The organism is Streptomyces sp. NPDC097640, assembly GCF_040302705.1.
In the GTDB taxonomy this organism is placed as follows: Bacteria; Actinomycetota; Actinomycetes; order Streptomycetales; family Streptomycetaceae; genus Streptomyces.
Map to the genome: position 1 here is coordinate 1 of NZ_JBEOSB010000021.1, position 57,671 is coordinate 57,671.

General features: G+C 71.0%; 40 protein-coding genes. 20 read left to right on the plus strand and 20 right to left on the minus strand.

Annotated features, from left to right (window positions below; translation table 11 throughout):
* On the minus strand, positions 1–212 hold a 212-nt coding region (locus ABTY62_RS29460; protein ID WP_352132446.1), incomplete at its 3' end, for a hypothetical protein.
* 328 nt (positions 213–540) lie between these two features.
* On the opposite strand from ABTY62_RS29460, the gene ABTY62_RS29465 reads away from it, so the two are divergent.
* The 3 genes from ABTY62_RS29465 (at position 541) to ABTY62_RS29475 (ending at position 2,317) form a co-directional block, all read left to right on the plus strand.
* Complete coding sequence (locus ABTY62_RS29465) at positions 541–918, plus strand: hypothetical protein (RefSeq protein WP_352132447.1); 378 nt, start codon at positions 541–543, stop codon at positions 916–918.
* Positions 919–1,173: 255 nt separating this feature from the next.
* A complete protein-coding gene (locus ABTY62_RS29470; RefSeq protein ID WP_352132448.1) occupies positions 1,174–1,704 on the plus strand; it encodes a TerD family protein in 531 nt (176 codons plus the stop codon).
* A gap of 136 nt (positions 1,705–1,840) precedes the next feature.
* Positions 1,841–2,317: a nucleoside deaminase gene (locus ABTY62_RS29475; RefSeq protein WP_352132449.1), complete on the plus strand. Its 477-nt coding sequence runs from the start codon at positions 1,841–1,843 to the stop codon at positions 2,315–2,317.
* A 10-nt stretch (positions 2,318–2,327) separates the two neighbouring features.
* Here the strand turns inward: ABTY62_RS29475 and ABTY62_RS29480 are convergent, their stop codons facing one another.
* Positions 2,328–2,954, minus strand: coding sequence for a TetR/AcrR family transcriptional regulator (locus tag ABTY62_RS29480; RefSeq protein WP_352132450.1), 627 nt, complete (start codon positions 2,952–2,954; stop codon positions 2,328–2,330).
* 47 nt (positions 2,955–3,001) lie between these two features.
* Between ABTY62_RS29480 and ABTY62_RS29485 the strand changes: the two genes are divergently transcribed.
* The 3 genes from ABTY62_RS29485 (at position 3,002) to ABTY62_RS29495 (ending at position 5,185) form a co-directional block, all read left to right on the plus strand.
* Positions 3,002–3,709 carry a 2-oxoglutarate/malate transporter gene (locus ABTY62_RS29485; RefSeq protein WP_352132451.1) on the plus strand — a complete coding sequence of 236 codons (708 nt, stop codon included), beginning with the start codon at positions 3,002–3,004 and terminating at the stop codon, positions 3,707–3,709.
* A gap of 56 nt (positions 3,710–3,765) precedes the next feature.
* Positions 3,766–4,017, plus strand: coding sequence for a DUF6296 family protein (locus ABTY62_RS29490; RefSeq protein WP_352132452.1), 252 nt, complete (start codon positions 3,766–3,768; stop codon positions 4,015–4,017).
* A gap of 169 nt (positions 4,018–4,186) precedes the next feature.
* On the plus strand, positions 4,187–5,185 hold the full coding sequence (locus ABTY62_RS29495) for a sigma-70 family RNA polymerase sigma factor (RefSeq protein ID WP_352132453.1): 999 nt from the start codon (positions 4,187–4,189) through the stop codon (positions 5,183–5,185).
* On the opposite strand, the gene ABTY62_RS29500 is transcribed toward ABTY62_RS29495, so the two are convergent.
* Entirely contained in the window at positions 5,084–5,551 is a 468-nt protein-coding gene (locus tag ABTY62_RS29500; protein ID WP_352132454.1) for an STAS domain-containing protein, read from the minus strand. The two genes, ABTY62_RS29495 and ABTY62_RS29500, sit on opposite strands and share 102 nt — an antisense overlap.
* A gap of 82 nt (positions 5,552–5,633) precedes the next feature.
* On the opposite strand from ABTY62_RS29500, the gene ABTY62_RS29505 reads away from it, so the two are divergent.
* Positions 5,634–6,128, plus strand: coding sequence for a GNAT family N-acetyltransferase (locus tag ABTY62_RS29505; RefSeq protein WP_352132455.1), 495 nt, complete (start codon positions 5,634–5,636; stop codon positions 6,126–6,128).
* An 18-nt stretch (positions 6,129–6,146) separates the two neighbouring features.
* Positions 6,147–7,526, plus strand: a complete 1,380-nt coding sequence (locus ABTY62_RS29510) for an ATP-binding protein (RefSeq protein WP_352132456.1) — start codon at positions 6,147–6,149, stop codon at positions 7,524–7,526.
* Here the strand turns inward: ABTY62_RS29510 and ABTY62_RS29515 are convergent.
* The 4 genes from ABTY62_RS29515 to ABTY62_RS29530 form a co-directional block, all read right to left on the minus strand.
* The gene (locus tag ABTY62_RS29515) at positions 7,459–9,480 is read right to left on the minus strand and encodes an AMP-binding protein (RefSeq protein WP_352132457.1); all 2,022 of its coding nucleotides are present in this window, start codon (positions 9,478–9,480) and stop codon (positions 7,459–7,461) included. The two genes, ABTY62_RS29510 and ABTY62_RS29515, sit on opposite strands and share 68 nt — an antisense overlap.
* Before the next feature lie 118 nt (positions 9,481–9,598).
* Entirely contained in the window at positions 9,599–10,300 is a 702-nt protein-coding gene (locus ABTY62_RS29520) for a glycoside hydrolase family 75 protein (RefSeq protein WP_352132458.1), read from the minus strand.
* A 384-nt stretch (positions 10,301–10,684) separates the two neighbouring features.
* A complete protein-coding gene (locus tag ABTY62_RS29525) occupies positions 10,685–11,527 on the minus strand; it encodes a class II fructose-bisphosphate aldolase (protein ID WP_352132459.1) in 843 nt (280 codons plus the stop codon).
* A 72-nt stretch (positions 11,528–11,599) separates the two neighbouring features.
* Positions 11,600–12,490, minus strand: a complete 891-nt coding sequence (locus ABTY62_RS29530) for an SIS domain-containing protein (protein WP_352132460.1) — start codon at positions 12,488–12,490, stop codon at positions 11,600–11,602.
* A 165-nt stretch (positions 12,491–12,655) separates the two neighbouring features.
* Between ABTY62_RS29530 and ABTY62_RS29535 the strand changes: the two genes are divergently transcribed.
* The gene (locus ABTY62_RS29535) at positions 12,656–13,441 is read left to right on the plus strand and encodes a DeoR/GlpR family DNA-binding transcription regulator (RefSeq protein WP_352132461.1); all 786 of its coding nucleotides are present in this window, start codon (positions 12,656–12,658) and stop codon (positions 13,439–13,441) included.
* Positions 13,442–13,478: 37 nt separating this feature from the next.
* On the opposite strand, the gene ABTY62_RS29540 is transcribed toward ABTY62_RS29535, so the two are convergent.
* From ABTY62_RS29540 to ABTY62_RS29580, 9 genes are all read right to left on the minus strand, one after another.
* Positions 13,479–24,002, minus strand: a complete 10,524-nt coding sequence (locus tag ABTY62_RS29540; RefSeq protein ID WP_352132462.1) for a non-ribosomal peptide synthetase/type I polyketide synthase — start codon at positions 24,000–24,002, stop codon at positions 13,479–13,481.
* Positions 24,003–24,073: 71 nt separating this feature from the next.
* Positions 24,074–25,306, minus strand: a complete 1,233-nt coding sequence (locus ABTY62_RS29545; protein WP_352132463.1) for an MFS transporter — start codon at positions 25,304–25,306, stop codon at positions 24,074–24,076.
* Positions 25,307–25,412: 106 nt separating this feature from the next.
* Entirely contained in the window at positions 25,413–25,886 is a 474-nt protein-coding gene (locus ABTY62_RS29550) for a helix-turn-helix domain-containing protein (RefSeq protein ID WP_352132464.1), read from the minus strand.
* A 248-nt stretch (positions 25,887–26,134) separates the two neighbouring features.
* Positions 26,135–26,857 (minus strand): NADPH-dependent FMN reductase, encoded by a 723-nt coding sequence (locus ABTY62_RS29555; protein WP_352132465.1) that lies wholly within the window; start codon positions 26,855–26,857, stop codon positions 26,135–26,137.
* Positions 26,858–26,897: 40 nt separating this feature from the next.
* Positions 26,898–36,002, minus strand: a complete 9,105-nt coding sequence (locus ABTY62_RS29560) for a non-ribosomal peptide synthetase (RefSeq protein ID WP_352132466.1) — start codon at positions 36,000–36,002, stop codon at positions 26,898–26,900.
* On the minus strand, positions 35,999–37,357 hold the full coding sequence (locus ABTY62_RS29565) for a glutamate synthase-related protein (RefSeq protein ID WP_352132467.1): 1,359 nt from the start codon (positions 37,355–37,357) through the stop codon (positions 35,999–36,001). The genes ABTY62_RS29560 and ABTY62_RS29565 overlap by 4 nt, the downstream gene beginning before the upstream one ends.
* Positions 37,354–38,373 (minus strand): asparagine synthetase A, encoded by a 1,020-nt coding sequence (locus tag ABTY62_RS29570; RefSeq protein ID WP_352132468.1) that lies wholly within the window; start codon positions 38,371–38,373, stop codon positions 37,354–37,356. Before ABTY62_RS29570 ends, ABTY62_RS29565 begins: the two co-directional genes overlap by 4 nt.
* A 2-nt stretch (positions 38,374–38,375) precedes the next feature.
* On the minus strand, positions 38,376–39,767 hold the full coding sequence (locus tag ABTY62_RS29575; RefSeq protein ID WP_352132592.1) for a methylaspartate mutase: 1,392 nt from the start codon (positions 39,765–39,767) through the stop codon (positions 38,376–38,378).
* Positions 39,768–39,784: 17 nt separating this feature from the next.
* On the minus strand, positions 39,785–40,279 hold the full coding sequence (locus ABTY62_RS29580) for a cobalamin B12-binding domain-containing protein (RefSeq protein ID WP_352132469.1): 495 nt from the start codon (positions 40,277–40,279) through the stop codon (positions 39,785–39,787).
* Between the two features lie 151 nt (positions 40,280–40,430).
* On the opposite strand from ABTY62_RS29580, the gene ABTY62_RS29585 reads away from it, so the two are divergent.
* The 8 genes from ABTY62_RS29585 (at position 40,431) to ABTY62_RS29620 (ending at position 49,008) form a co-directional block, all read left to right on the plus strand.
* The gene (locus ABTY62_RS29585; protein WP_352132470.1) at positions 40,431–41,720 is read left to right on the plus strand and encodes a condensation domain-containing protein; all 1,290 of its coding nucleotides are present in this window, start codon (positions 40,431–40,433) and stop codon (positions 41,718–41,720) included.
* A 138-nt stretch (positions 41,721–41,858) separates the two neighbouring features.
* Positions 41,859–43,304 carry a nitroreductase family protein gene (locus ABTY62_RS29590; protein WP_352132471.1) on the plus strand — a complete coding sequence of 482 codons (1,446 nt, stop codon included), beginning with the start codon at positions 41,859–41,861 and terminating at the stop codon, positions 43,302–43,304.
* Between the two features lie 34 nt (positions 43,305–43,338).
* Positions 43,339–44,829: a class I adenylate-forming enzyme family protein gene (locus ABTY62_RS29595; RefSeq protein ID WP_352132472.1), complete on the plus strand. Its 1,491-nt coding sequence runs from the start codon at positions 43,339–43,341 to the stop codon at positions 44,827–44,829.
* Between the two features lie 15 nt (positions 44,830–44,844).
* On the plus strand, positions 44,845–45,111 hold the full coding sequence (locus tag ABTY62_RS29600; protein ID WP_352132473.1) for an acyl carrier protein: 267 nt from the start codon (positions 44,845–44,847) through the stop codon (positions 45,109–45,111).
* Positions 45,101–45,880 (plus strand): dihydrodipicolinate reductase C-terminal domain-containing protein, encoded by a 780-nt coding sequence (locus ABTY62_RS29605; RefSeq protein ID WP_352132474.1) that lies wholly within the window; start codon positions 45,101–45,103, stop codon positions 45,878–45,880. Before ABTY62_RS29600 ends, ABTY62_RS29605 begins: the two co-directional genes overlap by 11 nt.
* Positions 45,881–45,887: 7 nt before the next feature.
* A complete protein-coding gene (locus ABTY62_RS29610; RefSeq protein ID WP_352132475.1) occupies positions 45,888–46,655 on the plus strand; it encodes a class II aldolase/adducin family protein in 768 nt (255 codons plus the stop codon).
* Positions 46,652–47,788 (plus strand): acyl-CoA dehydrogenase family protein, encoded by a 1,137-nt coding sequence (locus ABTY62_RS29615; protein ID WP_352132476.1) that lies wholly within the window; start codon positions 46,652–46,654, stop codon positions 47,786–47,788. Before ABTY62_RS29610 ends, ABTY62_RS29615 begins: the two co-directional genes overlap by 4 nt.
* Positions 47,789–47,826: 38 nt before the next feature.
* A complete protein-coding gene (locus ABTY62_RS29620; protein ID WP_352132477.1) occupies positions 47,827–49,008 on the plus strand; it encodes an LLM class flavin-dependent oxidoreductase in 1,182 nt (393 codons plus the stop codon).
* Between the two features lie 76 nt (positions 49,009–49,084).
* Here the strand turns inward: ABTY62_RS29620 and gap are convergent, their stop codons facing one another.
* On the minus strand, positions 49,085–50,092 hold the full coding sequence (gap, locus tag ABTY62_RS29625) for a type I glyceraldehyde-3-phosphate dehydrogenase (protein ID WP_352132478.1): 1,008 nt from the start codon (positions 50,090–50,092) through the stop codon (positions 49,085–49,087).
* Between the two features lie 151 nt (positions 50,093–50,243).
* Positions 50,244–51,272, minus strand: coding sequence for a TauD/TfdA family dioxygenase (locus tag ABTY62_RS29630; RefSeq protein WP_352132479.1), 1,029 nt, complete (start codon positions 51,270–51,272; stop codon positions 50,244–50,246).
* A gap of 128 nt (positions 51,273–51,400) precedes the next feature.
* Here ABTY62_RS29630 and ABTY62_RS29635 point away from each other — a divergent pair, with 128 nt between their 5' ends.
* Together ABTY62_RS29635 and ABTY62_RS29640 are read left to right on the plus strand one after the other, a co-directional pair.
* A complete protein-coding gene (locus tag ABTY62_RS29635) occupies positions 51,401–51,754 on the plus strand; it encodes an L-rhamnose mutarotase (protein ID WP_352132480.1) in 354 nt (117 codons plus the stop codon).
* Positions 51,755–51,931: 177 nt separating this feature from the next.
* Positions 51,932–53,620 carry a S1 family peptidase gene (locus tag ABTY62_RS29640; RefSeq protein ID WP_502997547.1) on the plus strand — a complete coding sequence of 563 codons (1,689 nt, stop codon included), beginning with the start codon at positions 51,932–51,934 and terminating at the stop codon, positions 53,618–53,620.
* A 142-nt stretch (positions 53,621–53,762) separates the two neighbouring features.
* Here the strand turns inward: ABTY62_RS29640 and ABTY62_RS29645 are convergent, their stop codons facing one another.
* Positions 53,763–54,434, minus strand: a complete 672-nt coding sequence (locus ABTY62_RS29645; RefSeq protein ID WP_502997541.1) for a uracil-DNA glycosylase — start codon at positions 54,432–54,434, stop codon at positions 53,763–53,765.
* A 119-nt stretch (positions 54,435–54,553) separates the two neighbouring features.
* Positions 54,554–56,281 carry a DNA polymerase/3'-5' exonuclease PolX gene (polX, locus tag ABTY62_RS29650; RefSeq protein ID WP_352132482.1) on the minus strand — a complete coding sequence of 576 codons (1,728 nt, stop codon included), beginning with the start codon at positions 56,279–56,281 and terminating at the stop codon, positions 54,554–54,556.
* Between the two features lie 159 nt (positions 56,282–56,440).
* Between polX and ABTY62_RS29655 the strand changes: the two genes are divergently transcribed.
* Positions 56,441–57,595: a baeRF2 domain-containing protein gene (locus ABTY62_RS29655; protein WP_352132483.1), complete on the plus strand. Its 1,155-nt coding sequence runs from the start codon at positions 56,441–56,443 to the stop codon at positions 57,593–57,595.
* The last annotated feature ends 76 nt before the right edge of the window (positions 57,596–57,671 follow it).

Sequence of the window (57,671 nt, forward strand, 5' to 3'; positions counted from 1 at the left end):
CGGCAGCCGGGGCCGACCCGCACCCCGTACCCGCCGCCGGGGGCCCAGTCCCGCAGACGCCCCAGCGCCTCCCGGGCCCGCCGGTCCCCGGCTCCCAGATCCAGGACCCCGAGCCCCCCGGCCCGGCCGACCGCCGCGGCCAGCCTGGCATCCGGGCACCCGAAGGGAGTGACACCGATGACGAAGTCGCCGAGCCGGGCAGCAGATCTCATGGCTTCTCCGAAAGCATCGGCGGAGCTGGGTAAAGGGAGATCGTTTCCGGCAGGTGCATCGAAGGTACGGCCTCGGATTTCCGCCGGGTGCGACGCGAGGGATGAATTACACGACGCCTCTGATGGAACGTCAAGAGCGAAGCTACTGCCGGGTTCGTGATCGAGCCGAATCGGTCGGCGTGGGCAAACCGTTCGCTCGCGACAAACAAGGACAGAATCCCCATCCGTGTGTCAATCATCGATTTCCATTCGATGAACGGGCCGATTCGGCCACATGGCGAGGTGACCCGGCCACGGTGCCGCCGAACGGGGGATATAGGGTGCCCGGGTGCGCTGGAAAGATGAATCCGGAACCAAGTGGCGGCTACGACAGCAGAGGTTGGCCTGGCCGCGCCGGGTCAAACCGGAGGCGGCGTTCGAGCACGCCCCGAATCTGGGCGATGACCCGATCTCCGGCATCATCGCCCTGCCCTTCCTGCTCGTCTTCGTCGTGCTGCTGCCCTTCTGGCTGGTCGAGCTCCTGCTGCGGCTGTTGCTGGCCCCCTTGGTCGCCGTGCTCCGGCTGGCCGGCGTCGTCCCCTACCAGCTCAAGCTCTACAAGGCGGGGCGGAGGACCGGGTCATATTCGGCGCATGGCCACGGCGAGCTGGTGCGGCTGCGTTGGCAGCTCGCCGAGACATGGGGCCGGCCCGGGGGCGGTCGCTGACTTCCGGCACGGGGGCGTCCCCTGCGGGGGCGTCCCGTCCGGCACGGGAGCCGGCCGCCGGTACGGGAGCGAGCCGCGGTGCCGGTGGGCCGGGCGGGGCGCGGGCCGGGCCCGGCCGCGGGGGCTCGCCGTGTTCCGCCGTTCGCCGCGAGACACCGCTGATAAAATCCCAACTCCGTTGCCAGGCGCGGGATTGAGGTGGCGGGTTCCCATCGCAAGGGAATTCCGTCGTCCCAATTCCGGGAAGGGGATTCAGTGACCGGTCTCAACAAGGGCCCGAGTAAAGTCCAGGTGTCGCTCCGGTGGGACCCCAGCCCGCTGGGGGAGCCGCCGCACGATCTCGACATCGTCGCGGCGACCTACAACGCGGCGGACCCGTACGGGGAGCCGGCGTACCTGGTGCACTTCGACCGCCGGTCGCCCGACGGCACCATCACCCTGAACAGGGACAGCCAGACCGGCCAGGGCTACGGCGCCGACGAGGTCATGACCCTGGAGCTGGAGCGGCTGTCCACCTCCTACACCCGGGTGGTGGTGGGCGTGGCCATCCAGCAGAGCGGCGGCCCGAAGACCTTCAGTGATGTGGCCAACTGTAGCTTCCGGATAGCCGATGGGATCACTGAACTGGTGAACAGCGGTTTCGTCGGCGCCCTGGGCGCCAAGGCCGCGACGATCGCCGAATTCATCCGGCACGACTCGGGGGAGTGGGAATTCCATGAGGGGATCCGCGGATTCGACGCCGACCCGGAGGAATACTCCGCGCTGATGGGCAAGGACTATTCCTGACCGACGGCTCCCCGCCGACCGTGCGTGGCGGGAGCGTTCGGCCGACGGTCCCTGACGGGGCGGCCTCTTCCCGGATGCGCTCGGGCGCGGCCGGGTTCTATCCTGCCGATGAAGATCACTTCCTGGGGAGGCCACCATGGCGAACGACGCGGACCTGCGCCATCTGCACCGCTGTGTGGAGTTGGCGACCGAGGCGCTGGAAGCGGGCGACGAGCCGTTCGGCTCGGTGCTCGTCGCCGCGGACGGGGCGGTCCTGTTCGAGGACCACAACCATGTGGCGTCCGGTGACCACACCCGCCACCCCGAGTTCGAGATCGCGCGCTGGGCCGCGGCCAACATGACCCCCGAAGAGCGGGCCGCGGCCACGGTCTACACATCGGGCGAGCACTGCCCGATGTGCGCCGCGGCCCACGGCTGGGTCGGACTGGGCCGCATCGTGTACGTGAGCTCCTCCGAGCAGCTGGCGGGCTGGCTCGCCGGCCTCGGGGTCCCCGCGCCTCCCGTGCGGACCCTGTCCATCCGGGAGGTCGTCCCGGGCGCCGTGGTGGAGGGCCCGTTCCCCGCCCTCGCCGAGCGCGTACACGAACTGCACCGCCGCTTCCACGGCTCCTGAAAAAAGCTCCTCAGCCGAGGAGTTCGCGGGCCAGCGCCTCGCCCCACCACCGCTCGACCCGCTCGGGTGACCAGCCGCGTTCCACGGTGAGCACGGTGTAGACGTCGATGTTGCACACGGCTGCGTAGACATCGACCGCGGACCGCACGTCCAGGCCGTGCCGGAGCACTCCGGCCGGCCAGGACGAGAACACCTGCACACGGGTCTCGTCCCCCCGAGCGCGGCCGTCGCGGTAGACCGCCGCCAGCTCCGGCTCGGCGCGGCCCGCCTCGCGCACCAGCGCGATGACGTCGCCCGCGCGCTCGAACAGCCGCCGGTCATAGGCGGCCATCGCTGCCAGCTGACGCGCCGGGTCGGCCGCCGGGTCCTCCAGCTCCACGAGCATCCGCGACGCGTCGGCCGACAGGTCGGCCGCGTCGGCCAGGGCCCGGGTGAGCCCCGCCTTGTTGCCGTACGCCGCGTAGACCGTCGGCACCGAGACCCCCGCCTCGCGCGCCACGTCCCGCACGGTGGTCGCCGCCCACCCCTGGGAGACGAACAGCCCACGGGCGGCGCGGGCGATGTCCGCCCGGGTCTGCTGGGCCTGTGTCGTGCGGCGCACCGAGTCATAGCGACGCCGGTCCGGCTCTGTGCTCATGGGGTGCTCCTTGCCGTCTTTGATTTTACGCTGCTTATAATCAATACATGATACGTCAATCACGCCTGGGGACAGCCATGGCCTTCTCCCGGATCAGCGGCATCGCCGCCCTCGGCTTCGCCTTCCTGATCGTGCTCGGCAATGTGATCACGGTCCCCGCCGGGATGCCGCTCACCGGCGCCGACGTGGGGGAGGTCGACGCCTTCTTCGGCGCGGAGGGCGATGCCGTCGCCGCCGGGTCCGTGCTCACCCCGGCCGCCTGGGTGCTGGCCACGCTGTTCGGCGCGGGCGCGGTGTCCGCGCTGCGCCGGTCCGAGCGCGACCGGGGCGAGGCCTGGTCGGTGGTCGGCTTCGCGGGGCTGGTCCTTCAGAACGCCGCCTTCGCGGCGGTCATAGCGCTGCGCCTCGCCCTCGTCTCGGTGGCCGGGGGCCACGACGGCGCGACCTCGGCGCTGTGGGCGCTGCACGACGCGCTGTTCACACTCAACGGCACCTTCCTGGCGCTCGCGCTCGTCGGCCTGTCCGTGGGCGGCCTGCGTGCCGGGCTGATCCGGCCCTGGCACGGCACCCTGGGGCTGCTGTCGGCCGCGCTGCTGTTCTCCTCGGCCACCCTCACCCCCTGGATCATCGACGAGACCGGGCCGCTCGGCCGCCTCGGTCTCGTCGGCTGGCTGATGTGGGTCGTCTGGCTCCTGGCGTACGGCGCCGCCCTGATTCGACGCCCGCGCTCTTGCGCGACCGAGCCCGTTCGATAGTGTTGAATGTCCCGGTTTGGGGAGTGGGGCGGGATGGCGTGGCAGGAGGGCGTGTCATGGCGCGTCGTGAGAGATACGAACTGGTATTCGTGCATCCGGACGCTTCGGCCCCAGCGGCCGAGGACATCACCGAGGACATCGTGGTGGTGCACCGCACGGACAGCAGCGGCCCGGGCGGACACCCGGTGTACGCGGACGACACCGGCATCGTGCGGGCCGAGATCAGCGACCGCGCCGAGGTCCGGATGCTGGCCAGCGGCGGACACCAGGTGCACTCCTCCACGGTCCACGCCCGTCCGGTGACCTGAGCGCCGCGCACCCCGCGGGCCCGCGCCGTACACCCGTCGGCGGGGGCCCGGTGGGCTCGTCGTGGGCTCGGCGCCGGGGGATTGTCGTACCCAGCCGCTACCTTGCGTCCATGGGATACCGGAGCGCGGTCGTGGACAAGGCGGTCAACGGTCGACAAGGGGTTTTGCGATGAGTGAAGTGCTGGCGACGAAGGGCGCGGCCGAGGCCGCGCCGCAGCTGGAGCGGCACCGGGTGGAGCTCACCGGGTACTGCTATCGGATGCTGGGCTCGGCGTTCGAGGCCGAGGACGCCGTCCAGGAGACCATGGTGCGGGCCTGGCGCGGCCTGGACCGGTTCGAGGGCCGGTCGGCGCTGCGGTCCTGGCTGTACCGCATCGCGACCAACGTGTGTCTGGACATGCTGGGCGGCAGCCAGCGCCGGGCCCGGCCCATGGACCTGACGTCGGTGGCCACGGCCTCCTCGCCCCTGGGCCCGCCCCTGCCGGAGACCGCGTGGGTCGGGCCGGCCCCCGACGGCCGGATCGTGACGGAGGACGGCGACCCGGCCGAGCTGGCCGCCCAGCGGGAGTCGGTGCGGCTCGCGTTCGTCGCCGCGCTTCAGCACCTGGCCCCCCGGCAGCGGGCGGTGCTGATCCTGCGGGAGGTGCTGGCCTGGAAGGCGAGCGAGGTGGCCGAGCTGCTGGACACCACGGTCGCGTCGGTCAACAGCGCGCTTCAGCGGGCGCGGGCCACCATCGCAGCGAGCGGGATCAGCGCCACCGACCCCGTCCAGCCGCTCGACGAGGAGCAGCGCGCCCTGCTGGCCCGGTATGTCGACGCCTTCGAGCGCTACGACCTCGACTCCCTCACCTCACTGCTGCACGAGGACGCCACACTGTCGATGCCGCCCTACTCGCTGTGGATGCGCGGCCACGCCGACATCCGCCAGTGGATGCTGGGCCCCGGCATAGGCTGCTGCGGGTCACGGCTGATCCCGACGGTGGCGAACGGCTCGCCCGCCTTCGGCCAGTACCGCCCCGCCCCGGACGGCGGCCATGAGCCCTGGGCGCTCCAGATCCTCGAAGTGTCAGCCGGCCGGGTCACCGCGCTCAACGCCTTCCTGGACACCCCCCGGCTCTTTCCGCTCTTCGGTCTCCCCGCCCGGCTCGACCCCGCCGACCCCCGGTAGGTCCGCCGTCGGCAGCACGGTGTCAAGCCCGGACCGGGCGAGCAGGGCCCGCAGCTCGCCGCCCGCGCCGCGGAGCAGCAGCCCGTGGCCCAGGCGCCGGGCGGTGAGCCCCAGCCGGGCCAGCGCCTCGAGCACGGCCAGATCCGGCGCGCGCACCGCGCTCAGATCCACGACGACCGGACCGGCCTCCGGGCCGTGGCGCGCCGCCAGTGTGCTCAGGCGCGCGCACAGCCCGGGCACGTCGGCGCGGCCGACCGCGGGGCCGAGGACCAGCACGGCCGGGGCGCTCCCCGCCCGGCCGGCGGGACCGTCGGTGGCCTCCGGCTCCGGTCCATGGGGCGACGGCGTCTCGTCATGAGCGGTCAACGTCCACCTCCTCTCGCTGCGTTCACCCTGGAAGACCGGCCGGCGTACGGAAACTCATCGACCGAGGTGGGAGGATCTGTACATGACGAATGATCGGCCCGGGACGGCGGCCGCCGGGCCTGCCGAGCGGCGGCTGCGGGCGGGGCGGGAGGACGAGGCCGAGGCGCTGAGCGAGCTGGCGCTGAGGTCGAAGGGCCACTGGGGGTACGACGCGGCGTTCCTGGCCGCGTGCCGGGAGGAACTGCGGCTGCGCCCGGGCGAGGTGGCGGCCCGTCGGACCACGGTCGCGGAGCAGGCCGGGCGGATCCTGGGCTTCGCCACACTGGAGGGGGGCGGCCCCGAGGGCGAGCTGGGGCTGCTGTTCGTGGACCCGGAGGCGATCGGCGGGGGAGTGGGGCGGCTGCTGTACCGGCATGTGCTGCGGGAGGCGGGCCGGCTCGGCTTCACCCGGCTGACCATCGAGGCCGACCCCCACGCCGAGGCCTTCTATCTGGCCATGGGCGCCGAGCGGGTCGGCGACGCACCGTCCGGATCCATACCTGACCGGGCGCTGCCGCTGCTGGCCGCCTGGCCCTGACTGCCGGAGCCCTCCTGGGTGGCGGCGTGGACCGGCGGGGCACCGGCCGTGCACATCGGAAACGTCGGCGACTTCAACGCCCAGTTCGCCGACGCCTCGCCCGCGGTGCGGCGGGCCGGGGGCCACTACGCCTGCCTGGCCGCCTTCTACAGCCCGAACCCCCGCATCCTCGTCCTCCCGCGGCAGGTCGAGGACTTCTGGGCGCGGGAGCTGGCGCGCGTCCTGGAGTGGCAGGACACAGAGGTGTACGGCGCGGTCGCGGGCGAGGACGGCGGCGTGATGGAGGGGCTTCTGTCCCGTCCGGCGCTGCTGGAGCGGATCCGGGAGTCCGGTCTGCCGGTGATCCCCTGGGGCCGTACGCCGGAGTCCGAGCGGATGACGGCTCGGCCCGGATCGGCGTCCGGCCCCGGCGAGGCGCTGCGCGTGACGCGCCGTTATGAGTCCAAGGCGGCCGCCCACCGGCTGTTCCAGGCCCTGGCCCCGGCCCATCCCGGCATCGTCGTCCCCGCCCAGGAGCGTGTGACATCGCGTCGGCGGGTTGCCCGGGCGCTCGCCGCCCGAGCCGCCGCCGGCGCGTCGGTGGTGGTCAAGGCGGAGTACGGGGTGGGCGGCTTCGGCACCACCGTGGTGACGCCCCGCCAGGCTGCCGAGGCCGGGGGCGCCCGGGCCCTCGCCTCACGGGTGGCGCGGGGCACCGTGCTGATCGAGGAGTACGTCGATGGATCCGGCTCCGACCCCCTCCGCAATCTGACCTTCGACGCCCTGGTCGACGACGAGGGCGAAGTCCACCCCGTGGGTGCGGGCGTGATGGACATCGACGGGACCAGCTACCAGGGGGTCACCGTCGGCCCCGGCGTCGTCCCCGACGCGCCGGCCGAGGTCGCCGGGCGGTTCGCGGCGGCCGTGGGCCGGGCCCTGGCCGTCGAGGGCTACCGGGGCTGGTACGACGTCGACTTCGTCAGGGACCGGGCGGGCCGGCTCGCCCCCGTCGAGATCAACCTCCGGCTCACCGGCCCGGCCGTGGCGTTCATGATCCAGGCCAGGCTGGCCCGGCTCCGGGGCGGCCGGCCCGTCGTACGGACCCTGGACCGGCTGCCGCTGGGGGCCCGGCTCCCGGCCGCGGCACTGGCCGGCCACCTCGACGAGTTGTCCCGCCGGTGCCGCGCGCTCGGGGTGACGCTGCTGCCGACGGTGGTGACGGCGGCCTTCGAGCCGGACCCTCACGTGGGCGTGGCCCTCGCGGCCCGAACCCCGGCCGCCCTCGACGCGGCGGAGGCAGTGGTGCGCTCGGCCAACGACGCCCTGGGCCGGATGTTCCTGGACACCGGCGTCAGCTCCGGTCCGTCTTCCCGGGCCGCGCCGCGACGAACGCGACGACCACGGCGCCGGCGATCATGAGCGTGACGTTGAAGGCGTAGACGAGGGCGGCCTGCCGCGCCCAGTCCGTCTTGGCCGCGAGCCGGTAGTAGTTGTCCTGCGGCCACCACGCGATCAGCAGCCAGGCCACCGCGAGGTGCGCGGCGCTCGTCAGGGCGGGGGAGCGCCCGTGGCGGGCCACCAACGGCCGCCCGGCGAACAGGAATCCCATCCCCAGCCCGAAGGCCAGCGACTCACCGACGTACAGCCCGGTGAACAGCGCCGCCCAGGGGTTGGGAACGAGCGACAGATCGGTCGAATACGGCCACAGGGCGTCGGTGAGAACCCAGGACACGAAGGAGAAGAACACCGTGAGCGCCGCGATGGGGCCCCATATGCCGCTCCCCTCGCCCCCCTCGACCGACAGCGTCCCCTTCCCGCCCGACGCGCGCCGTTTTGAATCGCGCCGCGCCGGCTGCGGAAGGGCGCTCCGGTCGAGCTTGCCGGCCCGGGTGCGGGGCAGCGAGGCCACCCGTACCACCGCGCGCGGGGTCCGGGTGGACGGCAGCCGGGTGGCCAGAAACAGCCTGAGCTCGCTCGGGTCGACCTCGCCGCCGTCCACCGGGGTGACATAGGCGGTCAGGGTCTTGTGGCCCTCGGCGTTCTCGACGCCGGTGACCAGGCACTCCCCGACCGAGGGATGCCCGCGCAGCACCGCCTCGGCGTCGGCGTGCGAGGCCACGCGCCCGAGGTGTTCGAGACCTCCGTCGTCGCGCACCCGGCCGCGGTCGCCGGTGCGCAGGTAGCGACTGGCGGTGAAGGCCGGGCCGTTGAGATAGCCGCGGCCCACGACCGTTCCCTTGATGCCCAGTTCACCCCGCGCGCCCCAGGCGGCGGGCGCCCCGCCCCGGCCGAGCACGGCGACGGCGGCGCCGGGGAACGCCGTGCCGATCGGCGAGACGCGCTCCGGGTGGTCGGTGACCGTGGGCCGGTCGGGCAGCTCGAAGTACGTCCCCGCCCCGGCGGCCTCGGTCACGCCGTAGACGTTCAGGAGCCGCACATGCGGCCCCAGGGTCCGGCGCAGGGCCTGGAGTTCGTCCAGATACCAGCTGTCGCCCGAGACCGCGATCAACCGGACGTCCCCGAGGTCCGCGCCCCGCGAGCGCAGATGCCGGTGCAGACCCCGGACGGTGGGCACGTCGCACGCCACGACGGTCACCGACCGGTCGACGATCAGCCGGTGCAGCGGGGCGGCGTCGCCCGCCCGGTCCAGGTCCTCGTCCCGGCCCGCCGACACCAGCGTGCCGCCCGAGCACAGCGCGCGGACCCAGTCGCCCGTGAAACCGGCGAACTCCGAAGGGGTCGTCTGGAGATGCCGGTCCTCGGGGGAGAGCCGGTACACCACTCGCCACCCCTCGTACGCGCTCACCAGATGGCGGTGTTCGAGCAGTACGCCCCTGGGCATCCGCCCGGCCGCGCCGGAGGTGTACAGCACACAGGCCAGGTCCGAGGCGCCGGCCCGGGCGTCCAGGGGCTCCGCGGACCGGCCGGCGACGGCCTCGGCCTGGGTGTCCAGGCAGATCACCGGCCGGCCCGAGCGGACCGTGTCGGACACCATGACCCGCAGCGACTCCCGGGTGATGGCGGCGAACAGCCCCGCGTCCGCGAGCACATGCCGCAGCAATGACGGCGGCGCGCTCGGCTCCACGGGCACATAAGCCCCGCCCGCCTTGAGCACCGCGAGCATCGCGGTCAGGACCTCGGCGTCGCGGCCCAGGCAGACCGCCACCAGCCCGCCCTTGGGCAGGCCCGCCTCCCGCAGATGCCGCGCCAGCCGGTTGGCCCGCTCGTCCAGTTCACGGTACGTCAGCGGGTCCCGGCCGTGGACGACGGCGACCGCGTCGGGGGCGCGGCGCACATGGGCCTCGTACAGCTGGTGGACGCACCTCGGCCGGCGGGCGGCGGAATGCGTGGATGTGGGCGGCTCCTGCGGCATGACGTGTCCCCCGGCGTCGTCGGTTCGGCCCTGGGCCCGACCTGTGATCATGCCCAGGGCCGCGCTTCCGCACAATGGCACGCCGTACCGGCGCCGGGTGGTTGCGCCGGGGGATGGGTCAGTTGTTCTGGATGAACTGCTGGGCCAGGCCGTCGCCGACGGAGACCGCCTTGTCGTGGTTCTCGATGGGCGACACCGAGGAGTTCTTGAAGAGGATGTACGTCACCCCCGAGTCCGTGCCGCCGGTCTCCGGGTCGGGGTCGATCCCCAGGGCGTTGGCCGTCGCGTAGGACGCTTCGCCGATGATCTTGGTGGGTCCGGTGTCGCCGACCACGGCGTACTGCACCTTGTTGTTGTAGATGACGGCGACCACGCCGCCGCCCTTGATGCCCGCCTGGCTGTAGTTCCAGGTGGAGCTGGCGCTCGGCACCACGACGTAGGGCAGCTTGTCGGCGATGAGCGGCTTGCCGTCCGACTGGTGGAAGGCGGTGTCGTCCTGGAACCACGGGTCGGTGTCCCCGTTGCACCGCGAGGTGACCTGGCCGTCGCAGTCGATGTCCATGTCGGCCTTCCAGAAGACCGCTCCGTTGGCGCCGCAGACCGGGATGGTGGCCGAGGTCTCGTCGTCGGTGCGGTACTTGCCGTTGGATATCTGCGAACAGCTCTGCACCTTGGCGAGTAACTGGGCCGCCGTGACCGTGCCTTCGTTGGCCGACTTGGGGGCCGGTGCCGGGCCCCGGGTGGCGGCACCGGCGCCCGTGGTGACGGAGACGGCCAGCAGACCGGCGCCGGCGAGCGCGAACGCGAGTCGCTTACGCATGACACACCCCTTTGTTAGGAACCTTTCCTAACCTCCCCTGCACTGTGGCGACTTGATAAGATCATGTCAACTGTCGGGCGCGGATCGCCCTCCGCGCACGGCCCGTTTATCCCAACTCGCCCGCGATCTCCCGGACGCGGCCGCGCACCCCGACCTGCCCGGCACCGCGCTGCTCGTCCTCGGCTCAGCGGCCCTGCTCAACGGCGTCATCGAAGGACCCGAGCGGGGCTGGACCTCGGCCGCCGTCCTGGGCGCGCTCGGGGTGGCCGCCAGGGCACCGTGTTCTCACGGGGCCCTGGCGGAACACGCGTCCTCCCCTGGTTCCGGGAGGCGCCGCGATGAGCCCGCTGACGGCACGCCACCGAGGTGGCGGAAGGGGCTGGGTCAGGGCGCGACGGCGCGCAGCAGCGGGAGGAGTCGGGCCACCTCGCGCGCCACCGCGTCGCGGGCCTTGGCGACATAGCGGCGCGGGTCGACGGCCTCGGGGTGCGCCGCCAGATGGTCGCGGATCGCCCGCGTGTAGGCGACGTTGAGGTGGGTGGCGATGTTCACCTTCGTCAGGCCCGCCTCCACCGCCCGGGTCAGATCCGCCTCGGGCACCCCGGAGGAGCCGTGCAGCACCAGCGGCACGGGCACGGCGGCGCGCAGGGCCGCCACCAGCCCGAGGTCCACCACCGCCGCCTTGACGACCATCGCGTGCGAGGTGCCGACCGCGACCGCGAGCGCGTCCACGCCGGTCGCCGCGACATAGGCGGCGGCCTCGGCCGGGTCCGTACGGGCCCCCGGCGCGTGGACGCCGTCCTTCCCGCCCACCTCTCCCAGCTCTGCCTCCACCCACACCCCGTGGGTGTGGCAGTCGGCGGTGACCTCGGCGGTGGCCGCCACATTGGCCTCGTAGTCCAGCGCGGAGGCGTCGAACATCACCGACCCGAACCCGAGCCCCACGGCCTCCCGCACCAGGGTCGGCTCGGTGGCGTGGTCCAGGTGCACGGCGACCGGCACCCGGGCCGCGGTTGCGACCTCCACGGCCGCGCGCCCGATGGCGGCCAGCGCCCCGTGGTACCGCACGGCGTTCTCGCTGATCTGAAGGATGACCGGCGCCCCGGCCGCCTCCGCCCCGGCGACGATCGCCTGGGCGTGCTCGATCTGGATGACGTTGAACGCCCCCGCGCCGAGCCCCGCCCGTACGGCCGGCCCGACGATCTCGCCGGTCGCCACCAGCGGCATGGTCCGGCTCCTTCCGCTGCTCGTCGATCTGCTGGTTCGGTGTTCTGGTGTTCCGGTGTTCTGGTGTCGCGGTCAGCCGAGGATCACCGAGCGGGTCAGATGCCGGGGGTGGTCCGGATCGAGGCCGCGCGCCTGGGCGATCGCGACGGCGAGCCGCTGCACCGCCACCAGTTCGGCCACCGGATCCCGGCCGTCACCCACCAGCCGGCCGCCGGTGGTCGCGATCTCCTCCTCCAGGCCGGAGGGGCCCTCGCCGAGCCACCACACCACGCTCTTCGGACCCGTGACGCTGATCGGACCGTGCCGGAACTCCATCACCGGATAGGCCTCGGTCCACGCCCCCGCCGCCTCGCGCATCTTGAGCGCGGCCTCCTGCGCCAGCCCGTACGTCCAACCCCGCCCGAGGAAGGTGAACTGCTCGGCCTCGAGCAGGCCGTCGGCCACCGGAGCGGCGAGCGCCGCGCGCCCGTCGGCCTCCAGCCCGTCCAGCGGCGCCCCCAGATGGGCTCGCAGCAGCACGAGTTCGGTGGTCGCGAAGCGGGTCTGTACGACGGACTCCTCGTCGGCGAAGTCGAGCAGCACCACCGAGTCCGCCACCTCGGTGACCGGGGAGCCGGGCACGGCGGTGACCACCGTGGTCGGCGCGGTGCCGCGCAGCCGGCCGAGGAGTTCGAGCACCTCGGTCGTGGTGCCGGACCGGCACAGCGCGAGCACCCGGTCGTAGCGGCGGCCCGCGGGCATTTCCGAGGCGGCGAACGCGTCCGTCTCGCCCTGGCCCGCCGACTCGCGCAGCGCCGCGTACGACTGGGCGATGAACCACGACGTGCCGCACCCGACCACGGCGACCCGCTCGCCCGCCCGCGGCAGCGCCTCCCGCACCGCTCCGCCCGGTTCCCCGACCAGATCCGCGGCGCGGCGCCAGCAGTCCGGCTGGCTGGCGATCTCGGCCTCGGTGTAGCTCATACGGCTCCCCTTGTTATGCGTGAATGAGCAGGCAGCGTGATGTGAGTTGCATCGTACGGGCCGATAATGCGCATGATTTTGCAGAGAAGTCCAGCGTTCCTGTCAGGTCGCGATAGGGTGAGCCGCGCTGGTCGAGAGCGGGACGAGGGGCGAGGGAGGCGCGGAGTGAAACGGCCCGAACGCTGGAACGCCCTGCTGGAGCTGCTGGCCCGGGACGGCAGGGTGGACCTCGAACAGGCCGCGGCCGAGCTGGCGGTCTCCACCGCCACGATCCGCCGCGACCTCGACGAACTCGCCCGACAGCAGATGCTCACCCGCACCCGCGGCGGCGCGGTGGCGCACAACGTGTCCTACGATCTGCCGCTGCGCTACAAGACCGCCCGCCGCGCCTCCGAGAAACAGCGGATCGGCGCCGCCGTCGCCCGGATGGTCGACCCCGGCGCGATCGTCGGCCTCAACGGCGGGACCACGACGACCGAGGCGGCCCGAGCCATCGGCACGCGCGCGGACCTGGCCGCCGCCGGGGGCGCCCCCGCCGTCACCATCGTGACGAACGCGCTGAACATCGCGAGCGAGCTGGCGGTGCGCCCACAGATCAAGATCGTGCTCACCGGCGGCGTCGCCCGCCCCCAGTCCTTCGAGCTGATGGGCCCGCTGGCCACCGGGGTGCTCGACGCGGTCTCCCTCGATGTGGCCGTCATCGGCGTGGACGCGCTGGACCTCAGCCAGGGCGCCACCGCCCACCACGAGGGCGAGGCGAGCATCAACCACCTGATGGTCCGCCGCGCGGAGCGGGTGATCGTCGTGGCCGACAGCACCAAGCTGGGCCACCGGGCGTTCGCCCGCATCTGCGCGATCGACGAGATCGATGTGCTGGTCACCGACACCGGTGCCCCCGACGAACTCGTCGCCCCGTTCACCGAGGCCGGCATCCGGGTCATCCGGGCCTGACGGCACCGGGGCCCGCGACGGGGCCCCGGCGGAGTGGTCAGGGACCCAGCAGGCTCCGCAGCGGGCGCTCCGGGTCCTTCGCGACCTCTCCCAGGAGCCGGGTGAAGCCCGAACCCCACCCCTCGACGGTGGCCTGCGTGAACAGATCCGTGGAGTACTCGAACACCACGGTGATGGCGTCGTCCTGCGGCTGAAGGACGACGTACAGCTCGTTCCGGGCCACGCCCGGCATGGGCAGTGCGTGCACCGAGGCCGACACCGGCCGCAGGTCCAGAGCGGGCGGTGGCGTGGTGACGACGGTGAACAGCACGGTGGGGAACGGCATGTCCCCGGTCTGCGGGGAGACCAGCTCGACCACGTCCATCAGTGGCAGTTCCTGGTGGTCGAGCGCTGTGAACAGCGTCCCGCCGAGCTGTGTCACGAGGCCGGCGAAGGTCTCGGCCTCGCCGATCCGGGCGCGCAGCAGGACGGCGTCGCCCAACAGCCCGACCACATCGGATCGCTCGGACCGCAGGCGGTTCGCGCTGGACGCGGCCAGCACCACGTCGGCGGGCCCGCCGCACACCCCGGCCAGCCAGGTGGCGAACGCCGCCGCCAGCACGGCGTAGGGGGTGGTGCCCAGGTGTGTCGCGGTGTCCCCGATCAGGCGGGGTGTCCCGCCGTCGACGACCACGGTGTGCAGGGCGCCCCGGCCGGACAACGTCTCGGGCCGCGGCCGGTCGCAGGGCAGGGCCGCGCGCAGTGGCGCGCCGTCGAGTTCGGCACGCCAGAACCGTTCGAGCTCCGCTCTGCGCTCGTCACCCAGCTCGTGCTCCGCTCGCGCGATATCCGCGAACTGGGTGGTGAGAGCGGGAAGCCCGGCGTCGAGGCCGGCCCGCCGCGCCTTGTACAGCTCTTGCAGGTCGCGCCAGATGAGCCCCAGGGACCAGCCGTCGCAGACGGCGTGGTGGAACACGGTCATCAGAACCCAGCGGTCCGCCCCGAGACGTGCCAGACGGAAACGGAACAGCGGTGCCCGGTCCATCGCGAACGCGGGGGATGCCTGCTCCCGGCACCATCGTTCGGCGGAGGCGGTGTCCTGGGCGGGTGCGGAGAGGTCGGTGACCGGCAGCTCCACGGGCACCTCGGCCAGTATCTCGACGACGTACGCTCCGCCGTCGCGCCGCACCGCCCGGCCGCGCAGCGCCTGATGGCGCCGCACCAGATCCTCCAGGGCCCGGGCGAGGGTCCCGGGATCCAGATCGCCGCGCAGGTCGACGCGGTGGGCCACGTTGTAGACGCTCGGGTCGGCGCGTTCATGGTGGCGCACCCACAGGCGGCGCATGGTGGACGGCATCGGCGCGGTGTCCACCACCTCGTGCGCGGGGGCCGGCTCGTGGCGGGCCACCACGCCCCGGATGGTCGGGTCGAGGAAGAAGTCGGCCATGGCGAGGTCGATGTCCAGGCGGTCCCGCATCCGGTTCAGCAGTCTGATCGCGCCCAGGGAGTGGCCGCCGAGCCGGAAGAAGGATGCGGCCAACGGGATCCGCCGCGCGTCGAGTTCCTCGCACCACAGGTCGTGCAGCGCCTTCTCCAGGGGGGTGACGGGCCCGGCATCGGCCTCCCGGGACCCGTCGTCGGCGGCGGGCTCGGGTAGGGCGGCACGGTTGAGCTTGCCGGAGGCGTTCACGGGGAGCCGCTCCAGGGACACCCAGTGGCGGGGCACCAGATGGTCGGGGAGCGCGGCGCGCAACCGCCCGACATCGGCCGCCAAGGACGCCGAGCCCGTGGGCACCACATAGGCGACCAGCTCCGTGTCTCCGTGCCGGTCGCGACGCGGTACGACGGCGGCGTCCCGGATCCCGGGGAGTGCCGTCAACACCGCCTGGATCTCGCCGGGTTCGACCCGGTGTCCACGGATCTTGACCTGGTCGTCGGCCCGGCCGCAGTAGTGCAGAGCGCCGTCGGCACGCCAGCGCCCGAGATCTCCCGTCCGGTACAGCACCCCGCCCGCGCCGTCGTCGAGGAAGGCCGCGGCGGTCTCCTCGCGCCGGCCGTGGTAGCCGAGCGCGACCGGGGCGCCGCCCACGCAGATCTCGCCGACCGCGCCCACGGGCACCTCCCGCCCGGCGCCGTTCAGGAGCGAGATCCGCGCTCCGGGCACCGGGGTGCCGATCGGTGGCCACTCCTGGCCGCCCGCGTCGACCAGGTGCGAGGTGACGATGATCGAGGCCTCCGTGGGCCCGTACTGGTTGTACAGCGCACACCGCGGGTGCGCGGCGAGGAAGCGGCGGAAGGCACCGGTGAGCTGGAGTGCCTCACCGGCCGACACGAGCTCGCGCAGGGACGGCAGCCGGGGCCCGGTCCCGATCAGATACTTCAGCGGGGTGCAGGGCATGAACATCCGCTGCACCTCGTGGCGCCGCACCACCTCCGCCAGGGCCGTGGGATCGTGCCGCACCTCGTCGCCGATCAGCACGAGCGCGGCCCCGGAGGCCAGCGTGGTGAAGATCTCCTGCACGCTGACGTCGAACGCGGGCGAGGTCCACTGAAGGGTACGCAGCGCCGGACGGTCCCGGAGGTGTCCGCGCACCAGGTTGGCCGGGCCCCGGTGGGGGACGACCACGCCCTTGGGGCGGCCGGTCGAGCCCGAGGTGTAGATGCAGTAGGCGGGATCCTCGGGACGGGCCCCGCCCTGAAGGGGATCGGCCGGAACGGTGTCGTCGATGTCCCCGGCCAGCTGTACGGGCAGCCGTGCCGCGAGGTCCGGGTGGAGCGCCAGGGCGGCGTCGGAGGTCAGCAGCAGGACGGGCGTGCTGTCGTCGAGGAGCCCGGCGAGCCGCGGGGTGGGTACGGAGGGGTCGAGAGGCACATACGCGGCGCCGCTCTTGAGCACGCCCAGCAGGCCGGTGATCAGCTGCGGGCCGCGCGGCAGAAGCACCGCCACCCGCTCCCCGCGCGCCGCGCCCCGGGCGCGCAGCCGCTGGGCGAGCCGGTCCGCCCCCGCATCCAACTCTCGGTAGCTGACGGTCTGCTCGCCGCTGATCAGCGCGACGGAATCCGGGGTGCGCCGCGCCTGCCGCTCGAACAGGGCGTGCAGGGTGTCCTCGGTGTCGGGCGACGGCTCGTCCGAGTGTCCCAGGCGGGCCAGGGTGTCCCGGTCGGTGTTGGTGACGGCGGTCAGTTCGCCGAGCGGCGCAGCGGGGGCGTCGAGGGCGCGGCGCAGCGTCCGCTCCACGTAGTCCACGAACCGGCGCACGGTGGTCTCGTCGAACAAGGCCGTGTCGTACTCGACCATGAACCGCACGCCGTCGCGGTGATGCGTCAGATAGACGCTGAGGTCGAACGGGGCGCGGCCACTCGGCATGTCCAGGAGCGTGGACGTCAGCCGGGGCGGATCGAAGTCCACCTCGCCCTCGTTCTCGTACTCCACCATCACCTGGAAGAGCGGATTGCGGCCGGGGTCGCGGTGCGGGTTCAACGCACCGACCAGCTCGTCGAAGGGCACGCCGCGGTGTTCGTACGCCGCGGTGCTCCGCTGCCGCACCCGGCGCAGCAGGGTCGGGAAGTCCGGGTCGCCGGTGAGGTCCAGCCGCAGGGCGACGGTGTCGAGGAAGAGACCGACCTGATGCTCGGCGCCGGCCGGCCGGGCGGCCACCGCCGTGCCGAGGACCACGTCCCGCTGCCCGCTGAAGCGGCCGAGCACCGCGCCGATGGCGCTGATGAGCGTCATGAAGAGGGTGGCGCGGTGTGCGGCGGCGAACGTCCGTAACCCGCCCACGAGCTCGGCGTCCAGCTCATGGGTGAGGCTCGCTCCCGCTCCCGACCGCACCGGCGGGCGGGGCCGGTCGGTGGGCAGGGAGAGCTGCGGGACGCCGCTCAGCTCCCGCCGCCAGAACTCCAGGGACTCGCCGACCTCGGCGGGGTCCGGCTCGGCGGGCGGGGGCGCCTCGGCGAGGTGTGGCAGCGCGGGCTCGGCGTTCGGCCAGGACCGGTAGTAGGCGGCCAGGTCACGGACCAGGACCACCGTGGAGGAGGAGTCGAAGACGATGTGATGCACCAGCAGGAAGAGCACATGACGCTCCTCCGACAGGCGCAGCAGCCGGGCCCTGACCAGCGGGCCGGTGTCCAGGGCGAGGAGTCGGCCCCCTTCGGTCTCCAGCGCGGCGCGCAGCGCCTCTTCCTCCGTCGCCCCGCCCAGGTCCTCGACCGGACACTCGAGCCGTGTCCCGTCGAGTGTCTCCTGGTACGGCACTCCGTCGGCGACCCCGAACACCGTGCGCAGCGCGGGATGCCGCTCCGTGACCCGCCGCAACGCCCAATGCAGGGCCGGGATGTTCAGCGGGCCGTCCAGACGGATCGCCTTCGGCTCGTGATACATGCTGGTGCCGGGGTGCAGCTGCTCCAGGAACCAGATGCGGCGCTGTGCCGGCGACAGCGGCATCCGCTCCGGCACGAGGGCGGCCTGCTCCCGCTCCCGGGGCTGCTCCCGGCGGCGTACCCGGTCGAGGGCGGGCAGCGCCGCCAGCACCCGCTCGGCCGGGACACCGAAATCGACGAAGCAGGAGATCTCGTCCACTCCGGCGGCCACCAGCCGGCGGACCGTCCCGGTGACACTGTGCTCATCGCCGATCAGGGCGCGGGAGTCGCAGTAGCGCTCGTAGGCGCGCCCGAGCAGGAACTCCACGTCCTCCTCGGGGGCGCTGTCCAGGTCGACGTCGAAGCCCAGGCTGTTGGTGACCTGGTCGAAGAGGGACAGCGAGGAGCGCAGGTAGGAGACGAAGGGGCGGTACGCCTCGGCCCGGGCCCGTTCCGCGTCGTCGCCGAGGTAGGTGTGCACGAGCGCCACGACCCGGCCCGCCGCCGGGTCGAGGCCGTGTTCGGCGCGAGTGCGCCGGTACAGGGCGATGTTCTCGGCCAGTTGCTCGACGGTCTGCGTCATCAGGTTGGTGACCACGCCCAGGTCCTCGGCGGCCGCCCGGCGATAGCTGTCCGGGTTGCCCACCACCGCCACATACAGGGGAAGCCGCTCCTGTAGCGGACGCGGGTGCAGCCGTATCTCGATCGGTTCGCCGTCTCCCGCGGTCATGGTGAGTGGCCGTCCCGACCACAGCTGCCGCAGGGTCGCCAGCTGCTCGTACATCACTTCGCGGTGCCGGCCGAAGTGCTGCGGGGCGAGCGCGAAGTCGGTGGCGTGCCAGCCGCTCGCCAGGCACAGACCCGCCCTGCCACCTGAAATGTTGTCCACGACCGACCACTCCTCGGCGACCCGGACCGGGTGGTGGAGCGGCAGCACGACCGAACCGGCCTGCAGCCGGATGCGGCTGGTCCTGGCCGCGAGTGCGGCGGCGAGTACCGAGGGATTGGGGAAGAGCGCGCCGAAGGAGTTGAAGTGGCGCTCCGGGAACCACAGGGCGTGGAAGCCGTGCCGGTCGGCGAACTCGGCCGCCGCCATGATCAGCGCGTACTTGTCGCGCTCGGCGTCCTCCGGGTAGTCGCCGAAGAAGTACAGGCTGAAGTCGCATCCCGGGTGCGGCGCGGTGGTGGCGGGAGCCGCCGGTGCGGCTGGCGTCGGGACCGGGCCCGTCCGAACCGTGCGGGACACTGACGTCGGGGCGGCCTTGGGCGGCTCCGCCGCGGACGCGTCCCGAGGGGTCTTTCCGGCCGGATCGCCGCCCAGCCGCGCCAGGTGTTCGGCCAGCCTGCGCGGGGTGTCGGCCGACTCGAACAGCTCGCGCACCGGAACGCGTACGCCGTACCGCTGTTCCAGCTCCGCCGTCATACCCATCAGGGAGAGTGAGTCCGCGCCGAACTCGAAGAAGGAGCTGTCGGGCGTGACGTCCGAGACGTCCATACCGAGCTTGGCCGCGGTCAGCTCGCGAACCGCCTCCAGGAGTTCACCCGGCAGGACAGACACCTTCGTGGGGGAGGGCGGTGGGAGTGTCCGGGGGGCCGGAGCCGCCACCGGGCGTCTTCGCAGCGGGTGCCCCGGCAGCGACACCCGGCCCCCGCCACGGGTGAGCGCGCGCCAGTCCAGCTCGGCTCCCCTGCGGTAGAGCGAGCCGAGCGAGGTGAGCAGCCCGTGTGTCTGTGCCGCCGCCCCGTCGCCGACGCCCTGCCCGGCCGTCCACCGGCTCTCCGGTACGCAGTGCCGGCCGAGGCCGGCGAGGGTGTTCCCGGCCCCGATCTCCACGAAGTCCTCGCACCCTTCCCCGACGGCCCGGGCCACGGCCAGGTCGAAGCGGACCGGCTGCCGGGCTTGGCGGCAGAGGTAGTCCGCGTCCACGGTCCAGCCCGCCTGGCGCACCTCCCCGTCGGCGGCGGTCACCAGCGGAGTGTGCAGCGGGCGGTACGCCACCTTCTCGGCGTGGGCCCGGAACTCCCGCAGGGCCGGTTCGATCGCGGCCGAGTGGTAGGCCCGGTCGACGGGCAGCGCCCGTCGGCGCAGCCCCTCCTGGTCGAGCAGTTTCGCCACCTCGTCCATGGCCTGGCGCGAACCCGAGATGACGTGAGCGCGCGGCCCGTTGACCGCGGCCACCTCGGCACCGGCGGCATCGGCGACGCGCCGCGCGGTGTGCGCGTCGGCGCGGACCGCGAGCATGCCACCGGCCGGGCAGTCCCTGTGCATCAGGCGTCCGCGCCACGCGGTGAGCCGCAGCCCCTCCTCCAGCGTCAGCGCGCCGGCCGCGTAGAGCGCCGCGTACTCGCCGACGCTGTGGCCCAGCAGCAGCGCGGGGCGGACACCCGCCGCGCGCCACACCTCGGCGAGCGCCGACTGGTGGGCGAACAGGGCGGCCTGGGCCGTCTCGGAGGGCCAGACCTCGCTCTCGGCGGACGGCTCCGCCAGGAGGAGCGGCAGCAGGGTTCCGCCGAACTCGCCCGCGTAGATCTCCTCGCACCGGTCCAGTACCCGCCGGGCGGCGGGATGCGCGGCGTGGAGTCCGCTCGCCATCCCGCGGCGCGCGTTGCCCTGTCCCGGGAAGGCGAAGGCAAGCGGCCCGAGAGGGCCGCCCCGCGGCGCCCGCCGCTCCTCCAGAGCGCGGGCGACGTCTTCGGCGGTCCGGCCGACGGCCGCGGCCCGTACCGCGCGGTGCGGCCTGCCGAGCGCCATGGTGGCCGCCACGTCCGCGGCCGCGAGTTCGGGCCGCTGCCGTAAGCGGTCGCGGAGCCGGCCGGTGAGTTCGTCCAGGGCCTGCGCGTCGCGGGCCGACACCGGCACGAGCACGGGCAGCTCGGGCGCGGCCGTCGACGCCTCGGACCGTGCGGGAGACTCCTCCAGCACGACATGCGCGTTGGTGCCGCCGACACCGAGGGCGCTGACTCCGGCCCGGCGCGGCACACCGCCCGGTGGCGACCACGGCCTCACCTCGGTGGCCAGCGTCAACGGGCCGTCGTCCAGGTGAAGTTCGGGGTTGGGTCGAGTCAGTTGCGGCGTGGGGACCAGTGTGCGGTGGCGCAGCATCAGGACCGTCTTGATCAGCCCCGCCATACCGGCGCAGCTGTCGAGGTGGCCGATGTTCGGCTTCACCGAGCCGACCGCGCAGAATCCTCTGCGCTCGGTGCCCTCGCCAAGGGCCCGGGCCAGGGCCGCCACTTCCACCGGATCGCCGAGCCGCGTGCCCGTCCCGTGTGCCTCCACGTACGAGATCGTGTCCGCCGGGACGGCCGCCCTGCGCAACGCCTGGCGTACCACCTCGACCTGTCCCGCGACGCCGGGTGCGCCGAAGCCCACCTTGTCCGCGCCGTCGTTGTTGACCGCGGATCCCAGGATCACCGCGTGCACGGTGTCCCCGTCGGCCAGCGCACGGTCGAGCCGCTTGAGTAGGACGGCCGCCACACCGTTGCCGCCGACCGTGCCGTCGGCCTCCGCGTCGAAGGCACGGCAGCGCCCGGCGGGCGACAGGATCGACCCGGGGTGGCTGCGGTAGCCGGTCTCCTGAGGGAAGTGCACGGCCGCGGCGCCCGCCAGCGCCAGGTCCGCGTCCCCGCTCAGCACCGCCTGAGCCGCGAGGTGCACGGCGACCAGCGACGTGGAACACGCCGTCTGCACACCGATGGCGGGGCCGGTGAGCCCGAGCCGGTAGGCGACACGAGAGGCGAGGAAGTCCGGCTGGCGGCCGATGGCCGTTTGCAGGCCGGTGGCGGGGTCCGCCACGGCGTCGGGCGATCCGAACGCCGATGGCAGCTGGTGGTCGTACAGGTTCATGCCCGACCCCGCGAACACGCCGATCCGGGTGCCCGGTTCGGCCGCCGCGTAGCCGCCGTCCTCCAGCGCCTGGTGGCAGCACTCCAGGAACAGCCGGTGCGCGGGGTGCGTGAGCTCGGCCTCCTTGGGGGGCATTCCGAAGAAGTCCGCGTCGAACTCCTCGACCCCGTCGAGGACTCCGCCGACGGGCACGAGGTCGGGGGCGCTCACGGACTCGGGCGGCAGACCCGCCGCGACAAGATCTTCCTCGTCGAAGGCCCGGACGCTGACCACGCCGTCGCGGAGGTTGGCCCAGAACTGCTCCGGCGTCTCCGCGCCCGGGAAACGAAGGGACAGTCCGACGACCGCGATGCGCCGATCGGTGGTGTCCTCGGGGACGAGGCCAGCGCGCACGGGTTCGGCCCGCGTGCCGGCGGCGCCGGACAGATGCGTGGCGAGCGCGGCGGCGGTGGGGTGTTCGAAGAAGGCGGTCTGGGCGATCCGTGTCCCGAGCCGCTCCTCCAGCCGGGCCCGCAGGCGCACCAGCAGCACGGAGGTCAGACCGAGCTCGTAAAACGGCAGGTCCGCGTCCACCGGCCGCCCCAGCACCGCGCCGATCTCCTCCCGCACCGCCCGCGTGACCGCGTCGGGATCGGTCTCGGTGCGCGGGTCCGTGGCCGAGCCCGCGGTGAATTCGCCACCCGCCAGCCGGTCCCGGAGCTCGGCGCGGCGCACCTTTCCGGCGGGCGTCCTGGGAAACTCGTCGCGCGGGACCGGCAGGACATGCGTCACGGCGAGCTGGAGTCGGGAGAACAGCGCCGCCCTCACCTCGGCCGCGATCCGTACGTCATCGGCCGCGCCACGGCTCACGAAGAACACGGCCGGCTCCTCCGTGCCCCGCTCCGGGTGGGGGATGCCACAGGCGGCCACGTCCCCCTGCCGGACCCCGGCGACCGCGGCGGCGGCTTCCTCGACCTCGTGGCAGTAGACGTTGTGCCCGTTGAGGATGATCAGGTCCTTGCGCCGGCCGGTGATGACGACCTGGCCCGCGTCGAGGAAGGCGAGATCCCCGCTGTCCAGCCAGTCCCGCCCGGCGGGATAGGCCGCCGCGTCCGCGTCCGGGTTCTTCACATAGCCGGGGGTGAGCCGGGCGGGGGAGTGCACCTGGAGACGGCCGATTCTGCCCTCGGGCGCGAGTTCGCCGTGATCGTCGACGATGCGCAGGGCGACGCCGGGCGCCGGCGCCCCGGCCGCGACGAAGGTGACGCAGTCGTCCTCGGGTGTTTCCTCACCGGCCCGTATCAGGCGGCCGCTCAGGCTGCTCTTGAGCAGGCGGTGTACGGTGCCGGGCCGGTCGAGCCGGCCGTAGGTCACGGCCGTGACCGTCTCGGCCATCCCCCACGCCGGGACGATGTGCCCCTGCCGGATGCCGTACGCGGCCGTGGCGTCGAGGAAACGGGCCAGGACCGGCAGCGCGATCCGCTCGCCCCCGCAGAGCAGGGACTTGACGCGGCTGAGGTCCCAGCTCCCCTCCGGCCGCTCCGCGAGCGCGTCCGCCACGAGTTGGTAGGCGAAGGTCGGAGCCCAGCTGTGCTGGGCCCGGTGCTCATCGAGAAGGTCGAGCCAGCGCCGGGGATCGGCGAGGACCAGCTCGGTCGGCGCGTGAACATTGGTGCAGCCGGTGAAGACCGCGAGCATGTGGTACAGCAGGAACGCGCCGCTGTGGTCGACCGGCAGCCAGTTCACCATGGTGTCGTCGGGACCGACATCCAGGATTCGCCGGGCGCCGGCCGCGAAGTCCGCCAGACCGGCATGCGTCAGCCGCGCCGCCTTGGGTACGTCGGTGCTGCCGGAGGACAGCATCAGCAGGGCGGTGTCGGACGCGCTCGGCTCGATGTGGCCGGCCGCGGGCGTCGCGTGCAGGCAGTCCTGCGCGACCACGACCCGGAGCCGCGGCGCGGACCGCGCGAGCCCCGCCGCGCCGACCGGGTCGCTCAGCACCAGCGGCCGGTCCAGCAACTCGCAGGCATGCAGGAGCCGTTCGAGGGTCGGCGAGCCCGGCGCGGGGTGCTCCGCGATGACGACGGGGCGGGCAGCGCCGAGCACACAGGCCCAGAAGGCGGGGAAGAACTCGGCCAGAGGCAGGCCGCACAGCACCACCGCGTCGCCGGGGCCGACACCGCGCTCACGGAGCCCGGTGAGCAGCCGCCGGGCCCGCAGCAGAAGTTCGGGATACGGCAGCGCGGTCGTCGAACCGTCCGCGGCCACGGTGACGACGGCCCCGCCGGGGGCGGAGTCCGCGGCCGTCAGCAGCGCCCGCACGGCGTCGCGCGGATCGTCCTCGGTGCGGTCCGGCTCGGGCCCCTGACAGAAGGATTGCCCCCGTACGCGTTGCATGCGTTTCCTCTCCCTCTTCTGGCCGTGGGTGTCGGGAGTACGTGCGGGTCGCGGTGTCGAGGCGGGCGGGTTCAGGCGGTGGCCGGCTCACGCTCGGGACTGCGGGCGACCGCCAGCCACATGCACAGAATCAGCGGCAGGACCAGCGCCGCGAGGTTTGTCCCCGCCCATCCCATCTGGGAGAACACCATGTTGGCCGAAAGCGACGCCATGGCGCCCACACACGCGGTGCTGCCCTCGATGGTGGCCTGGACACGCCCGCCCTTTCCCCGCGGATAGCAACGGACCGCGTAGGCGCTGCCGGAGACATACGTCAGATTCCAGCCCACCCCCACGAGCCCCAAGGACAACATGAACGCGGTCATGCCCGTGCTCAGCGAACCGATTCCGGCCCCCGTGACCAGCAGAAAAGCGCCCAGCATCCCGGTCCAACGTGGGCCCCACGCCGTGGTCAGCCTGCCACTGAACAAGGCCGGGGCGAACATCCCCACCATGTGCCACTGGATGACCATCGCGCCCTGGGACAAGGAGTGCCCGGCGTGCTTGCTCCCGATCGGGCCGACGGCCATCAGCATGGTCATCACGCCCGTGGACACCGCCAGCAAGCAGAAGGCCCGGCGGAAGTCGCTGGTGTGCACGACGTCGCGTACGCGCGTGGCCCCGGCCGTCTCCTCCTCCGCCTCGGGATCCGCCTCCGTCGTACGAGGCGAGGCGGGCCGCACCGCGAGGATCACAGGCACCACGGCGAACGCCAGACACGACACCAGCAGGTAGGAGCCGGCGAACTGGGCGCCCATGAGGCCGCTGCTCTCGGTCGCGGCCAGCGGACCGACGATCGCCGCTGCCACGCCACCACACAGAACCGTGCTCAGCGCCCTGGCCCGGGATGCCTCGGGCACCAGGTCCGCCGCGAGGAACCGGAAGTAGCCGCCCGTCGACCGGTACACGCCGACCATGCCGGTTCCGACGCACAAGGTGAAGAAAGAATCCGCCTGGACCGCGAGCATGGACACCAGACCACCGGCCACCGCGATACAGGCGCCCACCGCCAGGACCGCTCGATGGCCGTATCGCGCGGAAAGCATTCCGGTCGCGTACGAAGCGATGGTTCCGGTCACCGTCATCAGGGTGAGCGGCAGCGTCGCCAGGGCAGCCGCCGGCGCCATCTCGAGGCCGACGACGGCCGTCAGCGTCAGGTCGACGCTGACGCCCGCGTAGTAGAGGAATTGACAGATGGTGAGAAGGTAGACCGGTCTGCCCAGCCGGCGTGTCTCCTTTGCGGCCGGCCGGGGTGCTTCTGCCACGGTCTTTTCTGCACTCGTCTCGCTGTCCACTGATTCGGTTCTCTCTGTCACGCGGCAGTATGCGGATACCGCCGCCGTCGCGGGCACTTCCAAAAAAGAGAAAGGGTCACGCTCTGTCCGGCGAGAGAACCACGATGGCCATTTGATGCCCGGTCAGGCTTAAGTTCTTGGCGAGGGAATTCAGTACGTCCGCATAGATTCCGCCATTGAGTGCATCAGGTGCCCCGGCGCCCCGCTCGGGCAGGTATGCGAATACCACATCCGGCACTTCCTCGAGAGGGCCACCCCCCGAGGGGTTTCTCTGCCGGGGGTTGGCGGTGGCCGATCCAAAACGATTGCCGCGGGCCGAAACCAGCAGTGACTCAAACCTTTCACGGTCGTCGGCGGGCAGATCCAGGGCATTCACCAGAAGGCGCAGAGTCTCCTTCCGTGGCCTGGCCACCTTCCCGCGTTCGAGGTCCCGGATGGCGCGCACGCTGAGCGTCGAGAAGTCCGCCAGTTCCTGCTGTGTCATTCCGCATGATATTCGATACTCCCGAAGAACATCCCCGAATTGAGGAGACTTCTTGGATATGCTCACGACATCCCTTTCCATGGGCATTGCCTCACATCGGGAGGCTGGTGCGTTGGATGGACGGGCAAATCGGCATACGGAAGAAGGCTTCAGCGTTGCGGTGCATGAGGGGCGCGCGAAACATTGCGCGCCCGATTAATCCCGCGGTGGGCTGTGGTTTCGTGTCCACCCGTCCCAATGTGCTGTCCCCCGTCCACATTTGAAATGGTCACACTCAGGTCATGGTTCAGTATTATTGAACATCGTTCCGAAAGCTAAAGTGCCGCCCGCGGGGGTGTCAAGGGCTTTGGCAGTTTGTTGTCCACTGCCCTTCCGGAACGCGTCGCCCTGGTCGCGGTTGACGTCGATAGGTCCCGCAATGCGGGTGCTTTCATCTGTTGTGACCTCAACGCCCGACGCATCAACGCGAACTCGACGACTTGCTCGGCCACCAGTTCAAGGCGTTCGGCCACCCGTGGATCGTTCACCCGGCCGTCGGCGTCGAACGACGTGGTCTCCGTATTGATCGTGACCCCGAGCGGAGTGGGCCACCCGCGCAGTGCGTGAACGGTCGTCCTTAGCGCGGCGACCGCCGAGGCCGACGCCTGCCATCCGCCGGCGACCGATATGCAGCCCACGGCTCGCCCCGAGAAGTACGGCCGCCGGTCCGAGCGCAGTTCCTCCATGTAGTCGAGCGCGTTCTTCACCATTCCCGAGAGCGAGCCATGGTAGGCGGGGGTGGCGATCACCAGCCCATCTGCCGACGAGACGGCGTCGACGAGGGCTTTCGCCCGTTCGGACCGTTCCGCCGCCGCGTACTCGTACAGCGGCAGCACCAGATCGGGCCCACTGATCAGCCTGACTCGCGCGCCTCGGCGGACAGCCTCGGCGAGGGCGATGCGCAACGCCTTCTCCGCGGTCGAGTCCGCCCTGGTGGACCCGCCGATTCCGACGATCTGGACCGCTTCCGGCATGATGCCCTCACTCTCTTCCTGCATCACAAGTCCCCTGACTTCCGCCGTCGTGCGGCCGTCCCGCTCAGGCCGACACCGCTGTTCGAAGCCGCGCCGCAAGTACCGGACCGATGACCGCGAGCGCTTCGGGCCGGGTCATGGCACCGTGTGCGACGGGTACGTCCGTTACGTCGATGGCCCCGGCCACATACGGGCGCCACCCATCCGGAGCCGGCCCTCCGTCCCCCCTGTCCACCGCGGCGGAGAAGAAGAGCAGATCGCCGCGGAAGACGCGGCCGCTGATCGCCCCGGACAGGGCGACGTGAGTGGCGAACACCTGCGGGAGCAGCGCGAGCACCCGCGCCGGGAGGAGCGAGAGCGGGCTGCCCGGCTCCGCGGCGAGGCTGAGGAACCGCTCCTTGTCGATGTGGGGTGAACGGTCCTCGACCGCTCCCTCGGAGCCCCCGCCCGCGGCGCCGCTGGACGCCGGCAACATGCCCAGCGAGTCCAGAAGAGCGCCGAGGCCGGATGGCGCCGGTGCCGGCTCCGAGGTGACCGGATAGCCGTCGAGAACGGCGACGAGCCCGACCTCATCGCCTTCGGATTGCAGCCGAGCGGCGATCTCCTGTGCCACACCGCCCCCGAATGACCAGCCCAGGAGGTTGTACGGACCGGTGGACTGCACCTTCCTCATGTGCCCGATGTACGTCTCGGCGATCTCCACGAGGCTGCCGGGACGCACGGTCGGGTCGGAGAGCATCGGCGACTGGAGGACGTAGAGCGGAGTATCGGCGTCCAAGTACCTCAGCAGACCCGAATAGACCCACCCGATGCCGACCGCGGGGTGGATGCAGAACACCGGAGGTCTGTTACCGCCGACGCGTAGTGGCAGCATCACCGCCAGCGGGTCGGTCGCTTCGACGGCGTCCGCACCGGCCGCACCGGAATCGACGATCGCGGCCAGCCCGGCCACCGTTGGCGCGTTGAAGAGCGCATGAATGCCCAGTTCCACGGCGCGTGTGGTGCGGATGCGGCTGATCAGCCGGGCCGCCAGCAGGGAGTGACCTCCGAGGTCGAAGAAGCTGTCCTCGGCGCCGATGCGGGCCGCGTCCACCTCCAGCACCTCGGCGAACAATCCCGCCAGCCATGTCTCCGTGGGCGTGGCAGCCGCTCGACTCGAGCCTCCCAAAGCATATTCGGGCGTGGGAAGCGCCCGTCGATCCAGCTTTCCATTCGGTGTCAGTGGCAACCGACTCAGCACCGTCACGGCCGACGGCACCAGGTATTCCGGCAGTCGCGCGGCCAACGTGGCACGCACACTCATCCCGTCGATCGCGGCGTCCGCCGCCGGTACCACATAGCCCACCAGCCGCCGGTCTCCGGCACTGTCTTCCCGTACCACGACAACGGCCTGAACCACCCCGGTACAGGCCATCAGCGCTGCTTCCACCTCGCCGGGCTCGATACGGAAGCCCCGTACCTTCACCTGATCATCGGCACGTCCCGCATACTCCAGCACCCCGTTCGCCGACCATCGCGCCAAATCCCCGGTGCGGTACATGCGCTCGCCCGCAGACCCCCACGGACACGCCACAAAACGCTCCGCCGACAGCCTTGCCCGCCCCCAATACCCTTGGGCCAGCTGCGCACCCGCGATATACAACTCGCCCACCACGCCCGGCAGGACCGGCCGCAGCCCCGAATCCAGCACGAGCATCCGCGTATTCGCCACCGGGCGACCGATCGGCACCATCGCCCCATCGGCGCCGGACGGCGTGGACCGCCAATACGTCACGTCCACCGACGCTTCCGTCGGGCCGTAGAGATTGTGGAGTTCGGCGTTCAGGGTCGCATGGAACCTTCTGGCCAGATCGCCCGAAAGAGCCTCACCGCTACAGAAGACCCGCCGCAGACCGGTACAGCCTCGCACCGCGTCGTGCTGAAGAAAGACCTCAAGCATCGAAGGGACGAAGTGGAGTGTGGTGACCGCCTGCTGTTGGATCAGCGAGGCCAGATAACCCGGGTCTTTGTGCCCCTCCGGCTTGGCGATGACGAGCGTGGCTCCGACTGTCAGTGGCCAGAAGAACTCCCATACCGAGACGTCGAAGCTGGACGGCGTCTTCTGAAGGACTCGGTCGTCGGAAGCCAGCCCGTACTCGGACTGCATCCACAGCAGACGGTTGACGATCCCCTGGTGCGGAACGACCACACCTTTGGGGCGGCCGGTGGAGCCCGAGGTGTAGATGACGTACGCAGGGCTTTGCGGGTCCAGTTCCCTCGCCGACGGCAATCGCACAGCGGCCGATACCCGCTGTGTACTCAGCGAGTCGTACGTTCCCTCATCGATGACCAGGACCGGCTGGGCGTCTTCGAGGAGGTAGTCGATGCGGTCCCGCGGATAGGACGGGTCGACCGGCACATACGCCGCACCCGCCTTGTGAATCGCGTAAAGCGCGACAATCAACTCGACGGAGCGGGGCAGCATGACCGCTACGAGCCGTCCCGGGCCGACCCCATGAAGGACGAGGCAGCGGGCGACTTGGTTGGCTTGTTCGTTGAGTTGGCGGTAGGTGAGTCTGTGGTTGTCGCAGATCAGGGCGGTGTGTTCGGGTGTGCGGGTGGCTTGTTTTTCGAACAGGGCGGGCAGGGTGGTGCGGGGATAGGGCCGGGTTGTAGCGTTCCAGGCCGCCAGCTGGGCCTGTTGTGTGGCGGCATCTGCCAGTGGGAGGTCGGTCAGGTGGAGATCGGGTTGGGTGCTGGCGGCGTCGAGTAGTCGTGTGAATGCCTGTGCCAGGCGGTCTGCGGTCGTGTGTTCGTAGAGGTCTGTGGCGTATTCCAGTACTCCGTGGATACCGGCGGGGCGTCCCTGTTCGTCGAAGGTCTCTTCCAGTTCGGCGAAGAGGTCGAATTTGGCGTTGCGTACGGTGACGGGTTCGGGGGCTGTGCGTACCGGGCCGAGTTCCAGCGCGGGGCGGGCGTTGTTCTGGAGTACCAGCATGATCTGGAACAGCGGGTGTCGGCCCGCGGTCCGAGCCGGGTTCAGCTCCTCGACCACTCGCTCGAAGGGCACGGCCTGGTGCTCATACGCTGCGAGATCGACTTCGCGTACGCGGTCGAGTAGCTCGGCGAAGGTTGGATTTCCGCCCGCGTCTGTCCGTAGGACGAGTGTGTTGACGAAGAAGCCGACCAGGTCTTCCAGCGATTCATCGGTGCGGCCTGCGGTCACCGAACCCACCGGGACGTCTGTTCCTGCCCCGATGCGGGAGAGCAGGGCCACCAGTGCCGTGTGCAGCACCATGAACACGCTGGCGCCCCGCTCCCGGGCCACACGTTCCACTCGCGCATGCACCTCGGCATCGACCGACAAGCCGACCGTGGCGCCCCGGAACGACGCCACCGCCGGCCGCGGCCGATCGCACGGCAGAACCAACTCCTCGGGCAGCCCGTCCAACGCCTTGCGCCAATAGGCCAGCTGAGCATCCACCACGCTGGTCGGATGATGCTGCGAGCCCAGCAATTCCCTCTGCCACAGGGTGTAGTCCGCGTACTGGACCGGCAGTGCGTCCCACGTCGGTCGTGTGCCCGAGAGTCTGGCCTGGTAGGCCTTGCCGAGGTCGCGTAGCAGGGGTCCCACCGACCAGCCGTCGCTGGCGATGTGGTGGAGCAGCAGCAACAGCACCCGCTTGCCGGACGAGGGCTCGTGGAACAGCCAGGCCCGCACCGGCACCTCTGCCGCGAGGTCGAAGCCATACCCCTCGGCCTCGCTCACCGCCCCGTCAAGCTCACCAGCGGCCACTTTCACCACCGACAGCCCGGCTGCCGCCTCACCGATCTCCTGGTACGGCTCTCCGGCGAACAGCGGATACCGGGTCCGCAGCACCTCATGCCGCCCCACCACATCGGCCAGCGCGCCCCGCAGCGCCGCTGCGTCCACCGCTCCGTCGAGCCGCATCCGCAGCGGGGTGTTGTATGTCGAGCTCCGCCCTTCCAGCTCCCGCAAGAACCACATCCGCCGCTGCGCGAACGACAGCGGCAACCGCTCAGGACGCACTCGTCCCCCAACCACCGGACGGCGGCCGGAGACCCCCGCACCCACCGCCCCGGAATCGACGATCGCGGCCAACCCGGCCACGGTCGGTGTGTTGAAGAGCGTACGAATGCCCAGTTCCACGGCGCGTGTGGTCCGGATGCGGCTGATCAGTCGGGCCGCCAGCAGGGAGTGACCCCCGAGGTCGAAGAAGTTGTCCTCGGCCCCGATGCGGGCCGCGTCCACCCCGAGCACCTCGGCGAACGATCCCGCCAGCCACATTTCCGTAGATGTGGCGGCCCCCCGGCCCGGCTCCACTGCATACTGCGGCACCGGAAGCGCTCGTCGGTCCAGTTTTCCATTCGGTGTCAGCGGCAGCCGGTCCAGCACCGTCACCACCGACGGCACCATGTACTCCGGCAGCCGCGCAGCCAGCGCGGCACGCACCCCCACCCCGTCGACCGCCACACCCGCCGTCGGCACCACATAGCCCACCAGCCGCCGATCCCCGGACCGGTCCTCCCGTACCACCACCACGGCCTGAACCACCCCGGCGCAGGCCATCAGCGCGGCCTCCACCTCGCCCGGCTCGATACGGAAGCCCCGTACCTTCAGCTGATCATCGGCACGTCCCGCATACTCCAGCACGCCGTCCACCGACCATCGCGCCAAATCCCCGGTGCGGTACATGCGCTCGCCCGCAGACCCCCACGGACACGCCACAAAGCGCTCCGCCGACAACCCCGCCCGCCCCAAATATCCTCGGGCCAGCTGGGCACCCGCGATATACAACTCGCCCACCACACCTGGCAGCACCGGCCGCAGCCCCGAATCCAGCACGAACATCCGCGTATTCGCCACCGGGCGACCGATCGGGGACGCCATGCCGGCGCTGTCCTCCTGCCACCAGGTGCTGGCGTACACCGTGGCCTCGGTGGGGCCGTAGGCGTTCATCAGCCGACTGGCCGACAGCGCCTTCTTGATGTGGGTCGCCACCGCTGCGGGCAGTCCCTCACCAGCGAGCACAACGGTCTCCGCCGTCACGTCGACATCGGCGTGCGCGATGACCCCGGCGAGCGCGGACGGTACCGCGCTGATCAAGCTGACGCGCCGCGCGCCGGAGCTACGGTCCGTGAGGTCCAGCAGGTCGTGCAGGATCTCGATCGTGCCGCCGCACATGAGTGGGGCAAACATCTCGAAGACCGACACGTCGAAATTGAATGACGTGGTGAGCAGCACATGGGCCAGGCCTTCCGCACCGAACTCGTCGACGGCCCAGCGCACGAAGTTGGTTGCGTTGGCATGGGTGACGACCACGCCTTTGGGGCGGCCGGTGGAGCCCGAGGTGTAGATGACATAGGAGGAGCTGTACGGACGCAGCTCGCGCACGCGGTGGGTGTCCGTCGGGTTCGCGATCGGCCGGTCCGCGAGGGCTTCGGTCAAGGCCGCGTCATCCAGGAGCAGGATCGGCGCGGATGCTCCTTGAGGGAGAGCCGATGCCGCGAGCCGTGTCGACAGGATCAACACCGGCTGGGTGTCCTCGACGAGGTAGTCGATGCGGTCCCGCGGATAGGACGGGTCGACCGGCACATACGCAGCCCCCGCCTTCAGCACAGCGAACACCGCGATGATCGCCGACTCGGTGTGGGGCAGCGCGAGGGCGACGTAGTCCTCCGGACCCACGCCCAGCGAGATCAGATGATGGGCGAGCTGGTTGGCTCGTTCGTTGAGTTGGCGGTAGGTGAGTCTGTGGTTGTCGCAGATGAGGGCGGTGTCTTCGGGTGTGTGGGCGGCTTGTTTTTCGAAGAGTGCGGGCAGCGTGGTGGGCGGATAGGGGCGGGCTGTGTCGTTCCAGGCCGCCATCTGGGCCCGCTGCGCAGCGGGGTCCGCCAGTGGGAGGTCGCTCAGGTGGAGATCGGGTTGGGCGCCGGCGGCGTCGAGCAGTCGTGTGAATGCCTGTGCCAGGCGATCGGCGGTCGTGTGTTCGTAGAGGTCTGTGGCGTATTCCAGTACTCCGTGGATACCGGCGGGGCGTCCCTGTTCGTCGAAGGTCTCTTCCAGTTCGGCGAAGAGGTCGAATTTGGCGTTGCGTACGGTGACGGGTTCGGGGGCTGTGCGTACCGGGCCGAGTTCCAGCGCGGGGCGGGCGTTGTTCTGGAGTACCAGCATGATCTGGAACAGCGGGTGTCGGCCCGCCGTCCGAGCCGGGTTCAGCTTCTCCACGACCCGTTCGAAGGGCACGTCCTGGTGCTCATACGCCGCCAGATCCACGTCGCGTACGCGGTCGAGTAGTTCCGCGAAGGTTGGATTTCCGCTCGCGTCTGTCCGTAGGACGAGTGTGTTGACGAAGAAGCCGACCAGGTCTTCCAGCGATTCATCGGTGCGGCCTGCGGTCACCGAACCCACCGGGACGTCCGTGCCTGCCCCGATGCGGGAGAGCAGGGCCACCAGTGCCGTGTGCAGCACCATGAACACGCTGGCGCCCCGCTCCCGGGCCACACGTTCCACTCGCGCATGCACCTCGGCGCCGACCGACAATCCGACCGTGGCGCCCCGGAACGACGCCACCGCCGGCCGCGGCCGATCGCGCGGCAGAACCAACTCCTCAGGGAGTCGGGCCAACGCCCCACCCCAATAAGCCAATTGGGTGCTGGCCAGACTCGCTGGATCTTCCTCTGAGCCCAGCAGCTCCCTCTGCCACAGGGTGTAGTCCGCGTACTGGACCGGCAGCGCGTCCCACGTCGGCCGCCAGCCCGAAACTCTGGCCCTGTAGGCCCTGCCGAGGTCCCGTAGCAGGGGGCCCACCGACCAGCCGTCGCTGGCGATGTGGTGCAAGAGCAGCAACAGCACCCGCTCGCCGGACGAGGCCTCCTCGAACAGCCAGGCCCGCACCGGCACCTCTGCCGCGAGGTCGAAGCAATACCCCTCGGCCTCGCTCACCGCCCCCTCAAGCTCACCAGCGGCCACTTTCACCACCGACAGCCGGGCTGCCGCCTCACCGATCTCCTGGTACGGCTCCCCGGCGAACAGCGGATACCGGGTCCGCAGCACCTCATGGCGCCCCGCCACATCGGCCAGCGCACCCCGCAGCGCTGCCGCGTCCACCGAGCCGTCCAACCGCATCCGCAGCGGGGTGTTGTATGTCGAGCTCCGCCCTTCCAGTTCACGCAAGAACCACATCCGCCGCTGCGCGAACGACAACGGCAACCGCTCAGGACGCACCCGCCCCCCAACCACCGGACGCCCACCCGAAACCCCCGCACCCACCGACCCGGAATCAATCAACACCGCCAACCCGGCCACCGTCGGCGCATTGAACAACGCACGAATGCCCAGTTCCACGCCGCGCCCGGCCCGGATACGACTGATCAGCCGTGCGGCCAGCAGAGAGTGACCACCCAGATCGAAGAAGCTCGCCTCGATCCCGACCCCGGCCGAATCCAGCCCCAGCACCTCGCCGAACAACCCCGACAGCCACGCCTCCGTCGGCGTCGCGGCCCCCCGGCCCGGCTCCACTGCATACTGCGGCACCGGAAGCGCTCGTCGGTCCAGTTTTCCATTCGGTGTCAGCGGCAGCCGGTCCAGCACCGTCACCACCGACGGCACCATGTACTCCGGCAGCCGCGCAGCCAGCGCGGCACGCACCCCCACCCCGTCGACCGCCACACCCGCCGCCGGCACCACATAGCCCACCAGCCGCCGATCCCCGGACCGGTCCTCCCGTACCACCACCACGGCCTGAACCACCCCGGCGCAGGCCATCAGCGCGGCCTCCACCTCGCCCGGCTCAATACGGAAACCCCGCACCTTCACCTGATCATCGGCACGACCCACATACTCCAGCACCCCATCCGCCGACCACCGCGCCAAATCCCCCGTCCGATACATCCGCTCACCCGCGGCCCCCCACGGACACGCCACAAAACGCTCCGCCGACAACCCGGCACGCCCCAAATAACCCTGAGCCAGCCCGATCCCGGTCGCGTACAGCTCGCCGGTCTCGCCCGTCGTGACCCGCTGGAGTTCGGTGTCGAGGATCAGCACATCCTTGTTGGCGATCGGACGCCCAATGGGCAGGGAGGACGCCCGCGCGTCCTCCGGGGTCACCACGTGGCAGGTGGTGAAACCCATGCTCTCGGCCGGACCGTAGCCGTTGACGACGCGCAGTCGCGGATATCGGCGGCCGATCTTCGTGACGTGCGCCACGGAACCCGCCTCGCCGCCGGTGAAGGCGATCCGTACACCCTCGAACGCCTGCGGATACTCGTCGACGAGGAAGTTGAAGAGGCTCGCGGACAGCTGGAGCATGGTGATTCCGTGCTCCGCCACGGCATCGGCGATGAGTGCGGGTTCCGAGTCGGAGCCGGGCAACAGGACACAGCGGGCACCGAAGAGCAGCGCGCCCCACAGTTCGAGGGCGAAGGCGTCCCAGGACATGGACGAACACTGGAGGAACACCTCCTCGGGGCCGAAGTGCGCATAGTCCTGGCCGAGGTAGGTGCCGGTGAGCGCCCGGTGGGAAGAGGCGATTCCCTTCGGGGTACCGGTCGACCCCGAGGTGAACATCACGCAGGCCACGTCTCCGGCTGACGCGGTTCGGCCCAGGTCGTCGTCCGGCTGTCCGTCGAGAGCCGCCCGCACACCTGGGACGTCGACGAGGACGACCTCGGGCCCCGCCGGGCCGGACACCAGTGGGGGCAGACCGGCACGGCTGATCAGCAGCGCGGCCTCCGACGTGGTCAGCGCCGTACGCAACCTCGCCTCGGGGAAGCCGGGGTCCAGCAGGGTGTAGCCGCCACCGGCCTTGAGCACGGCGAGCAGCGCGACCACCATCTCCAGGGACCGCTCCAGGTGGATGCCGGTCACCGTCCCGGGCCGAACCCCCGATCGCACCAGGTGGCGGGCCAGCCGGTTGGCCCGGCGGTTGAGCTCCGCGTAGGAGAGGGTGTCGCTCCGGTGGACGAGCGCGACAGAGTCCGGCGTCGACCGCGTCTGCGCTTCGAAGAGTTCGTGCAGGGTGAGCTGCCGGGCGTGACCGTCTTCGGGTTCGATGAGGTGGGACACCGTCTGCTCCCCGCGTAGTTCGGCTGGGTTCGGCTCGTGGCGGCGTGTCGGCTCAGGGCGCGGTCTCTTCGGGACGGTGACGACCGTCCTCTTGCTCACACGGATTCGTCACGGAGGCTTCTCTCCTCGCCGTGACCGGTGTGAGCGACCGGCTCGGGTGTTGGCCAGACGTCCTCGCGCCCCACGACTCCCGGGCTGTACTTCCCGAGTGCGCTGATCAGCAGGCGCAGTTCCAGAGCGAGGCAGGCGACGAATCGCTCCAGGCCGCACTCGGTGTCCTCGTCGACCGAGAGCAGGGCGGCCCGGCCCAGGCCGACCGCGGTGGCACCGAGCGCGATGGCCTTGACCGCCCGGGTGCCCTCCCACACCCGGCCGCTGGCCAGGAGGTCCCCGGCGGGCGACCCGATGCGGCGCAGACATTCGGCCAGCGGCAGTCCGACACCGTCGAGGAAGGCCAGGGGTGCCCAGCCGGTGCCTCCCTCCGCGCCGTCGACGGTGACCGCGTCCGCGCCCGCCCGCCACGCCACCGCGGCGGCCTCCGCGACATCCCGGCCGGGGTGGAGCTTCACCCAGACCCGGGCCTGCGGATAGTTGTTCCGCAAGAGCCGGACCTGCTGGCGCAGGATTTCCTCGGTGAATGTGCCGGGGCTGCTGCTGCGCAGATAGGACACGGGGGTGCCATCCGCGTCCCCGCCCGTCCCCGCTTCGCCCGCCCCCGCCCCTGGCGTCCCGGGACCGAACACCGCGTCCAGCTGATAGTGGTCCATGAGCTGTCCGGCGGTCGCTTCATCCACCACCGTCATCCCGCCGAGACCGGGCTTCGCCCCCTGCCCGACCTTCAGCTCGAAGGCCAGCCTGCCGGTCTCGACCAGCGGCTGGGCAGCCGGGTCGCTGTAGACGAGGTTCCACACTTCGGCGTCGGCGTCCTCGGTGCACTGCTGCACGACCACGCCTCCGTACCCCTCCGGAACCTCCTCGACGTAGGCGCTGATGCGGGCCAGCAGCGACGCGCTGTCCGGGGTCTGGGCGAGCCTGCCGTACCCGTTGACGGGGACGATGTTCTCGCCGATCACCATCGGCAGTCCCAGCCGGGCGGCCTGGCGGCTCAGGGGTACGCCCAGGTCGCCACTGGCCGCCCGGGTGGAACCGAAGGCCGTGATGTACACCGGCAGCGGGGAACGGAACCCCCCGATTGCGGTGTCGAGCGCGACATCCTGATAGACGGGCTCGCGGCCCAACTCGACCAGCTTTTCCAGGCGCTGTGGCATGAAGACGGGCGGTACGAGCCGCAGGGTGTCGAGGGGGTCGTCCCGTCCTTGACCGGCCGTCTCTCCCGCCGCCCCGAACAGCCTTTTCCCGTACGACGCCCGGGGTGGGAAGGCGGCCTCGCGACCGATGCGGGCGCGCTCGCGGATGGCCTCCTCGGGCAGACCCGGAGCGCTCAGCCGGGTCATGGTGCCATCACCCCGGGCAGCTTCGGGAAGGCGCTGGCCTGCCACACGGAGTGCAGTCCGGCCGCATAACGGGTCAGGCGCTGAGCGCCGAGGCCGAAACCCGCGCTCTGCGGGATGCCGCCCTCTTTGAACGCCTTGAGATACCACTCGTACTTCGCGGGGTTCTCGCCGGTCTCCCGCATCCGCTCGATGACCCGCGTGTAGTCTCCCTCCCGCTCGCTGCCGCTGCACAGTTCGCCGTAGCCCTCGGGGGCCACCAGGTCGAAGTTCCGGAGCCGGCCCGGGAGCGTATGGCTCTCCCGGTCGGGGAAGCCGCGCGAGCCCTTGGGATAGTCGGTGATGAAGAACGGAAGGGTGTGCTGCCGCGAGATGAGCGCCTCGCCCTCCCAGTCGATCTCGCCGTCGGGATTCTGCTCGTGGCCCATCTTGTGCAGGGTCTCGACCACGTCCATGTGTCTGATACTGGGGAACGGCTGTTCCAGGAGATCGGTGAAGGCCCCCGGATCGCGTCCCAACTCCTCAAGGACATGGGGAAGTTGCTTGATGACGCGCTGAAGTGCGCCGCGTACGACCCCCTGGCAGACCTCCAGCATCTCCTCGCGCGAGGTGTCCGCCGCCTCGACATCGATCTGGTGGAACTCGGTCAGGTGCCGCAGAGTCGAGGAGGTGGTGAAGGGCTCCAGCCGGACGCAGGGCGCGATGTAGAAGATCTTGGGATGAGCCAGCAGGGCGGCCTGCTTGTAGAAGATGACGCTGGTCATCAGCTTGTAGCGGCGACCGTAGTAGTCGATGTCGACCTGCTTCGCGCCGCGGCAGCCGGGGTCGGTGACCGGGCCGACGACCGGCGGCAGAAGCTCGACGAAGCCCTCGTCGCACAGGTATTCCCGGGCGCCCTGGAGGAGTGCGCTCTGGATCAGGAGCATGTTCCTGGTGGTGGCGGAGGTGAGGTGTTCGTGCGGCTGCGGGGGCACGAAGGCCTCGTCCCGACCGGCCGTGGGCGACGGGTTGAGGGGCATGTTCATTCCTTTGCGGACGTGGCGGACGTGGCGGACGTGACGGACGTGGCGGACTGGGGTGGCTGGGCGGGCAGCGATTCCCGTTGCAACGCCAGGGCGTCGAACCTTCTCTCCACATAGGTGAGCGAGGACAGCAGATCGGCCGAGGCCATCTGCTGATGGCGGCTGACTTCGGCGACGCCGCCGATGGGCATGGCGCCGATGTCGCTCCAGCGCAGCCATCCGGTGGGGTCGAGATAGCTGCGGGCGCGCTGGGGATTGTCCGGGTGCAGACAGAACGGCACGTCCAGGAAGCCTCGCTCGAAGGCGAGCAGCAGGGCCTGTCCGGGGTCGAGATGGAGGTCCAGGACTGCCTCGACCAGGGCGCGAGCCTCGGCAAGGACCTGGTTGTCGCCGGGGGTGTCCGGCGGGGGAGCGGAGCCCGTCGCGGGCGCCACGGCGGCCGCGGCCGCGCCTGCGCTCTCCAATGCCTCGATGTTCTCCTCGACCGTGGGGATGCGCAGGGCCTCGGCGGCTGTCTTGACGATCAGCCGGGCCGCACCGGTGTCTCTCGCCAGCCTGGCCGCGCTCTCGTTGAGCAGCCGGGCGCCACCCTCGGTGCGTGGATAGACACCCATGTAGGTGTAGAGGGTGATGTGCCAGTCGATCCCGGTGAGCAGCTCGCCGGCCAGTACACGCAGGGCGTTGACGGCGAGTGTGTCCTGGCGGGGATGGGTCTGCTGGGCATAGCTGAGCGAGACGCTGCGCAGTCCGTGGGCCCGGAAGAAGACACCTTCCAACACGCTCAGGGCGATCAGCAGCGAAGGGGGGCAGAGCTGCCCCATCATGCAGCCGCCGAAGGTCTCCAGGTGCGGCTCGCCACCGAACTCCCTTACGTCGGCAAGCAGTTCGCAGCACTCACGCCAATTGATCAGCGACTCGGCCAGCGGGCGACGGCCGTAGGGCAGGCAGTAGGAGGCGGGGCCGCCTTCGGTGGCGTCGAGCCCGGACAGGAGCAGTGTGCGGAAGATCTCCTGCGGAGCGGCGGAACCGTGTCTGACCTGGACGGGAAAGTCCGGGCCGTGGATTCCGTCCAGGACGGCCCGGGTAGTGGCCGGGCCGTGCGCGACGATCGGATAGCCGTTGAGATCCTCACCCCGGCCGAGCGCGCGCAGCGCGGCTCCCTCGTCACCGGTGCGAGTGAAGCTGTCGAGGGTGAGGGTGCCGACGGTGGTGGCGGCGGCGCGCTTGGTCGCGAGCAGCCCCCGGCGCATCGCGGCCGGTGCCGCGAAGCCCATCCGCGGCTGGACCACCAGCTCTCCCCGGCGCTGGGCGGCACGCACAAAGGCCCCGAACGACACGGATGGCCGCTGCACACCTCGGCCCTCGGCGAGGGTGCGGGCCGAGCGGCCCATGGTGGTTTGGTCCACGCTCAGGCCCCGGCGCCGACGGATAGGGCGTCGAGGTAGGACCGCAGCGGACCCAGTCCCTCCCCGTCCTCGAAGACCGCGCTGAACCCGGCGGCCAACAGCGCGCTGGTGCGGGCCGGGTCGCCCGTACCGAGGACGCCCAGCTTGCCGCCGATCACGGCCGGGACGGCACCGAGCCCAGGATCGGAGCGGACGGCGCTGATCAGGCGTACCCCGTCCAGGTGGCCGTGTCCGTTGACGGTACTGACGACGATGAGGTCGGGCCGGTGCTCGGTGCACTTGGCGATGAGAAGTTCCTCCGGTACACAAGGGCCGAGGTTGACCACGCGGTGGCCCAGCTCCTCGAGGAGGAGTTGCAGGAACACCAGATTCCAGGTGTGGGCATCGGATGCGGTGCTGGTGAGCACGATGCGCAGGCCGCCACGGTGGGCGGCGGAGGTGTCCGGCGCACCCACGCCGGAACCGGCGCGCCGGTGGCTGAGCAGATCAGAACTCACTGAGGAACCTCGTTGCCAATTACGCGATAGGGACAGCAATTTCAAGAAAGTACCGGCGGCACCGTGCGGCCGAGGGGCAGTTGCAGGGGAAGATTGACCGGCAGATTCAACGCCCTTGACCAGTTGGATCCCACCGCCTAGGGTCACCCCTATGCCTTTTTCCGGCCAGCTTTCCTATGGGCAGATATCGCTGTGGCGAGACATCCAGACACTTCCTCGAGACCGTTGGCACGAGGTCAACATATCGGCGGTCTGGGAATTGCCGGAGGGGACCGGTACGGCAGCCGTCAAGGATGCCCTGAAGGCGCTCGTTCATTACCATCCATCACTGCGTACGACATATGATCTGAGCGATCCGCAAAACCCCGTCCAGCTGGTTCACGAACCGAATTCGCTGCCCGATCTCAATGTGTCGGAAGAGGGCGTCGGGGATATAGAGGGGACAGCTCGCCGCATGGCGGCCCAACCCTTCGACCTGACCTCTGAGTTCGGCTGGCGTGGCCGCGTCCTGACGCGCTCCGGCGTGGCGACGCACCTGGTGTTCACGCACCATCACCTGACGGCGGACAACTGGTCCCAAGGGATCCTCAGAGAGGAATTTCCCAAGGCCCTGGCCGATCCCGGATCATTTCTCGGCCGGGCGGATTCCTACAGCTTGATCACCATGGCGGAGGACCAGCGGGGCGACCCTTTCAAGGCTCGGCGTACCGCGGCCGAACGGCACTGGGAGAAGGTTCTCGGCGCCTCGGCCGAGATCCCGCAGCAGCCCCGTCCCACCTCGGCCGACGGTCGGTTTCCCGTGTTGCAGGCCTCCGTTCGGTCGACCGCGGCCCAGTCGGCGGCCCAGTGGCTGGCGGAGCGGCTCTCCCTCTCGAAGTCGTCCGTGCTTCTGACCGCCTACGCAAGGGCGGTGGCCCAGGTGTGCGGGCTGCCGTCGGTGCCGGTTCGACTCCAGTCGTCGAATCGCGGCAACGCCCGTTGGGGAGGCTATGTGACCTCGATGAACCAATGGGCCGCCGGCTGCCTGGACGCCGGATCGGGAACCGGCTTCGGGGAGCTCGCGCAGAACGTCGACAAAGCGGCGTTCCTGGCTTATCGCATGGGCGTGTACGACCCGGATTCGATCCGGCTGATCAAGCAGCGCTTCCCCTCCGCGAGTATCGACCCCGAGCCGGTTTGGGCATTCAACTACATGGTCCGTCCGGCGGTGGCCGGGATGGCGGAGCCAGGGGAATCCGATATACCGGTGGTGAAGTGGGAGCAGCAGGTTTCCGCGATCGGCCCCCAGTTCCACACCCGCTTCATCGAGGACGGTTCAGAGGCGTTGACCATCTGGCTGCGGGGCAGACAGGTTGGCAAGGAGCTGGTATCGGAACTACTGCTGGGAATTCATGAGGTACTGGTGTCGGAGGCGCGCGGGCTGGGGCTCGGGAAACGGTGATCCGACGAAGCTGCCCTCGATTCTGCCGACGAAACTGCCGATCGTAGATAGGTGACTCAAGTAGCTTGCTGAGAGGGAAAATATCATCCTCTCAGGTATATACTGGTTCACTGCAATGAATGGCATCGAGGTCCCTCAGTGAGTTCTGCTGCGTTCAACTCGGATACCTGCGCCGTGCCCGACGAGCGGTTACTGGCCGCCTGGCTGGATATGACGGAGCTCCCTCCCGTCCCACGGCTCGAGGTGGAGGAGCCGCGCAGCCAGGGACTGCGGCAGGCCGTGCGCGTGGTGACCGACGCGCTCCTCGGGCGGCCCGCGCAGGAGGGGCGTCAGGTGCCGTCGGCCGGCGCCATCTATCCGTACGACGTCCTGGTGCTGGTGGACGAGGACGGCCGTCCGGCGGGCTCATCGCCACACCCCCCGGGCCACGCGCTGTTCTGGATGGACCTTCTGCGCCGTACCTGTGTGCGGCTGAGCGGACCGGCCGAGCGCCTGGCCCGGCTGCTGGGTCCGGTGCGACTGCCGGACGGTGGCGAGGCCGTGGCGCATGTCATCCTCCTGGCCCGGCCCTGGCTGTCGATGCGGAAGTACGGCTCGCGCGGCTATCTCTACACGCAGCTGGACACGGGACACGCGGCCACGAACCTGCTCGGAACCGCTCTCCAGGACGGTCCGGCCGTGCTGCGGCTGCACGGCCCCCGCGCCGAGATCCGGGCCGCCGTCGAACCCTGTCTGCCCCACCGCGAAGTGCATTCGGTCATCACGATCGGCCGACCGCACACGCGGGGCGAGACCAGCGACTGGGCGACGGTCCGGATGGCGGATGACGACGACCCCGCGGGCACCGGCCAACTGGAGGAGGTGTGCTGGTCGGGGCTCTCGGCGGCGGTGTACGACTGTTCGGAGCCGTTCGCCGCGCCCGCACTGCTGCACACCGCCGCCCGCATGGCCACCGGGTTGCGCCCTTCGGCCCCCGGGGCGATCCCGCGCACCCAGTGGCGAGAGGCCTCTCGGCGGCGACGCTCCTGCAAGCGGTTCTCCGGGGACGTACCCGAGCCGGGCGCGCTCCTGGGCATGCTGGCGGCGCTGGACACCCCGCTCCCGGCCGATCTGACCGCCACGGAAACGGACCGGGGCGTGCGCGCGATGCTCCTGCTGCACGACGGGCCGACGGCCCGGGTGTGCTCGGACACCCTGCGCGGCAGCCGCATCGGGGTGACCGTGCCGGACCGATTCCGCGACCTCGACCTGCTGGTCCGCTCCTGCATGGGCCAGGCCAACGCGCGGGTCGCGGCCGGGTACGTGCTGTTCCACATCCCCCGCGGCGAGCTCTTCTCCGGTGGTCCGCGCGATCTCCGCGACGCCGTGTTCCGCGCCTCGTGCGGCGCGCACCTGCTCTATCTCGGTGCCGGCCTGAACTCCGTGGCCATCACCACCATCGGCGGCTACGACCCGGACCTGTGGCGCGAGTACGCCGGTCTGACGGTCGAGGACGAGCCCTTGTATCTGCTGGCGCTCGGCGTCGACCAGGCTGGCTCGATCAAGCACGACCGCGCCCAAGTCGCCTACGCACACGGCGAATAGGCCATCCACCGGACCACGGACTCGGAGGAACGACATGCCCGGGGTGCTGAACCAGGTCCTCACCGACCTCCTGACACAGCACGCGGACCGACTCGCCGTCGCCGACACGCGACGCCGGCTGACCTACGCCGAACTCGACGTGGCGGCAGAGGAGTTCAGTACGCAGTTCGGCCCCTGGTGGAGCGAGGCCGCCGCACCAGGCCCGGCCGCGGCACGTCCCCGAGTCGTCATCCTCGCGGCCAACTCGGCCTCGTACGTCGTCGCCTACGTGGGCCTGCTGCGCGCGGGCGCCCTGCCCTTCCTGCTCGACCCGGCCCTGGCCCCGGAGGAGATCCGCGCCGTCGCCGCCAGTTGCGGCATCGACGCCGTCGTCCACGACCGCCCTCTCCACCTGGGGATCGAACCGTCCGGCTCCGTCACCTCCGGCGGCTACGAGCTCACCCGCACGGCACCGGACGCGCAGCGGCCGATCGCCGATCGCCCGGAGCCGCTCGCGTCGACCGAGGTGTGCCGCTTCACTTCCGGCTCGACCGGGTCGCCCAGCTGTATCGAATTCTCCGGTACGGCGGTCCACAACGCCGCCCTGTCCTGGCGCGACGCGACCGGTCTCGGCGCCGACGACCGCATCCTGTGCTTCGCCGGGCTCTTCAACGGGCTGGCGTTCAACACCTCGCTGCTGGCCGCGTTCCTGGCGGGCGCGGCGCTGTGGCTGCCGTCGGGCCTGCCCACCTCGGGACAGGTGATCCGCTTCCTGCGCGAGATACGGCCGACCCGGCTCACCGGCTTCCCCGCCCTGTACGAGTCCCTGCTGCGCCGCCCGGAGCCCGTCCCCGAACTCGCCGAGCTGAAGGTCGCCCTGTCCTCGGCGGCGCCGCTGAAGCCCGCGACGGCCGAGGAACTCCGCACCCGGCACGGCCTCGCGGTGTGCAACTACTACGGTGTCGCCGAGACCGGGCCGCTGACCTTCGACCCCCGCCCCGCTCCGGAGCACGGCCAGGGCCGGCCCCTGCCCGGAGTCGAGTTCCTCTTCGGCGACGGAAGCGGCACGAGTGGTGACATCCGGGTGCGCAGCACATCCATGGGGTCGCGCTATTTGAACGCGCCCGGCGCCTTCGAGGCACGGCTGGACGCGGACGGCTTCTACGCCACCCACGACCTGGGCAGCCTGCGGGACGGCCGGCTCCACCTCGCGGGCCGGGCCGGTTCCCGGCTGAACATCGGAGGGCGCAAGATCGACTCGGTGGAGGTGCGCCGCGCCCTGCTCGCCTCCGGCGCCGCCGAAGCGGTGGTCTTCGCCGTGGAGAAGCGCAACGGCGACCCGATGCTCGCCGCCGTCGTCAGCGGACCCGACGGCCTCACCGAGGACGGGCTGCGCGCCCGCTGCCTGGAACGGCTCGCTTCCCACAAGGTCCCCGAGCGTGTCGTCGTCGTGCCCGAGATCCCGACGACGGGCGTCGGCAAGCCGCGCATGAACGCGGCGCGTGAGCTGTTCCTCAAAGCCACCGATTCCGCTTTCACTTCCTGAGGGAGACCATCACCCATGCCGAACGACCAGACCCTCGCCCGCCGCGTCGCCGAACTGGTGGAGGAGGCCAGCGAGGGCACGCTGAGCCCGGAGAGCGCGCTCACCGACGGCAACACGCTGGCCGAGAAGGGGCTCTCCTCACTGTCGTATCTGCGCCTGATCGACTCGATCGAGACCGAGTTCGGCATCTACATCGACCTGGAAGGTGACACCACCTTCATGCAGACGATCCCCGGAATCGTGGCGTACATGGCCGCTGAAGGGGTGGCAGGTGCCGCCTGACCAGCGGAGCGCCCCCGGGCTCCGGATCGGTGTCGTCGGCGCCACCGGCCGGCTCGGTTCGCGGATCGTCGCCGAGTGCGCGCTGCGCGGCATCCCGGTCGTGATGACCGCACACTGCGGTGCGTGGACGGCCGAGCAGCCGCCGACCGTGGTGATCGACGCGTCGCGCGGCGAGGTCCTGCCCCGCACGGTCGCGTACTGCCGGGACACCCGCTCCTCGCTCATCGCCTGCGCCTCCGACATCGGGCCCGACGGCGAGCCGCTCCTGGCGGAGCTCGGCGGATCGGTGACCGTGGTCCGCGCGGTCAACCTGTCGCTCGGCCACTGGCTCCAGGACCATCTGCTGGGCGTCGCGGGGCGGCTCCTCCGTGCGTCGGCCTTGCCCCTGCCGCGCGTGGGGCTCCTGGAGCGGCACACCGTGGCCAAGCGGGACCGCCCGAGCGCGTCGGCGCGCTCCCTGGCGGCGACCTGGGAGGCGCACACGGACGGCGCGGCGGTGGATGAGGTGGCCTCCTTCCGTGCCGGCCATCAGGTCAGTGAGCACGCGGTGCACCTCGACTTCGCGGACGAGTCGTTGACGCTGCACCACGACGTACGAGACCTGGCGGCCGCGGCACCCGGAGCGCTCGCCGTCGCCGCGTGGGCCCATGGCGCTCCCGCCGGTCTGGTGACGGTCAAGCAGGTCTACGACGGACTGTTCTTCGTAGCGGTCCGCGACGGAGACCGCGATCTGCCGTCCGCCAGCGAATCGTCCCTCGCAGAAACGTGAGACACACGTGACCCAGCAGACCCCGGCCACGCTGCCGCCCCTCGCCCGTCGGTTGCGGGCCCATGTCGCCGTCGCGGCGCGTTCTCTGTCCCTGGGCGGCCACGACGACTTCAACCAGGGGCAGGTCTCCGCCCGGGTGCCCGGCGCGGACTACATGCTGATCAAGGGCGCGCTCAAGGGTTTCGACGAGTGCGTACCCGACGATGTGATCGTGGCGCCGGTCGACCCCGCCGCGCAGGCGCCCGCGCTGGCGCCCCCGGAGCTGGCGCTGCACCAAGCGGTGTACCGGGCACGTCCCGATGTCAACGCGATCGTGCACAGCCACGCGCCGCACACCCTGGTGTTCGGAGCGACCGACCTGGACCTGCGCGCCGTGTCGCACGACGGCGCCTATTTCGAGGGCCGGCTGCCCCGTTTCACCCTGACCAGCAACACCATCCTCGACATCGCCACGGGGGAGCAGGTGGCGGGCGCGCTGGGGGACAACCCGGCGGCGCTGCTGCGCAATCACGGTGGCGTGATCGTCGGCAAGTCCATCCGGCATGCGACGGTGCACGCACACACTCTGGAGCGGGCCTGCCGGCTCCAGCTGATGGCCGAGCGGGTGCCGGGCGGCTACCACTCATCCTCACTCGAGGACGTGGACGGCAAGCGGGCCTTCATCTACGCCGACCTGTCCGTCCGCTCCTACTGGGACCACGCGGTCGGGCAGGTGCGGCGCCACTGGCCGGAGACCGCGGACTGGCCGGCCCAGGCCTCGCGGGAGGCCGCGTGAACGCCCACTCATCCGTCGAATCCGCCGAACACCGGGAACTGTTCGCGCTCGTCGACGAGCTGGCCCGGGAGGAACTGGAGCCGCGGGCGGCCGAGTACGAGGAGGCCGGGCGGTTCCCCGAGACGCTCGTCCGGCTCATGGGGAAGCAGGGACTGATGTCGCTGCCCTTCCCCGAGCGGTGGGGCGGCGGTGGGCAGAGCTACACCGTCTACCTGAGGGTGATCGAGCGGCTGGCCGGCAGCTGGCTGGCCGTCGCGGAGTCCGTGCACCTCCAGGTGTTGGCATGCCAGGGTCTGGCCCGGTTCGGATCGGACGAACTGCGGGGACACCTGCTGCCACGCATGCTGAGCGGCGAACTCCTGGCCGCCAACTGCATGTCCGAGCCGGAGGCGGGCTCCGACCTGGCCGCCATGTCCACCAGAGCGGTGGCGGAAGACGATCACTACGTGATCTCGGGCACCAAGGCCTGGGTGAGCCACGCGGGTGTCGCGGACGTCTACAACGTCTACTGCCGCACCGGAGGATCCGGCCTGGGCGGTCTGTCCTGCTTCCTGGTCGACGCGGACACGGAGGGCCTGCGCCCCCTGGCCCATGAGCGGAAGATGGGGGTGCGCTCACTGCCCACGGCACAGATCGCGTTCGACGGGGTGCGGGTGCCCGACGAGCGCATGATCGGTCGCCGCAACCGTGGCATGCTCGTCGCCGCCCATGTCTTCGACCACGGCCGCCTCGGCGTCTCGGCGTGTGCGGTCGGCCTCGCCCAAGCGGCACTCGACCACGCCGTGGCGTACGCCAAGGAACGCACGCAGTTCGGCAGCCCCATCATCTCCTTCCAGGGGATCTCCTTCCTGCTCGCCGACATGGCCACACGGGTCGCGGCGGCCCGAGCGCTGCTGTACTCGGTGGCCGCGCTCAAGGACCAGGGCAGACCGATCTCCGCCGAAGCCGCGAAGTGCAAGCTGTTCGCCACGGACACCGCGATGCGGGTCACGACCGACGCGGTCCAGGTGCTCGGCGGCTACGGCTACACCCAGGACTTCCCGGTCGAGCGCTGGATGCGGGAGGCGAAACTCCTCCAGATCCTCGAGGGCACCAACCAGATCCAGCGCGTCGCCATCGCCCAGTCCCTGTGACGGCCCCGACTCCATCCTCCAGATCCCAGAAGGACCACATGAACGACTTCATGCGCTTCGGCCTCTTCATGTCGCCACTGCACCCGATCGGTGAAGACCCCAATCTGCTGATGCGCCGCGATCTCGGCTACGCGGAGCTGGCCGATGAGCTCAACTATGACGAGCTGTGGGTCGGGGAACACCACTCCAACGGCTGGGCCACCATCGGCTCCCCGGAAATCTTCCTGGCCGCCGCGGCCGAGCGGACCCGGCGGATCAAACTGGCGACCGGCGTCATGGCGCTGCCGTACCACCATCCGTACATGGCGGCGGCGCGCGCGGTACAGCTCGACCATCTGACCCGGGGCCGGTTCATCCTCGGTGTGGGCGCCGGTTCGCTCGCCTCGGACATGCACATGTTGTGCGTCGATCCCTCCGAGGCGCGCCGCCGGACCCAGGAGTCCTTGGAGACCATCGTCGAGCTGCTGCGGGGCGATGTGGTGACGCGCGAGACGGACTGGTTCCGGCTCCAGGACGCCCGCATCCAGCACCGTTCCTTCGAGCCGGGCGGCTTCGAGATCACCGTCAGCAGCGCGTCGTCGCCCTTCGGTATGCGGCTCGCCGGCCGCCTCGGGGTGAACGCGATGTCGCACGCGGCCCCGCCGTGGGGGATGGTGCGCGCCGGCCACAGCCTGGGCATGGAGAAACTGGCCGAGCAGTGGGGGCACTTGGAGGTCGCCGCCGCCGAAGCGGGGCATACGGCGGACCGGTCGACATGGCGGCTGACCCTGCCCGTCCATGTGGCCGAGACCCGTGAGCAGGCGCTGGAGGACATCTACGCCGGATGGCTGCGGCAGCGCAACGAATACTGGGCGGGCACGCACGGCATGCCCATGGGGCGCAGCGAGGTCGGGGCGCGCAAGGCGTTCGAGGCGACCGTCGAGGCCGGGGGGATCATCGCCGGTGGCGTCGAGGACTGCGTGGCCGCGATCCACAAGCTCCGTGACCTCACGGGAGGCTTCGGCTGTCTGCTCAACTCGGTGACGGATTGGGCGAGCCCCGAGCGCACCCGCAGGAGCTTCGAGCTGTTCGCTCGATATGTGGCCCCCCGGTTCAAGGGCTCCACCAAGGGCCTTCAGGAGTCGCAGTCCTGGGTCGCGTCACAGGCGGCCACCTTCCAGGAGCGGTTCAACGCGGCCCGCACCAAGGCGATGGCCACGAGCACCGAATCGCGGAACTGACCGGCATGGGCGGGCCACGCCACGCGTGGCCCGCCGGCCGCATCGAGGCCCGGCCCGGTGGGCCGTGCCCGTGTGCTCAGAGAGAGCCGCCGATCAGCACGGTGGTGTCGACCAGGCGGTTGGAGAAGCCCCACTCGTTGTCGTACCAGCCGACGACCTTCGCGTGCCGACCGCCGATCACCTTGGTCAGACCGGCGTCGAAGATGCAGGAGGCGGGATCGGTGACGATGTCGCTGGAGACGATGGGGTCCTCGGTGTAGCGCAGGATGCCGGCGAACGGACCCTCCGCGGCCTTGGCGAACAGCCCATTGATCTCCTCCGCGGTCACCTCGCGGCTGAGGGTCACGGAGAGGTCGGTGGCGGAGCCGGTGGGGATCGGGACGCGCATCGCGTAGCCGTCCAGTTTGCCTGCGAGCGCCGGGAGGACCAGGCCGATGGCCTTGGCGGCCCCCGTGCTGGTGGGCACGGTGTTCGTGGCGGCGTGGCGGGCGCGGCGCAGATCGCGATGCGGTCCGTCCAGCAGATTCTGGTCCGAGGTGTAGGCGTGGACCGTGGTCATCAAGCCGTATTCGATGCCGATGGCGTCGTGCAGGACCTTGGCCATGGGGGCGAGGCAGTTGGTGGTGCAGGACGCGGTCGAGACGATGGTGTGACGCTCGGCGTCGTACTGGTCATGGTTGATGCCATAGGCCAGGGTCAGATCCTCGTTCTTCGCCGGGGCGGAGATGATGACCTTCTTGGCCCCTGCCGCGATGTGGGCGCGGGCGCGGGTGGCGTCCGTGAACACACCGGTCGATTCGATGACGACGTCGACGCCGAGTTCCGTCCAGGGGAGAGCCGCCGGGTCGCGTTCGGCCGAGACGGCGATCCGCCTCTCCCCGACAAGGATGGCGCCGTCGACCGCGCGCACCTTCTCCCCGAAGCGGCCCAACGTGCTGTCGTACGCGAAGAGATGGGCCAGTGTCGCGGTGTCGGCGAGGTCGTTGACGCCCACCACTTCCACATCGGCGCCCTGGGCGAGCACCGCACGCAGATAGTTGCGGCCGATGCGTCCAAACCCATTGATGCCCACACGCACTGTCATCCGCGGAAGACCTTTCCTCAAATACCGGACCACGAAACGGGAACGGCGCCATGGCGCGGTCCCTTTCGGATGCACACATACGGACGCGACTCTACGCGCGCGGCCGGGTCGGGACCGGCAGTTCCGGCGGCAGTTTCAGCGGAAGCTTTGATCAGGAATGCAGCCTCCGCGTCCGGGAGACAACACGGTCGCGGATACTCCAGTGATTCCTGCGAATGTACGTGCGCTGCAACCAGCGATCGCGGCCGTCGTATCGCGGCTCGAACTCGGAACGGGCATGCAAGCCCTTTCGGTTATTGATGAGCAGCGCCTGGCCGGGGCGCAGGAAGACTTCGTGTGCGACTTCTCGGCAGGCGGGCTGAAGCCGCCGCAGCGCCACTTCGGCCTCAGGGGAAAGGGCATGAACTCCATTGGCGGAGGAGGCGATTTCAGGGCACCATGCGGGCCCGCTGATGATGGGCACGGGGGCGGAGAGCGTTTCGCTCTTGCCGACCAGCCGCGCATAACCCCCGGGGGCGTTGAGCCTGAAGAGAGGCTCCGTGAGCAGCTTGAGCGAGGAGGCGTCCAGGGCCTGGCAGACATCCCGGGCGTCCGCGTAGTAGGTCCCGGCAACACCCTCGTGGTCTGCGCGAAGGCAGTTGAGGACAAGGAAGTCCGGGTTGCTCACATTGTATGATCCGACCTCGTCGTAGACGATGTCGTTGTGGAAGTTGAGAAAAACAGTCGAACTGCGATTCGTCTGCGTCGTAGCTCCGTCCGCGACCGGAATGACATCGTGAATCAGCTGGCCGTTCTTCTCGGTGGTGAACCCGACGGGCTCTCCCAGCATCCCGCTGAGCCCGAGGAGAACTCCTTCCGAAAGGTATGTGCTTTTCGTTCGGCACGGCCCACCATCGTCGGGGGTATCGGGAAGCCCGGGTTCGACGGGGAGGTTGCCCACTCGCGCCACGCCAGGGGTGTCCGCATGCCTGCCGAAATCCAGGATGGCCTGTAGGAGATCAATCGGTAAGGTCGCGAATATCTGATGGCAGAGAGCCGTCGCCCGATCCATGTCCTGTGCCGGGTCGCCCAGGCCTGCGAGTTGCTTCACGAGAGATTCCTTCACCCTCTCCGGAATGACGAGGTCTATGAATGTGGGCGCCGACCGGAGGTCCGCACCAGTGTTCTCGGCTGCATTCATGATCTTCCTTCGTCCCCTTGAGCTCGGACAGGTTCGAGGAGATATACCCATGCCGATACCATCCACACGGTCAGCACTGTGAGTTGCCGGTCTCTTTCGGCACATGTGACAAGGAGAGAGGGAAAGCCATGCGCGTCGCACTGCACTCGGTCCTCAAGGAGGGCCAGGAAGCCGGATACGAAGAGGTGCACGCCACGGTTCCGGCGGATCTGCTGGAGGCGCTGGGCCGGGCGGGCATCACCAACTGGCAGATCTGGCGCAGCGGACGCCATCTGTTCCACCTCGTGGACTGCGCGGACTTCGCCGCCGCGATGGCCGCGCTCGACCAGGATCCGGTCAACCACCGGTGGCAGGCCTTCATCGGCGACTACGTCGACCACTTCGAGACCACGGGCGGCACCCCGGCCGGGCCCTCGGCCGACATGGCGCTCGGGCAGGTGTGGGAGCTGAGCGAGCAGGCGGCGGCCACGGCGAAGGAGTGAGGGAGGGGCCGAACCGGCGGAGCATACTCATCCCGGGCGCCTCGCGCCCGGTTTTCATCACACCTTGAGTGGCCCTGAAAACCCTGAACCACTACCTCCGTATGACCGGGTGACCACCGCGCAGGGACGCAGAGGAAACCACGAACACTCCTCGCGCACCCCCCCGGCGCACCCCTACTGGAGGTCAGTGAGTTGAGCCACCGACGTGTGAACAAGCGGACCGTCGTCATAGCCGGCGCCGCCGCGGCCGCCCTCGCGGGAGCGGTCATTCTGCTTCCGAACGCCAACGCGAGCCCGGACAAGTCGGCCGAGTCCAAGACGTTTTCGCCGCAGGCTGCTGTGAAGCTCGCGACGGGCCTCGCTTCTGACCTGGGCACCAACGCGGCAGGGTGGTACTACCAGGGCGACTCCAAGCAGCTGGTGATGAACGTCCTGAACGAGGACGCGGCGAACGACGTCCGGGCCCAGGGCGCCGTGGCCAAGATCGTCGAGAACAGCATGGCGGAGCTCAAGGCCACCACCAAGACGCTGAGCGACAACGCGTCGATCCCCGGCACGGCCTGGTCGATCGACCCGAAGACCAACAAGGTCCGGGTCACCGCCGACAGAACTGTCACGGGTACGAAGTGGGCCACGCTGACCAAGGCCGTGGACGGCCTGGCGGGCACGGCCACCGTCCAGCGCACCAATGGCGAGTTCAAGAAGTTCGACGGGACCGACGAGAAGCAACCCGGCGCCAACGGAGGCGCGGGCCAGGGCCAGGGCACGGGCGAAGGCCAAGGCCAAGGCGCAGATGACGGTGCCGGTCAGGGCGCCGGACAAGGCGGTGCGGACGACGGCGCGGGCCAGGGAGCCGGCCAGGGCGGTGCCGACGACGGCGCCGGTCAGGGTGCTGGTGACGGCCAGGGCGCGGGCGATGGCCAGGGTGCCGGTGACGGCCAGGGCGGCGGCGACGGCGCGGGCGGCGCCGGTGAGCAGGCCGGTGCCCTGGACGGCGGCGACGCCATCTTCGGCGGCGGCGCCCGCTGCTCGCTGGGCTTCAATGTCACGGTCGACGGCGCGCCCGCCTTCCTCACCGCGGGCCACTGCGGCAACATCGCGGAGACCTGGGCCACCGACCAGGCGGGCGCCCAGCAGGTGGGCACCACCGCCGAGTCCCAGTTCCCGGTGAGCGACTTCGCCCTGGTGACGTACGACGACCCGAACACCCAGGCGCCCAGCACGGTGGACCTCCAGGACGGCACCACCCAGGAGATCACCCGGGTCGCCGAGGCGAGCGTCGGGCTGCCGGTGCAGCGCTCCGGCAGCACCACGGGCCTCAGTGACGGCACCGTCACCGGCCTGAACGCCACCGTGAACTACGGCAACGGCGACATCGTCAACGGCCTGATCCAGACCGATGTGTGCGCCGAGCCCGGTGACAGCGGTGGCGCCATGTTCGCCGAGGACGCGGCCGTGGGCCTGACCTCCGGCGGCAGCGGCGACTGCACGCAGGGCGGCGAGACGTTCTTCCAGCCGGTGAGCACCGCGCTCCAGGCCACGGGCGCCGTCATCGGCGGCGACAACGGTGGCGGCGGCGCGGGCCAGGGCGACGGTGCCGGTGACGGCGCGGGCCAGGGTGACGGCGCCGGCCAGGGCGATGGCGCGGGCCAGGGAGATGCGGGCCAGGGCGCCGGAGATGGTGCCGGCCAGGGTGATGGCGCGGGTGCCGGTGACGGCGTCGGCCAGGGAGCCGAGGGCGGCGCGGACGAAGGTGGCGCGGCCGGTAACGGTGACAACGGCGCCGCCGGTAACGGTGACAACGGCGCGGTCGGCAATGGCGACAACGGCGCGGCCGGAGACGGCAACGCCGCGAACCACACGTAACGGCTGATCCGGGCAGGACACGTCCTGCCACCCCCTGACCGGGGTCCCGGGCGCCCACCTGCCCCAGTGCCTGGGACCTCGTACCACCCCCCACCGGGCCGCCGGCGCCTCAGCGCCGGCGGCCCGTCGTCGTCGGCGCGGGTCACAGCCCGGCCGCCTCCGCCGCCGAGCGGAGCACCTCCCGCAGCATCGCCGGGGTCAGCCGCCCGGTGAAGGTGTTCTGCTGACTGACGTGGTAGCAGCCGAACACCCGCAGCGGCGCCCCCGCCTCCACATCCCGCAGTGTGACGCGGGCGCCGTGTGCGAACGCCGGGCGCGGGCGGGGCACCTCCCAGCCGGCCGCGGCGAACGCGGGCAGCGCCGCCTGCCAGCCGAACGCCCCCAGCACCACCACCGAGCGCAACGTCGGTCGCAGCAGCCCCAGTTCGCGCACCAGCCAAGGGCGGCAGGTGTCGCGCTCCGAGACCGTGGGCCGGTTGGCCGGCGGGGCGCAGTGCACGGGCGCGGTGACCCGGACGCCGCGCAGTTCCAGGCCGTCGCCCCGATGGGTCGCCGTCGGCTGATTGGCCAGGCCGACGGCGTACAGCGCCGCGTACAGGAAGTCCCCGGAGCGGTCGCCGGTGAACATCCGGCCGGTGCGGTTGCCGCCGTGCGCGGCGGGGGCCAGACCGACGATGGCCAGCGCGGCGTCGTCCGGTCCGAACCCCGGCACCGGGCGGGCCCAGTAGTCCCACTCGCGGTAGGCCGGGCGCTTGATACGGGCGGCCTCCTCGCGCCACCCCACCAGGCGCGGGCAGGCGCGGCAGCCGCTCACCCGCTCGTCCAGCTCGCGCAGCGTGCCGACCCCGGGCGCCTGATGAGCGGGGTGTTCGGGGTGCTCGGGTCGCGCGCGGCGTTCAGAGCGTTCAGGGCGTTCAGCGCGTTCGGAGGTGCTCAGCTGTGTCCCTCCTTGCGCAGAAATCGCCGCAGCCGGGCCAGCGGCCATGTGTTGATCACGTCGTCGGCGGTCAGCCAGCCGCGCTGCGCCGTCCCCACCCCGTAGCGCAGGGCGGCGATGTCGAGGGTGGAGTGCGCGTCACTGTCGACCGCGAACTTCGCGCCGTGTTCCTTGGCCCGCAGGATGTTCTCGTCCGACAGGTCCAGCCGGTCGGGGTGCGCGTTGATCTCCAGCGCCGTGCCGGTACGGGCACACGCGGCGAACACCGCGTCCAGATCGGCGTCGATGCCCGGCCGCTTCCCGATCAGCCGGGTGGTCGGATGGCCGATGATGTTGACGTTCGGGTTCTCGCAGGCCCGCAGGAGCCGCCGGGTCATCTCGTCCCGCGCCAGGCCGAACTGCGTGTGCACCGACGCCACGCACAGGTCGAAGCCCTTGAGGAACTCGTCGGGCCAGTCCACGTCCCCCTGGACGTCGATGTTGAGCTCCACGCCGTGCAGCAGCCGCATCCCGCGCCGCCCCCGGTCCAGGTCCCGGATTCGCTCGCGCTGGTCCAGGATCTTCTCGTCGGTCATCTGCTGCATATACAGCTTCGGGGCGTGGTCGGTGACGGCGTAGTACGCGTATCCGCGCCGCCGCGCCGCCGCGATCATCTCCTCCAGCGGTTCGAGGCCGTCGGTGAGGTTGGTGTGGGTGTGCAGATCGCCGCGCAGATCGGATTCCGTCACCAGCTCGGGCAGCCACCCGTTCAAGGCGGCCTCGACCTCGCCGCGGTCCTCGCGCAGCGTCGGCGGGATCCAGTCCATGCCGAGCCTGGCGTACACGTCCTCCTCACTGCGGGAGGCGACTCTCTCCCCGCTCTTGGTGTCGAACAGGCCGTACTCGGAGAGCTTGAGGCCGTGGCGCATCGCGATCGCGCGGATCCGGATGTTGTGCGCCTTGGACCCGGTGAAGTACACGAGCCCCGCACCCCAGGAGTCGAGGGGCAGCACCCGCAGATCGACCTGGAGCCCCTTGGTGGTGCGGATCGAGGTCTTCTTCTCCCCGCTCGCGATGACCTCGGCGGTGTACGGCAGGTGGGCGAACGCCTCCATGAACGGGACCGATTCGTCGGCCGCGACCAGGATGTCGATGTCGCCGACGGTCTCCTTCATCCGCCGCAGCGACCCCGCGTACTCGCAGCCCTCACAGCCGGTCACCCGCGACAGCTCGGCCACGATCTCATCGGCCACGCCCATGGCCACGTTCAGCGGCACCCGGTCTCCGGCTGCCTGCATGAGGGCGATGCCGTGGAGGATGTTCTCCTCCGTCTTCGGGCCGAAGCCCTTCAGATCGCGCAGCTTGTGTCCGCGGATCGCGTCGGAGAGCTCGTCGATCGACGCGATGTGCAACTCCTCGTACAGCACCATGGCCTTCCTCGGCCCGAGCGCCGGGATGGCGGTCAGCTGCCGCACCCCCGCCGGGATCGCGGCGCGCGCCTCGTCGACGGCCGGCACGCTGCCGGTGCGCAGATACTCCACGACCTTGTCGGCGATCGACCTGCCCACCCCGGGGATCTCGCGCAGGCCCTTCGCGTCGAGCTCGGAGACATCGCGGGGGAAGCCGCCGATCGCGCGGGCGGCCTTCTCGTAGGCGCGCGCCTTGAACGCGTCCCCGCCGGTGATCAGAAGGAGGTCCGCGTACTCGCGGAGCAGCGCCTCGACCTCCTCGTTGGAGCGAGTCACGCCGTCAAGTCTAGGCGGGACACGCCGTCGATGGCGCGGCCGGGCGTGCCTGGCGCTCGTGGACCGGTGGAGGGATCCTGGGGTCAGGAACGGGGCGGGGCCCCGGATTCCCCCGGGTGCGCCCCGGCTCTCGCGCGTTTCCCCGGGATGGGGGAGATCATGGATGTTGGATTCCTGAAGCCGCTGTTCGAGCGCCCGGGTCCCTGGGCCTGTGTCTATCTGGACACCTCGCGCGCGACCGAGGACGCGCCCAGGCGGCGCAGGCTGCGGGAGCGGTTCGTGTGCGACCAGCTCGCCCGGCAGGGCGCCGACGCCCCGACCCGCGAGGCGCTGGTCGAGCGGCTGGCCGGCGAGCGGATGGCCAGGCCGTCGGCCGGGCGGGCGCTGTTCGCGGAGGGCGGGGAGGTGGTCCTCGACCTTCCGCTGGCCGCATCGCCGCCCGATGTGGCCACCTCCTGGTCGACGCTTCCCCGGGTCGCGCCGCTGGCGTCCCTGCGCGGCGAGAGTCCCCCGTGTCTGGTGGCCCGTGTCGACCGCTCCGGAGCCGACCTCGAACTGCTCGACGACGCCGGGCCCCGCCCCGTCGGCCGGGCGAGCGGCAGCCCGCCGCCGACCCGCGGACACCGCTCCGTACCCGCCGACCGCTACGAGTGGCACTACCGCAACCGGGTCGAGAACACCTGGGACCAGACCGCCGATCTGGTCGCCGACGAGCTCGCGCGGCGGTGGCCGGACAGCGATGCGCGGCTGCTGGTCCTGGCCGGCGATCCGCGCGAGCGCAGGGCCGTGCACGACCGGCTGCCCGAGCCGCTGCGCGCCCGCACGGTGGAGGCGCAGCACGGCGGCAGGGCCGCGGGCGGCTCCCGGGCGCAGCTCGAAGCGGAGATCGACCGGGTCCGCGAGGAGTACGTCCGCTCCCACCTGGAGGACGTCCTCGACCTGTTCCGCGCCGCGCGGGGCCGCCCGGGCGAGCCGGGGGCGGGTGGCGCCCACGACGGTTCGGCGCCCGGTGGGGCCGCGGAGGGGATGCCTGCGGTGGTGGAGGCGGTACGCAGCCATCAGGCGGCGACCCTGCTGCTGGGGCAGACGGGGGCGGACGCCCGCCGCGAGGTGTGGGTCGGCCCCGGCGTCGACCAGGTGGCGGTGCAGCGCGCCCAGGCCCGCGCGCTGGGTGTCGCGGCGCCCGAGCCGGCGCGCGCGGACGACGCGCTGGTGCGCGCGGCCGCGGCGGCGGACACCGAGGTGCTGCTGGTGCCCGAGGGCATGGCCGGCCCGGCGGGGGGCCTCGGCGCGGTCCTGCGCTGGCACGCCTGAGCGCGCTCCCCGGCCACAGGCCCTGTCTCATCGGCGCGGTTCCGCCGTACGGATTGCTCCCGCCACGCGGCGGAGT

Coding starts and splice junctions, on each gene's coding strand:
- ABTY62_RS29540 (WP_352132462.1), bottom strand. CDS start 24,002: ATGCAACGCGTACGGGGGCAATCCTTCTGTCAGGGGCCCGAGCCGGAC.
- ABTY62_RS29575 (WP_352132592.1), bottom strand. CDS start 39,767: ATGGGCCGCTCGGCCCGCACCCTCGCCGAGGGCCGAGGTGTGCAGCGG.
- gap (WP_352132478.1), bottom strand. CDS start 50,092: ATGACAGTGCGTGTGGGCATCAATGGGTTTGGACGCATCGGCCGCAAC.
- ABTY62_RS29515 (WP_352132457.1), bottom strand. CDS start 9,480: ATGCCGCAGGAGCCGCCCACATCCACGCATTCCGCCGCCCGCCGGCCG.
- ABTY62_RS29635 (WP_352132480.1), top strand. CDS start 51,401: ATGCGCGTCGCACTGCACTCGGTCCTCAAGGAGGGCCAGGAAGCCGGA.
- ABTY62_RS29620 (WP_352132477.1), top strand. CDS start 47,827: ATGAACGACTTCATGCGCTTCGGCCTCTTCATGTCGCCACTGCACCCG.
- ABTY62_RS29630 (WP_352132479.1), bottom strand. CDS start 51,272: ATGAATGCAGCCGAGAACACTGGTGCGGACCTCCGGTCGGCGCCCACA.
- ABTY62_RS29475 (WP_352132449.1), top strand. CDS start 1,841: ATGGCGAACGACGCGGACCTGCGCCATCTGCACCGCTGTGTGGAGTTG.
- ABTY62_RS29655 (WP_352132483.1), top strand. CDS start 56,441: ATGGATGTTGGATTCCTGAAGCCGCTGTTCGAGCGCCCGGGTCCCTGG.
- ABTY62_RS29495 (WP_352132453.1), top strand. CDS start 4,187: ATGAGTGAAGTGCTGGCGACGAAGGGCGCGGCCGAGGCCGCGCCGCAG.
- ABTY62_RS29520 (WP_352132458.1), bottom strand. CDS start 10,300: ATGCGTAAGCGACTCGCGTTCGCGCTCGCCGGCGCCGGTCTGCTGGCC.
- ABTY62_RS29565 (WP_352132467.1), bottom strand. CDS start 37,357: ATGACCCGGCTGAGCGCTCCGGGTCTGCCCGAGGAGGCCATCCGCGAG.
- ABTY62_RS29555 (WP_352132465.1), bottom strand. CDS start 26,857: ATGCAGGAAGAGAGTGAGGGCATCATGCCGGAAGCGGTCCAGATCGTC.
- ABTY62_RS29485 (WP_352132451.1), top strand. CDS start 3,002: ATGATACGTCAATCACGCCTGGGGACAGCCATGGCCTTCTCCCGGATC.
- ABTY62_RS29530 (WP_352132460.1), bottom strand. CDS start 12,490: ATGAGCTACACCGAGGCCGAGATCGCCAGCCAGCCGGACTGCTGGCGC.
- ABTY62_RS29490 (WP_352132452.1), top strand. CDS start 3,766: ATGGCGCGTCGTGAGAGATACGAACTGGTATTCGTGCATCCGGACGCT.
- ABTY62_RS29600 (WP_352132473.1), top strand. CDS start 44,845: ATGCCGAACGACCAGACCCTCGCCCGCCGCGTCGCCGAACTGGTGGAG.
- ABTY62_RS29585 (WP_352132470.1), top strand. CDS start 40,431: ATGCCTTTTTCCGGCCAGCTTTCCTATGGGCAGATATCGCTGTGGCGA.
- ABTY62_RS29480 (WP_352132450.1), bottom strand. CDS start 2,954: ATGAGCACAGAGCCGGACCGGCGTCGCTATGACTCGGTGCGCCGCACG.
- ABTY62_RS29505 (WP_352132455.1), top strand. CDS start 5,634: ATGACGAATGATCGGCCCGGGACGGCGGCCGCCGGGCCTGCCGAGCGG.
- ABTY62_RS29525 (WP_352132459.1), bottom strand. CDS start 11,527: ATGCCGCTGGTGGCGACCGGCGAGATCGTCGGGCCGGCCGTACGGGCG.
- ABTY62_RS29570 (WP_352132468.1), bottom strand. CDS start 38,373: ATGCCCCTCAACCCGTCGCCCACGGCCGGTCGGGACGAGGCCTTCGTG.
- ABTY62_RS29595 (WP_352132472.1), top strand. CDS start 43,339: ATGCCCGGGGTGCTGAACCAGGTCCTCACCGACCTCCTGACACAGCAC.